51 protein-coding genes (1 of these 51 running past the window's edge) are annotated in these 57671 nt (G+C 63.0%); 17 read left to right on the top strand and 34 right to left on the bottom strand.

Features of this window, described 5'->3' with window-relative positions; genetic code table 11:
- Positions 1-302, top strand: partial view of a DUF2145 domain-containing protein gene (locus tag JAB6_RS24490; RefSeq protein ID WP_070305218.1) — the end only. The gene continues 484 nt to the left of window position 1, outside the view; only the last 302 of its 786 coding nucleotides appear in the window; the start codon falls outside the window, past its left edge; the stop codon is at positions 300-302.
- Here the strand turns inward: JAB6_RS24490 and JAB6_RS24485 are convergent.
- The 26 genes from JAB6_RS24485 to JAB6_RS24360 form a co-directional block, all read right to left on the bottom strand.
- Entirely contained in the window at positions 299-922 is a 624-nt protein-coding gene (locus JAB6_RS24485) for a 4'-phosphopantetheinyl transferase superfamily protein (protein ID WP_070305266.1), read from the bottom strand. The two genes, JAB6_RS24490 and JAB6_RS24485, sit on opposite strands and share 4 nt — an antisense overlap.
- 132 nt (positions 923-1054) lie before the next feature.
- Positions 1055-1651 carry a hypothetical protein gene (locus JAB6_RS24480; protein ID WP_034750355.1) on the bottom strand — a complete coding sequence of 199 codons (597 nt, stop codon included), beginning with the start codon at positions 1649-1651 and terminating at the stop codon, positions 1055-1057.
- Between the two features lie 106 nt (positions 1652-1757).
- A complete protein-coding gene (locus JAB6_RS24475; protein WP_070305216.1) occupies positions 1758-2207 on the bottom strand; it encodes an excinuclease ATPase subunit in 450 nt (149 codons plus the stop codon).
- A gap of 73 nt (positions 2208-2280) precedes the next feature.
- A complete protein-coding gene (locus JAB6_RS24470; protein ID WP_070305214.1) occupies positions 2281-3513 on the bottom strand; it encodes a beta-ketoacyl-ACP synthase in 1233 nt (410 codons plus the stop codon).
- On the bottom strand, positions 3510-4247 hold the full coding sequence (gene fabG, locus JAB6_RS24465) for a 3-oxoacyl-ACP reductase FabG (RefSeq protein WP_034750364.1): 738 nt from the start codon (positions 4245-4247) through the stop codon (positions 3510-3512). Before fabG ends, JAB6_RS24470 begins: the two co-directional genes overlap by 4 nt.
- Positions 4228-4701 (bottom strand): hotdog family protein, encoded by a 474-nt coding sequence (locus JAB6_RS24460; RefSeq protein WP_070305265.1) that lies wholly within the window; start codon positions 4699-4701, stop codon positions 4228-4230. Before JAB6_RS24460 ends, fabG begins: the two co-directional genes overlap by 20 nt.
- The gene (locus JAB6_RS24455; protein ID WP_175444611.1) at positions 4698-5888 is read right to left on the bottom strand and encodes a beta-ketoacyl-ACP synthase; all 1191 of its coding nucleotides are present in this window, start codon (positions 5886-5888) and stop codon (positions 4698-4700) included. The genes JAB6_RS24460 and JAB6_RS24455 overlap by 4 nt, the downstream gene beginning before the upstream one ends.
- Positions 5889-6443, bottom strand: a complete 555-nt coding sequence (locus tag JAB6_RS24450) for a DUF3261 domain-containing protein (RefSeq protein WP_070305212.1) — start codon at positions 6441-6443, stop codon at positions 5889-5891.
- Positions 6443-8827 (bottom strand): MMPL family transporter, encoded by a 2385-nt coding sequence (locus tag JAB6_RS24445; protein WP_070305210.1) that lies wholly within the window; start codon positions 8825-8827, stop codon positions 6443-6445. Before JAB6_RS24445 ends, JAB6_RS24450 begins: the two co-directional genes overlap by 1 nt.
- Positions 8828-8832: 5 nt before the next feature.
- On the bottom strand, positions 8833-9444 hold the full coding sequence (locus JAB6_RS24440) for an outer membrane lipoprotein carrier protein LolA (protein WP_034750377.1): 612 nt from the start codon (positions 9442-9444) through the stop codon (positions 8833-8835).
- Positions 9441-9896, bottom strand: coding sequence for a thioesterase family protein (locus JAB6_RS24435; RefSeq protein WP_034750379.1), 456 nt, complete (start codon positions 9894-9896; stop codon positions 9441-9443). The genes JAB6_RS24440 and JAB6_RS24435 overlap by 4 nt, the downstream gene beginning before the upstream one ends.
- A complete protein-coding gene (gene hutH / locus JAB6_RS24430; protein WP_070305209.1) occupies positions 9889-11457 on the bottom strand; it encodes a histidine ammonia-lyase in 1569 nt (522 codons plus the stop codon). Before hutH ends, JAB6_RS24435 begins: the two co-directional genes overlap by 8 nt.
- Positions 11444-12415, bottom strand: a complete 972-nt coding sequence (locus JAB6_RS24425; protein WP_070305263.1) for an acyltransferase — start codon at positions 12413-12415, stop codon at positions 11444-11446. The genes hutH and JAB6_RS24425 overlap by 14 nt, the downstream gene beginning before the upstream one ends.
- On the bottom strand, positions 12412-13167 hold the full coding sequence (locus tag JAB6_RS24420; protein WP_235194198.1) for a glycosyltransferase family 2 protein: 756 nt from the start codon (positions 13165-13167) through the stop codon (positions 12412-12414). Before JAB6_RS24420 ends, JAB6_RS24425 begins: the two co-directional genes overlap by 4 nt.
- Entirely contained in the window at positions 13160-14248 is a 1089-nt protein-coding gene (locus JAB6_RS24415; RefSeq protein ID WP_070305207.1) for a class I SAM-dependent methyltransferase, read from the bottom strand. Before JAB6_RS24415 ends, JAB6_RS24420 begins: the two co-directional genes overlap by 8 nt.
- A complete protein-coding gene (locus JAB6_RS24410; RefSeq protein ID WP_070305205.1) occupies positions 14242-16074 on the bottom strand; it encodes an AMP-binding protein in 1833 nt (610 codons plus the stop codon). Before JAB6_RS24410 ends, JAB6_RS24415 begins: the two co-directional genes overlap by 7 nt.
- Positions 16067-16612 (bottom strand): hypothetical protein, encoded by a 546-nt coding sequence (locus tag JAB6_RS24405; RefSeq protein ID WP_070305203.1) that lies wholly within the window; start codon positions 16610-16612, stop codon positions 16067-16069. Before JAB6_RS24405 ends, JAB6_RS24410 begins: the two co-directional genes overlap by 8 nt.
- Positions 16613-16615: 3 nt before the next feature.
- Positions 16616-16873 carry an acyl carrier protein gene (locus JAB6_RS24400; protein WP_034750398.1) on the bottom strand — a complete coding sequence of 86 codons (258 nt, stop codon included), beginning with the start codon at positions 16871-16873 and terminating at the stop codon, positions 16616-16618.
- Between the two features lie 28 nt (positions 16874-16901).
- Complete coding sequence (locus JAB6_RS24395) at positions 16902-17156, bottom strand: phosphopantetheine-binding protein (protein ID WP_034750401.1); 255 nt, start codon at positions 17154-17156, stop codon at positions 16902-16904.
- On the bottom strand, positions 17149-17940 hold the full coding sequence (locus tag JAB6_RS24390; RefSeq protein WP_070305201.1) for a 1-acyl-sn-glycerol-3-phosphate acyltransferase: 792 nt from the start codon (positions 17938-17940) through the stop codon (positions 17149-17151). The genes JAB6_RS24395 and JAB6_RS24390 overlap by 8 nt, the downstream gene beginning before the upstream one ends.
- The gene (locus tag JAB6_RS24385) at positions 17933-18694 is read right to left on the bottom strand and encodes a beta-ketoacyl synthase chain length factor (RefSeq protein ID WP_070305199.1); all 762 of its coding nucleotides are present in this window, start codon (positions 18692-18694) and stop codon (positions 17933-17935) included. Before JAB6_RS24385 ends, JAB6_RS24390 begins: the two co-directional genes overlap by 8 nt.
- A 684-nt stretch (positions 18695-19378) precedes the next feature.
- Positions 19379-20452: an ABC transporter ATP-binding protein gene (locus tag JAB6_RS24380; protein WP_070305197.1), complete on the bottom strand. Its 1074-nt coding sequence runs from the start codon at positions 20450-20452 to the stop codon at positions 19379-19381.
- Positions 20453-20485: 33 nt separating this feature from the next.
- Entirely contained in the window at positions 20486-22276 is a 1791-nt protein-coding gene (locus tag JAB6_RS24375) for an iron ABC transporter permease (protein ID WP_070305195.1), read from the bottom strand.
- A 69-nt stretch (positions 22277-22345) separates the two neighbouring features.
- Positions 22346-23443: an ABC transporter substrate-binding protein gene (locus tag JAB6_RS24370; protein ID WP_070305193.1), complete on the bottom strand. Its 1098-nt coding sequence runs from the start codon at positions 23441-23443 to the stop codon at positions 22346-22348.
- Positions 23444-23486: 43 nt separating this feature from the next.
- A complete protein-coding gene (locus tag JAB6_RS24365; RefSeq protein ID WP_034750417.1) occupies positions 23487-24482 on the bottom strand; it encodes a tripartite tricarboxylate transporter substrate binding protein in 996 nt (331 codons plus the stop codon).
- Between the two features lie 3 nt (positions 24483-24485).
- Positions 24486-25547: a porin gene (locus tag JAB6_RS24360; protein WP_034750420.1), complete on the bottom strand. Its 1062-nt coding sequence runs from the start codon at positions 25545-25547 to the stop codon at positions 24486-24488.
- A 214-nt stretch (positions 25548-25761) separates the two neighbouring features.
- On the opposite strand from JAB6_RS24360, the gene JAB6_RS24355 reads away from it, so the two are divergent.
- The 3 genes from JAB6_RS24355 to JAB6_RS24345 are packed head-to-tail and all read left to right on the top strand — an operon-like array spanning position 25762 to position 28369.
- Positions 25762-26484 (top strand): response regulator, encoded by a 723-nt coding sequence (locus tag JAB6_RS24355; RefSeq protein WP_034750889.1) that lies wholly within the window; start codon positions 25762-25764, stop codon positions 26482-26484.
- A complete protein-coding gene (locus JAB6_RS24350; protein ID WP_070305191.1) occupies positions 26481-27995 on the top strand; it encodes a sensor histidine kinase in 1515 nt (504 codons plus the stop codon). The genes JAB6_RS24355 and JAB6_RS24350 overlap by 4 nt, the downstream gene beginning before the upstream one ends.
- A 23-nt stretch (positions 27996-28018) precedes the next feature.
- The gene (locus JAB6_RS24345) at positions 28019-28369 is read left to right on the top strand and encodes a ribonuclease E inhibitor RraB (protein ID WP_083292976.1); all 351 of its coding nucleotides are present in this window, start codon (positions 28019-28021) and stop codon (positions 28367-28369) included.
- A gap of 108 nt (positions 28370-28477) precedes the next feature.
- Here the strand turns inward: JAB6_RS24345 and JAB6_RS24340 are convergent, their stop codons facing one another.
- On the bottom strand, positions 28478-29800 hold the full coding sequence (locus JAB6_RS24340; protein WP_070305189.1) for a homoserine dehydrogenase: 1323 nt from the start codon (positions 29798-29800) through the stop codon (positions 28478-28480).
- A gap of 86 nt (positions 29801-29886) precedes the next feature.
- Positions 29887-31116 carry a pyridoxal phosphate-dependent aminotransferase gene (locus tag JAB6_RS24335; protein ID WP_070305187.1) on the bottom strand — a complete coding sequence of 410 codons (1230 nt, stop codon included), beginning with the start codon at positions 31114-31116 and terminating at the stop codon, positions 29887-29889.
- Between the two features lie 423 nt (positions 31117-31539).
- Here JAB6_RS24335 and JAB6_RS24330 point away from each other — a divergent pair, with 423 nt between their 5' ends.
- From JAB6_RS24330 to JAB6_RS24290, 9 genes are all read left to right on the top strand, one after another.
- Entirely contained in the window at positions 31540-31932 is a 393-nt protein-coding gene (locus tag JAB6_RS24330) for an Mth938-like domain-containing protein (RefSeq protein WP_070305185.1), read from the top strand.
- On the top strand, positions 31929-33602 hold the full coding sequence (locus tag JAB6_RS24325; RefSeq protein ID WP_070305183.1) for a glycosyltransferase family 39 protein: 1674 nt from the start codon (positions 31929-31931) through the stop codon (positions 33600-33602). The genes JAB6_RS24330 and JAB6_RS24325 overlap by 4 nt, the downstream gene beginning before the upstream one ends.
- Before the next feature lie 205 nt (positions 33603-33807).
- A complete protein-coding gene (locus JAB6_RS24320; protein ID WP_070305181.1) occupies positions 33808-34944 on the top strand; it encodes a DegT/DnrJ/EryC1/StrS aminotransferase family protein in 1137 nt (378 codons plus the stop codon).
- A gap of 11 nt (positions 34945-34955) precedes the next feature.
- The gene (locus JAB6_RS24315; RefSeq protein ID WP_070305259.1) at positions 34956-35951 is read left to right on the top strand and encodes a glycosyltransferase; all 996 of its coding nucleotides are present in this window, start codon (positions 34956-34958) and stop codon (positions 35949-35951) included.
- Positions 35951-36868: a formyltransferase gene (locus JAB6_RS24310; RefSeq protein ID WP_070305179.1), complete on the top strand. Its 918-nt coding sequence runs from the start codon at positions 35951-35953 to the stop codon at positions 36866-36868. Before JAB6_RS24315 ends, JAB6_RS24310 begins: the two co-directional genes overlap by 1 nt.
- Positions 36869-36889: 21 nt before the next feature.
- Complete coding sequence (locus JAB6_RS24305; RefSeq protein ID WP_034750441.1) at positions 36890-37942, top strand: bifunctional UDP-4-keto-pentose/UDP-xylose synthase; 1053 nt, start codon at positions 36890-36892, stop codon at positions 37940-37942.
- Entirely contained in the window at positions 37942-38901 is a 960-nt protein-coding gene (locus JAB6_RS24300) for a polysaccharide deacetylase family protein (RefSeq protein ID WP_070305177.1), read from the top strand. Before JAB6_RS24305 ends, JAB6_RS24300 begins: the two co-directional genes overlap by 1 nt.
- Before the next feature lie 75 nt (positions 38902-38976).
- Positions 38977-39447 (top strand): peroxiredoxin, encoded by a 471-nt coding sequence (locus tag JAB6_RS24295; protein ID WP_034750445.1) that lies wholly within the window; start codon positions 38977-38979, stop codon positions 39445-39447.
- A 289-nt stretch (positions 39448-39736) separates the two neighbouring features.
- On the top strand, positions 39737-41551 hold the full coding sequence (locus JAB6_RS24290; RefSeq protein WP_070305175.1) for a PhoH family protein: 1815 nt from the start codon (positions 39737-39739) through the stop codon (positions 41549-41551).
- 84 nt (positions 41552-41635) lie between these two features.
- Here JAB6_RS24290 and JAB6_RS24285 read toward each other — a convergent pair whose 3' ends face one another.
- Positions 41636-47221, bottom strand: a complete 5586-nt coding sequence (locus tag JAB6_RS24285) for a DUF3320 domain-containing protein (RefSeq protein ID WP_139143496.1) — start codon at positions 47219-47221, stop codon at positions 41636-41638.
- A 296-nt stretch (positions 47222-47517) separates the two neighbouring features.
- On the opposite strand from JAB6_RS24285, the gene JAB6_RS24280 reads away from it, so the two are divergent.
- The 4 genes from JAB6_RS24280 (at position 47518) to JAB6_RS24265 (ending at position 50099) form a co-directional block, all read left to right on the top strand.
- Positions 47518-48150, top strand: coding sequence for a site-2 protease family protein (locus tag JAB6_RS24280; protein ID WP_070305171.1), 633 nt, complete (start codon positions 47518-47520; stop codon positions 48148-48150).
- A 52-nt stretch (positions 48151-48202) separates the two neighbouring features.
- Complete coding sequence (yidD, locus tag JAB6_RS28610; protein ID WP_254671794.1) at positions 48203-48610, top strand: membrane protein insertion efficiency factor YidD; 408 nt, start codon at positions 48203-48205, stop codon at positions 48608-48610.
- Positions 48611-48873: 263 nt separating this feature from the next.
- The gene (locus tag JAB6_RS24270; RefSeq protein ID WP_070305167.1) at positions 48874-49815 is read left to right on the top strand and encodes a bestrophin family protein; all 942 of its coding nucleotides are present in this window, start codon (positions 48874-48876) and stop codon (positions 49813-49815) included.
- Between the two features lie 83 nt (positions 49816-49898).
- Positions 49899-50099 (top strand): heavy-metal-associated domain-containing protein, encoded by a 201-nt coding sequence (locus JAB6_RS24265; protein WP_034750458.1) that lies wholly within the window; start codon positions 49899-49901, stop codon positions 50097-50099.
- Between the two features lie 47 nt (positions 50100-50146).
- On the opposite strand, the gene JAB6_RS24260 is transcribed toward JAB6_RS24265, so the two are convergent.
- The 5 genes from JAB6_RS24260 to JAB6_RS29465 all read right to left on the bottom strand — a co-directional run.
- On the bottom strand, positions 50147-50875 hold the full coding sequence (locus JAB6_RS24260) for a glutathione S-transferase (RefSeq protein WP_034750460.1): 729 nt from the start codon (positions 50873-50875) through the stop codon (positions 50147-50149).
- 21 nt (positions 50876-50896) lie between these two features.
- The gene (gene cueR, locus JAB6_RS24255; protein WP_034750463.1) at positions 50897-51316 is read right to left on the bottom strand and encodes a Cu(I)-responsive transcriptional regulator; all 420 of its coding nucleotides are present in this window, start codon (positions 51314-51316) and stop codon (positions 50897-50899) included.
- A 1-nt stretch (position 51317) separates the two neighbouring features.
- Positions 51318-53741 carry a heavy metal translocating P-type ATPase gene (locus JAB6_RS24250; RefSeq protein ID WP_070305165.1) on the bottom strand — a complete coding sequence of 808 codons (2424 nt, stop codon included), beginning with the start codon at positions 53739-53741 and terminating at the stop codon, positions 51318-51320.
- A gap of 105 nt (positions 53742-53846) precedes the next feature.
- Positions 53847-54590: a FecR domain-containing protein gene (locus tag JAB6_RS24245; protein WP_034750469.1), complete on the bottom strand. Its 744-nt coding sequence runs from the start codon at positions 54588-54590 to the stop codon at positions 53847-53849.
- The coding region (locus JAB6_RS29465) for an S-layer family protein (RefSeq protein WP_254671793.1) at positions 54559-57671 on the bottom strand (3113 nt) is incomplete at its 5' end. The genes JAB6_RS24245 and JAB6_RS29465, both read right to left, overlap by 32 nt.

The following is a 57671-nucleotide window of genomic DNA, read 5'->3' as shown; positions in this document are numbered from 1 at the left end:
AGAACTCGAACCAGTGGGTGCTGGAAACCCTGGCCGCTGCCAGCAACGAGCCTGGCAAGATCGAAACGCGCGCCGAAGCGCAAGGTTGGCTGCGCAGCGCCAGCTACGCGCCGCAAACGCTGAGCATCCCCGCCGCCACGCGCCTGGGCGCGCGCATGTTCCGCGCGAATATCGCATTCGACGATCACCCGTTCGAGCGCCGCATGACGCGCCAGATCGACGTCGTCACCGTCGACTCCATCGTGCGCTTCATGCGCCAGCGCGAGCCGAAGGCGCAGGAGATCGTCGTACGGGGGAATTAGTCTGGCGCCAGACCCTGCAATATCAAGGCGGGCGCCTGCGCCAGCGGCGCCGCGCTGCACAGCACGATGGACAGCTCGACATGCGCCAAGGTCGCGCAAGCGCCCGCGTCCATGCCCAGCTTGTAGCGCGCCTCCGCCTCGCTCCAGCGCTGGTAAAACGCCGCCAGCCGCGCTTCAAGCGGCATGCTTTCCAGTTCGGCGGCCACATCTGCGCCAAACGCCTGGCGGGCCAGCGCCAGCACGTCGCGCCGCGGGGCGCGCAGCTCAATATCGAGTCCCAGCCGCGTAGTACCGCTCAACGCACACGCGACCCAGTGGCCGCTGTGCGAAATACTGAAGTGCGGCCCCTCCGCGGGCGACAGCAGCCGCGGCGCCTGGCCCGGCCTCTCTTCCAGCGCGATGGATTCCGGCGCCACTTCCAGCAGTTTCCCCATCGCTACGCGCAGCAGCGCGCGCCCCAGCAGGAACTGGCGCTGGCGCAACGGCCGCACAAAGCGTGCGTAGCGGGCCGCTTCCGCGGCACCGAGCCACGTTTCATACTGGCTGATCTGCGCAAGATCAATGCTGCGGGAATCGAGCAGCCAGATGCTGGCGCCGCTACTGGGCAAGGCTGGTGGCATGACAAGGTCGGGATAGGCAAAGGCGCAGTCTGCCACAAATTGCCAGCATGCATACGGCAAAAAAATGGCAGCGCGGTTGCCCGTCGCTGCCATTCTCAGCAGGTCTGCAGGCGCTTGCGCGCCGCGTCCGTCCTAGTTCGTCATTGCTGCTTCGACCGCTTTATTGTCGGCGCCCGTCGGGCCGCCTTCGGCACGTACATAGTTGGCCTTGATGTAAGCGCTGGTCAGGTTGGCGATGCGGGTCAGCATCAGGTTATCGTGCACGCCAAACGTGAATCCGGCCGCCATCGCGTCCGCGCGCTGGAAGAACTCTGGCGTTGCGACCACGGCACCCTTGTTGTCGCGGATCATGACGCGCATGCGCACGCCCGAGCTGCCAGCCAATGGTCCCAGCAGTACGCGTTTGGCGCCGCTCTTGAACTGGATTTCTTCGACGATAGGCTCGATGGTCAGCACGCGGCCATTGGCCGGGGCGGCATTCCAGCTGGTCAGCGATTCAGCCAGGTCCTTGCGGATATTCTCGTCGATTTTCGCCATGCCGGCCTGGTTGCCCTTGTAGCCTTCGGCAAAGACTGTCGGCTTGACTTCAATGCGGCCAAACGACGAGAAAGCCTCGCTCGGCGGCGGATTGGTCGTCGACGATGCCTTGATGCGCGTGGCGCAGCCTTGCAACATGGTCAATGCCAGCAGTGCGCCGGCCAGGATGACAGTTTTCGATACTTTTTGCATATTCTCTTTCTACTTTTTATTGGAATGGCTTCCGGACGCGATCGCTGCTCTGATTGCGCCGGTTACCGATGGGGTGGACTTCCCTGCTGCTTCCTGCTACTGCTACTTACTTGCCTGCCTTCAACTTCACGAACTCGCCCTTCAAGGCCACGCCCGTCATCATCGTGCCTTCATGGCACTCGAATTCCGTGGCGCTGGAATTTTCGATGTTTTTGTAATTGCTGACGATATTGACGACGGCATCGGCGCCCACCGACTGGGCGCGCTTTTGCAGCGCCAGCATGGCCGACAGGAAGGCCCAGTTGCACGAGGTTTCTGCCGACTTGCCAACGCCATTGGTTTTCTGGCTGGTCTTGTCGCTGCTGATGCGCGTGGCAATCGGAGGCGTTGCCTGGTCGCCAAAATAGAATTTCACGGTGTCGCCAAGGCGGGCCTGGGCGTCGTTGGCGGACATCGCATTGGCGATCGACATCATGTGTTTGGTATCGCCTGCCTGTGCCGGCAAGGCAACCGTCAGCGCCGCACTCAGCGCCGCCAGGATCATCATTTTTTTCATGCTGTTTTCCTCGATAAGTTAAAGATAGTACAAAGGGAACCACACTTGCCGCTTGCGCCAGCGCAAGCTAACTTCACGGCCGGTAACGCTTGAAGATCAGCGACGTGTTGATGCCGCCAAAGGCAAAATTATTCGACATCACGTACTCGCATTCGATGGCCCGGCCTTCGTCGGCGATGTAGTCGAGCGGTGCGCATTGCGGGTCGACCTGCTGCAGATTGATGGTGGGCGCAAACCAGCCTTCGCGCATCATCTCGATGCTGATCCACGCTTCCAGCGCGCCGCAGGCACCCAGGGTATGGCCCATGTAGCTTTTCAGCGAACTGATAGGCGTGCGGTCGCCAAACACTTCGAACGTCGCTTGCGACTCGGCGATATCGCCCTGCTGCGTGCCCGTGCCATGCGCATTGATGTAGCCGATATCGGATGGCTGCAGTCCCGCGTCGGCCAGCGCCAGCAGCATCGCCTGGCGCATGGTGGCGGCGTTCGGCTGGGTCACGTGGCAGCCGTCGCTGTTCGTGCCGAAGCCCACCAGTTCAGCATGGATGGTGGCGCCGCGCGCCTGCGCATGGTCGAATTCTTCGAGGATCAGGCAACCGGCGCCTTCGCCGATGACGAGGCCATCGCGACTGGCGTCGAACGGGCGCGGCGTCGTGTGGCCATCGTCGTTGCGCGTGCTCGTGGCGAACAGGGTGTCGAAGACGGCCGCCTCGGTGGCGCACAGCTCCTCGGCGCCGCCGGCGATCATCGCCAGCTGCTTGCCACCGGCGATCGCCTCGTAGGCATAGCCGATGCCCTGGCTGCCCGAGGTGCAGGCGCTCGAGGTGGTAATCACCCTGCCCGTGACGCCGAAGAATACGCCGATGTTGACGGGCGCCGTGTGCGCCATCATCTTGATGTAGGTAGTGGCGTTGATGCCCTTGGTGGTGCGCTCTTCCATCATGCGGCCAAAGTCGCCGATGGCGCTGGGCGTGCCGGCGGACGAACCGAAGGAAATGCCCATCTGCCCGCTCTTGACCACGGGGTGCCCGGCCAGGCCCGCGTGTTCCAGCGCCAGTTCGCTGGCGCGCGTGGCCATCAGCGCGATGCGTCCCATGCTGCGCACGGCCTTGCGGTTATAGCGGTCCGTCAGCGCGAACGGCGCGGCCGGCGCGCCCAGTTGCGTATTCAAGCCTTCGTAATCGGCCCATTCGTCCATGCGCACGACGGCGTTGCGGTACTCGCCCAGGCGCTGGCGGATGGCCGGCCAGTCATTGCCGATCGGGCTGATGCCGGCCATGCCGGTCACGACTACGCGGCGGCTCATGCCATGCCTCCATTCACGGAAATGACCTGGCGCGTGATATAGCCCGCTTCCTCGCCGACGAGGAAACTGACGGCGGCGGCCACTTCTTCCGGCGTGCCGACTCTGCGCGCGGGGATCATCTTCAGCGCTTCGTCGAGCGGCACCTCGCTGATCATGTCCGTCTCGATCAGGCCCGGCGCCACACAGTTGACCGTGATGGCACGCTTGGCCAGTTCCAGCGCCAGCGCCTTGGTCGCGCCGATGATGCCGGCCTTGGCGGCGCTGTAATTGACTTGCCCCCGGTTGCCGATCAGGCCCGAAACGGACGCCATGGTGACGATGCGCCCCGGTTTGCGGCGCTGTACCATCGGCATCACCAGCGGATTGAGCACATTGTAGAAACCATCGAGGTTGGTCTGCAGGACGATGTCCCAGTCCTCGCCCGACATGGCGGGAAACGCATTATCGCGCGCCACGCCGGCGTTGCACACGACGCCGTAATAGCAGCCATGTTCAGCGATGTCCGCTTCCAGCGCGGCAGCTGCCGCGGCACGGTCGCCGATATCGAATTGCAGCACGCGCGCCGCGCGTCCCATGGCCTGCACCTGCTGCGCCACCGCGTCGGCTTCGCCGCGCGCGCTGCGGCAATGCAGCACCACGTCAAAACCGTCGCGCGCCAGCCGCAAGGCGATGGCCTTGCCGATGCCGCGCGACGACCCCGTCACCAATACACTTTTACTCATGCTGCGCTCCATTCATACTCTCCTGCAGAAATTGCTTTGCATCCTCGGGCTGGAATACCGTAATCGTCGCTTGCGCCAGCACGGCGCCCGCCATCTCGATACGGCACTCGAACGCGCCCAGTCCATTCTCGCCCTGCAAGGCCTGCTGCACATGCACCTGCAGCACGCTGCCACCGACAAACAGGGGCAGCTGCGCTTCGTAGCGCCGCGCCCCCAGCAAAAAACCGATCTTCACGGGCGCGCCGGCCAGCCGCGCCAGGTAGCCCGCGTGCGCGGCGATCGCCTGCGCCATGTATTCGATGCCGACCCAGCTGCCCACCCCTGCCGACGGCGCGTCATAAAACACGCTGCCGGCATGGATGGCGACTTCGGCGCACAGGTTTTCCGCATCGGCCGACAACACCCGGTCGAGCAGCACCATGGCGCCGGAATGGGGCACCAGTTCGCGGATAGGGGGAAAACTCATGCTCCCCTCCCGAACAGCAGGGCGGCGTTCGAGCCGCCGAAGGCAAACGAATTGCTCAGCGCCCAGTCGAGCGGACGCCCCAGGCGCGCACCGGGCAAGGCCAAGCGCAGCGGCGGCAGGGATTCATCAGGCACGCCATCCCACAGGTGCGGCGGCAGCAAGCCCTCGGCGTTATCGTCCTGCATCGCCAGCCAGCACAGCGCCGCCTCGATGGCGGCCGCCGCGCCCAGCGCATGGCCTGTCAACGGCTTGGTGGAGCTGACCATCGCCGTGGCGCCGAACAGGTCGGACACCACGCGCGCTTCCATCGCATCGTTCTGCGGCGTGGCCGTACCGTGCAGGTTCACGTAGTCGACTTGCGACGCCGCGATGCCCGCGCGCGCCAGTGCCTGGGCAATGGCCAGCCGCGCGCCGCCGCCTGCGGGATCGGGCGCCGACATGTGGTGGCCATCGGACGATTCACCCCAGCCGCGCAAGGCCACGCTGGCCGCTTGCGCCGTCATCAGGAACAGGGCCGCACCCTCGCCGATATTGATGCCGTCGCGGTTAGCGCCCAGCGGATTGCAGCGCCGCGCACTGACGGACGCCAGCGCGGAAAATCCGGCCACGGTAAAGCCGCACAGGGTATCGACACCGCCCGTCAGCACGGCGTCACACAGGCCCATGCGGATCAGGCGCGCCGCGCTGGCCATGGCCTTGGCGCTCGACGAACAGGCGCTCGAATGCACGAGGGCCGGGCCGTCGATGCCCAGTTCCTCGGCCAGCATCAATGCCGGCGACGCCATCTCCTGCTGCCCATAATGAAAGGCTTTCGGCAAGCCGTCGCCCGCCACATGCTGGCCGATCGCGCCTTCCGTCTCGGCGATGCCCGACGTGCTGGTGCCGATCACCACGGCCACGCGGTCCGCGCCGTAGCGGGCGATGGCCTGTTCCACGGCGGGACGGATCTGCGCCAGCGCCGCCAGCGCCATCCGGTTGTTGCGGCTGCGCGCGGCGATGCCGTGCTGCGCCACCGATGGCAAGGCCGCATCGACCACGCCCAGCGGCAGCATGCGCCCCGGCGTGTAGGTATCGACGGGCATCACGCCGCTGTGCGCGGCAAACAGGCGCGCGCGCACTGCTTCGCGGTCCGCGCCCAGCGCGCAGACGATGCCGCAGTCGTTCAGGTACACAGTCAGGCCAGTCATTCAACTTCCTTCCGGGGCGTTCTGTATCGTCAGGCGATAGCGGTAGCGCAGGTTGTCGAGTACGACCGTGCCGCTCCAGCGCGGCATGCCGCTGTAGTCGATCACCGTCACCGCCTCGTCATGCAGGAACAGGGTGCGGCGCAAGCCGCTGTCCTCGATGCGCCAGCCTGCCGGCAGCGCTTGCGCAATCGCTTCGCGCGGCCACAGGGTCAGCTGCATGTCTTCCAGCACGTCCTCGGCGCGTACCTGCGCCGGCAGCATCAGGTGGCGCCATGACGTCATCTCCTTGCCGTCGTAATGCAGCGACAGCACGCGCTGGCCGAACGCCAGTCCCACCAGGTCGAGATGCGACGGCTCCACTTCCAGCGCCGCATCGAGTTCGTCGATGCGCCCGGCCCGTTCGACGACCAGGTGCTGCTGCACGCTGACCGTGGCGCCCAGCGCCTGCGGCGCCAGTTTCAGGCCCAGGCGTGCGGGTGCCGAAGGCGGCGTGCTGGCGCAGCCGGCCAGCGCCAGCAGCAATGCGGGCGCCCATCGTTGACAGTGCAAAAACATCAGAACTCTCCTGCGGCATCGGCCGCGCTACGGTGGTCGGCTTCGGCAAAGCACGGCGACAGCAGCCACACCAGGGCCGTGCCGATCAGCATGGTCAGGCCAAACGCCTGCAATGCGGCCGTCTTGCTCAGCGCCAGCAAGCCGAAAGACAAAATGGTATTGGCCGCCGACAGGCCCACGGCCAGCCATGGCGTATCGTTGCGGCGGTCGGGATGCTCCTGCATGAAGATGCCGTAGTCGACGCCGACGCCCAGCAGCAGCATCAGCGCCAGCACGTGGAACAGCTGCAGCGGCAAGTTCAAATAGCCGAGCAAGGCCAGGGCCGCCACGCTGGCCAGCGCCGTGGGCGCCAGCACACGCCAGGTGCGGCGCCCGTAACGGGGCAGCAGCAAGCCGAAGACCACCAGGTAGGCGCCCAGCACCACGGCGCCCATGTAGACGCGGTAGCGGCCCAGCACCGAGGATATTTCACTGACCTTGTCGACCCACTGCACGCCGGGCATGCCCTCGCCCGCCTTCGCCAGCAGGGGAATGGCCGCATACTGCATGCCGCGCAAGGCGACGATGGAGGCATAGCCGCCTTCGACCTTGCCCAGCCACAGATGGCGCCACGGCTCGCTGGCCGGCACCTTCAGGAAGGCGTCGATCGACAGCGGCGCCCCCGCTTGCGCCAGTTGCGCGCGCACCTTGCCGGCCCATTCCGGGCCTTCGTCGACGGACTGCGCCAGCAGGTCTAGCGCGGCGCCCGGCTGCAGGATGGCCGTGTCGAGCAAGGCCCGGCGCGCCGCCTGCGTCTGCAGCGACGGCACCCAGTTCGACATGGCCTGGACACCGCTGATGTGCTGTTGCGCGATCAGCGGCAGCAGCCGCTGTTTCAACGCTTCCTCGCGCTGCAGCACGGCTTCCGCGCTATCGCCGCGCACCAGGTAGAACTGCACCGGCGTAGGTCCATCGAGCAATTTGCTCAATTTGATCTGGTCGCGTATCAGGTGCGCGGGTGGCGTTTGCAGCAAGCGGATATCGTCGTTGACACCCAGGCGGCTGATGCCGATGAGCGCAAACAGGGCAAACAGCACGCCGCCAACCAGGGTGGCGCGGTTGGCCCGCAACAGCGGCCAGCGCGCGCGCGCCGCGCCATACTGCTTGACCAGCGCGCCGCTCTTCAAGGTGCCGCCACCGATCAGCGCGGGGAACCAGAACACCACCGTCAGCCAGGCAAACACCAGGCCCAGGGCGGAAAACACGGCCATGTGGCGCAGGCCGGGGAATGGCGTCAGCGCCAGGCCCATGTAGCCGATGACGGCGGCGAGCAGGGTCAGGCACAGGCCCGGCAGCAGACGGCGCAGCAAGGCGCGCGAATCGAGCGCCGGATCGGCGCCCAGGCGGTTGCACAGGAAATAAATGCCGTAGTCTTGCGCCACGCCGATCAGGCTGGCGCCAAAGACCAATGTCATCAAGTGTATTTTGCCAAACAGCAGCCAGCACACGGACAGGGAACCGAGGCAGCCGATGCCGATCGACAGCAGGATCAGCGAGATCGGCTTGAACGAGCGGAAGGTGAACCACGTCAGCAAGATGATGCCGGCCAGGGAGCCCAGGCCGATGGTCGACATTTCGCCCGCCGCCTGGCTGCTGGCGGCCGCCGCATGCAGGATCACGCCGGCGCTGATGATGTCCACGCCGGGCACGGCCTGCCGCGCCGCCGCCTCGGCTTGCGCCAGCACGGGCAGCGCGCTTTCCTGCGCGCCCAGCGAAAAGGCGGGCAGGCTCAAGGTCAGCGGCAGCAGCACATACTGGCGCTCGGCGTCGGCGACGAACAGATGGCCGTCGCGCGGACGCACGGGCGTTTCCTGGGCACGTTCCTGCACCCAGCCGCCAAACAGGCCAAAGGGATCGTCCTGCCAGGCGCCCAGTTTCGGCCCGCCGAATGGGCTATACAGCTGACTCAACGCCGAATCGCGCCAGAACGCGGGCGTTTCCTGGCGCAGCTGCATTTCCTGCGGCGCCGTCAGCAAGGTCAAGCGATGCTGCTGGAACAGCGCCAGCCAGTCGTTCTGCGTCTGCTCGTCGAGCGGCGTGGACTGGAACAGGCCAGCATGGCGCGCCAGCACGGCGCCGTAGGCGTCGGCCGCGCGCTTCGCATCGTTCCATTCGGCCGCGCCGACCAGCACCGCCACGCGCTGCTGCGCCGCGTCGACCATGTGCGTAAATGACGCCTGCAGCACCGGGTCGCGCTCCTGCACCGGCAGCAAGGCAAGAATGTCGGTTTCGGGCGCGATGCGCTTGCCCAGCCACAGATAGGCGTTATGCGCGAGCAGCAGCGCCACCACCAGCGCCCAGGCGATGGCCAGCAGGCGCCCGGCGTTGCGGCCGCGCTTCGTCAATGCGTTCAAAACAGGGCCGCCTCTTGCGCCGTGATGGCGGACGGTCCCGTTTCAATCGCCGAGAACACGATGCTCGTGCGGTCGCCGCTCGCTTCGCTGATGCTGATGTTTTTCACGAAGGCGCCGCCATCGAGGCGGATGCTGCCGATGGCCTTGGCCAGCGCTGGCTGGCGCGCCTTCAGCGCCACCTGCCAGGTGCCGCCATCGATGCTGCCGTCCACTTCAAACAGCGTATCGAGTTGCGCCAGGTCGCCGGCCAGCAGCGAAAACAGCACGCTGTTGATCATCTTGACCACCGGTTCCGTCTTCGCGTCGAGGCGCATGGCCACGCGCTCGCCCTGAAAATGCACGATCTCGTCGCGCGTCAGGCGCAGGGTATTCGGAAACGGCTGCAAGGTGCGCCACAGCACGCCTTTTCCGGCCACCACGCAAAAGCGGCCATTCGACGCCAGCGCCTTTTTCATGCCGGCCAGCTGCTTGCTCTGGTCGAAGCGGCCGCACAGCTGCTGCGGCTTGGCCAGCATGGCCTCGATCTTCGCTACCGGCGCGGCCGCGTGCAGCGGCGCCATCGCCAGCAGGCACAGGCCCGCCAGCAGGATTTTGAATTGTTTTTTCATACGGCCTTCAATCCCAATTTTTCAAACAAGATGGGCGGCGAGGCAAAGCACATCTCGCCGCTGGCGATATCGACGGCCACCTGCGTCGTGCTGGCGCGGTTCAGGCGCTTGCCCGTCGCGCTGTCGCTGACCAGGTACTCGATCTTCAAGCGGTCTTCCCACTCCACGAGGTCGGCGCGCAAAGTCAGGCGCTGGCCAAAGGTGGCTGGCGCCACATAGCGCAAGTGCATGTCGATCACGGGCCAGGCATAGCCGGAAGCCTTCATGTCGACGTAGTTGTAGCCGATGCTGTCGAGCAGCGCGCAGCGCACCACTTCGAGGTATTTCACGTAGCGGCCGTGCCAGACGATCTCCATCGGGTCGAGGTCGAAGAACTGCACCTGCATCTCCACTTCGGCATGCCAGCGGCTGGGCGTGGCCTTCTTGCCGCGCACTTTATGCGTCTCAGTCATTCCCGGCTCCGTACAGTGGCCATGCCTGGGCGCGCATGCGTTCGAGCAGCACGCGCAGTTCCGGGTCGAGCCGGCGGTCTTCCTCGACGGGTGCGATATCGGCGGCCAGCGCTTCCATCATCGCCGCCAGCGCCGCTTGCGGTGGCACGTCGGGATTGACCTTGCAGCGCAGCCAGACGCCCTGGCGCACGGTAATCAGCAGGGCCGCAGCCACCTGCTCGCACAGTTCCAGCACGCGCAGGCAGTCGCGCGCGGCGATGGTGCCCATGCTGACCTTGTCCTGGTTGTGGCACTCTGTCGAGCGCGAAAACACGGAGGCCGGCATGGTCAGCTTCAGCGCTTCGGCCGTCCAGGCGGAGGCGCTGATCTGCAATGCCTTCAGGCCGTGGTTGATGGCCGCGCGCGGGCCCGTGGCGCCCGACAGGTTGGCCGGCAAGCCCTGGTTGTAGCGGCTGTCGACCAGCAAGGCCATCTGGCGGTCCAGCAGGTCGGCCAGGTTGGCCACCGTATTCTTCATGCTGTCCATGGCGAAGGCGATATGGCCGCCGTAGAAATGGCCGCCATGCAGCACGCGCTCGCCTTCGGCGTCGATGATCGGATTGTCGTTGGCGCTATTGAGTTCATTCTCGATCGACGAACGCAGCCAAGGCAAGGCGTCGGCCAGCACGCCGATCACGTGCGGCGCGCAGCGGATCGAGTAGCGGTCCTGCAGCCGCTTGCCGTTGCGCTCCCAGGAATCGGTGGGCAGATCGGCGCGCAGCCAGGCCGCCACTTGCTGCATGCCGGGATGGGGCTTGACGGAGAACAGGGTTTCATCGAAGTGGTGCGCGTTACCGTCGAGGGCAAACGAGGCCATGGCCGTGATGCGCGTCGTCAGGCGCGTCAGGTATTCGGCGCGCTCATACGCCAGGCAGGCCAGCGCCGTCATGACGGCTGTGCCGTTCATGATCGCCAGGCCTTCCTTCGGACGCAGGCGCAGCGGCGTGATGCCCGCTTCGCGCAGCGCCTGCTGCGCCGGCACCTGCACGCCGTCGCGCCACACTTCGCGCTCGCCGCACAATACGGCCGCCAGGTAGGACAGCGGCGTCAGGTCGCCGCTGGCGCCGACCGAGCCTTCCGACGGGATCAGCGGCAGCAGGCCCGCATCGAGCAGGCGCGCGATCTGCGCCAGCAGCTCCACGCTGACGCCGGAAAACCCCTTGGAGAGCGACGCCAGGCGCGTGGCCATGATGGCGCGCGTCTGCGCCGGCGTGAAGAATTCGCCCAGGCCGCAGCCGTGATAGGTGTACAGGTGGTGCGGCAGTTCGGCCACCAGCTCCGGCGGCACGGTCACCGTGCACGAATCGCCGTAGCCCGTGGTCACGCCATAGATGGTGCCGTCCTCGCGCAGCAGACGGTCGAGGAAATCGGCGCCGCGCGCGATCGCCGCCAGAAAGACGGGGTCGCTGGACAGTTCGGCGCTGGCCCGGCCATGCGCGATATCGGTAATGTCTTCGATCCGCAGGCGCTCGCGGTCGAAGCGGACGGCGCGCCGGGTGTTTTTCAGGTCAGCGAGTTGCATCGGGAGTATCCAGTCTTGAAGTATCGGGGAGTTGCCAAAAATCGTAGAAGTTGAACCATTCGAGCGGCGCGCGCAGGCAGTGGTGTTGCAGGCGCGCCGCATAGGCGGCCGCCAGTTCGGCCAGCATCGCCTCGCGTGCCTTGCGCGGCAGGTGCAGCGACTCGCGGAACAGTTCGAAATGTATTTCGGAGCGCTGGCCGATGCGCATGGAAAACAGCAGATACACGGGGCATTGCAGCACGCTGGCCAGCACATACGGGCCGATCGGGAAAGCGGCCGGCTGACCCAGGAAAGGCGCCACCGCCACGCGCGGCTGCGGCGAGACGGGAACGCGGTCGCCGGCGATCACCACGAACTCGCCTTGCGCCACCTTTTCCGCCAGCAGCATGGCCGTGGCAGGCGTGATTTCCGTTACCTGCATCAGATTGAGCTGGCTGTCCGGATTGAGCGTCTCGAGCATGCGGTTGAACGCTTGCGCATGGCGCGTGTGCACGAGCACCGTCAGCTTCAAGCGCGTATTGCGCTGCGAGAGCACGCGGCACAAATCCAGGTTGCCCAGGTGGGCGCAGATCAGCAAGGCGCCGCGCCCCTCGTCCAGGCAGCGGTTGACGCCATCGTCGCCATCGACGCCATGCAGGCTCACGCTGCGCGTGTCGTACAAGCCGCCCCATAGCAGCATCTTGTCGAGGATGGTTTCGGCAAACGTGGCAAAGTGCCGCAGCACGCCCAGGTTTGCCGGGCCGCCGCTGGCCGCGACGCGGCGCAGGTAGCTGCGCGACACGCGGCGCGCACGCGGCTTGGTCAGCACGTACCAGGCCAGCACCGGGTACAGCACGATGCGGAAAGGCCAGCGGCCAAAGACGCGGCAGATCCAGAACAGCAGGCGCATGCCGGCCACGAAGCTGACTTCATTGAAGCCGGACCAGTGTCCGCGCGGCTGCTGCGGTGCTGCCGTCATCGCGCGCGCCAGTGGCGGGCCAGCAGGCGCGGTGCGCGCCACAGCATGCCGAAAAACAGACGCGCGTGCATGCGCGAAATGAGCACATTGTCGCGCCACAGTTCAAAGTGCGAGACGCCGTCGCTGGGGTAACCGACGCGCGTGGGCAGATTCGCCATCGACAAGCCATCCCAGTACAGGCGCACCAGCACATCGGTGTCGAAATTCATGCGCTGCCCCAGCACACCACGCTGCGCCAGCGCCGCCAGGGGCGCCAGCGGATAGACGCGGAAACCGCACATGGAGTCGCGGATCTGCAGCGACAGGGTATTGATCCATACCCAGATATGCGTCGCATAACGGCCGTAGTAGCGCGCCCTGGGTACCGAGGCGTCGTACACGGGATAGCCGATCACCACCGCCGCCGGCGTGGTTTGCGCCTGCGCCAGGAAGCGCGGCACGTCGTCCGTTTCATGCTGGCCGTCCGCATCGATCTGCAACGCATGGCTGTAGCCGTGCGCATGCGCGTGGCGGCAGCCCGTCAGTACCGCCCCACCCTTGCCCTGGTTGTGCGCATGGCGCAGCAGGGTCACGCGCGACGGATGCGCGGCGGCCAGCGCGTCCAGGGTGCGTGCGCCGGCAGAGGCGCTGCCGTCGTCGACGAGGATCAGCGGCACGCCATGCGGTAGCAGGCGCTGCACCACGGCGCCGATCGCGTGTTCATGATTGAACACGGGGATCACGATGCACGGTTGAAAACGCACTTCAGTCACTGTGTGCTCCGGCGCGGCCAAAGCGCAGCAGCGAATGGCAATAGCCGATACCGTCGCGCGTGGTCAGCAATTCCAGTCCGGCCGCTTGCGCCAGGCGGATATAGTCGGTGCTCTGGTAAATCTTGCTGTTACCGCTGGCCATGGCCGTGAAGTACGGCGAGGTGTTGATCAGGCAGTAGGCGGCGATATCGTACTGCTGGCGGTCCCAGAAGGTATCCATGATCAGCACTTGCCCGTTCGGCCCCAGCGCCTGCGCCACGCGGCGCAGGATGCTGGCGATGGCCGGCTCGCTGAAACAGCTGAGAAATTGGCTCATCCAGATCAGGTCCATGCCGGCCGGCAGCGGCGCCGCGTCGTCGAGCAGGTCGCAGGCGTGCAAATGGGCCCGCTCGCGCACGCCGGCATCGGTGAGAGTCCGGTCGGCCACCGCCAGCTGGCGCTCCAGGTCGACCAGGTGCAGTTCCACGCCCGCATGGTAGGCCAGCGCCGCACTGGCGAACTTGCCCGTATTGGCGCCGATGTCCATGATGCGGCGCGGCGCCGTGGCGAAGACGTCCGGGAATATCTCGGGGAACGATGTATCCGAATAATGGTGATCGAAGGCGAACCAGCTGCCCTTGGCCGGCTCCGACAGGGCCGACAGGCCCTGGTACAGGGTGGGCCAGTCGCCCAGCGCGGCCAGTCCCAGCGGCTGCTCGGCGTCGAGCGAGCGGTCCAGGTCGAACAAGCCCTGGTAGCAGACGTCATGCATGAAGTCCAGGTTGACCTGGGTGATGCTGTCCGTCAGCATGCAAAAACCGACTTTATCGAGCACATACGCGCCATCGCGCAGCGAGACGACGCCGGCAGACAGGCACGATTCGAGCGCCACCTTCAGCGCATACTCCGTCCAGCGGCCGCTGGCGGCCATGTCGGCAATCGTCAGGCCGCTGTGGCCCGTGTCGGCCAGGGCCTGCAGCATGCCGCGCTTCCAGGCATAGCGCACGCATTGAAAGACGACGGGACCGAAAGCGATTTTTTGCGCCTCGAAACGGGCGGCAAAGGCGGTCTGGCGTTCGGGTGAGAATTTTTTATCTAACATGCGCTCGCTGCTGGAGTGGGTGTATCGGCGCCGCCATCGGGAACGGCAGCGGCATTCGGATGAAACAGGATGCGGCCGCTGGCATGCTGGCCGGCGTCCGACAGATAACGAAATTGCAGGCTGGCCTTGGGCGCGTCGTATTCGAGCGCCAGCCGCACGGGCCGGTCCGGCATGACCGGCTGCTGGAATTTCAGCGCATGCATGGCGCGGAACCGCGCGGGCAGGTCCAGGTGCTGGCGCGCGAAGTGCAGCGCCCACTCCACTTGCACCACGCCGGGCAGCAAGGGGGCGCCCGTGAAATGGCCGTCGAAATAGAACAGATTCGCCGGGACGTGCAGCTCGAACAGCATCCGTGGCGTTTCGCCTTCGGCCGAACGCTCGATCAGCCGCGCATGCGGCAAGCGGGGTTTCTCGAGCAATGCCAGCAACAGCGCCTGCGTCGTCTTGCCCTGCGCATTGATGGGCAGTTGTTCCAGGTAGCGCCAGCGGCGCGGCACGGCAACGGCGTCGACCTGGCCGCCCAGCGCCGTTTGCAGCTGGCGATTCAGGGCCAGCTTGCCTTCGGCGTCGAGCAGCGCGCGGCCGGCGGCGCTGCAGACGATAAAGGCGGCCACCTTCTGGCGCTCGCCGGCCGGCGCATCGCACAGCAGCACGCGCGCATCCAGCACCAGCGGCGTGGCCAGCAATGCCGCTTCGATGGCATTGAGGGAAATGCGTTTTTCTTCGATCTTCACGATGCGGTCGCTGCGTCCCAGCAGCTGGAAGCGCCCTGGTGCCGTTACGCGCGCGCGGTCGGCCAGACATAGCCAGCCATCGTCGGCCAGGTGCGCCGAACGCACTTCCAGCGCGCCGTCGTCCATCAGGCGCCAGTTCACGCGGGGAAAACCCTGCCAGCTCTCGTCGTCAGGGTGCTCTGGCACGCGCTGGCGCCAGGCCACGCCGCCGGTCTCCGAGCTGCCATAGATTTCGCGCGGCACGTGGCCCAGCAAATGCCCCGCCGCCAGCGCACTGTCCAGGGCCAGCGGCCCGCCCGAGGAAAACACGGCGCGCAGCTGCGCCCGCGCGCCGGACCAGTCGATGTGTTGCGGCAGGCGTTTCAGGTGCGCGGGGCTGGCGGCCAGCACGCACGGACCGCGCGCCAGCAAGGCGGCCAGCTGTTCCGGGTAGTCCACGCTGTGCGCATGCACGGCACGCCCGGCGGCCAGCGGCCACAAGACCTTGAACAGCAAGCCGTAGATATGCTGGTGCGAGACGGTGGCGACGACGGCCGCGCCATCGGCGTGTTCGCCAAACAGCTGCTCCAGCGTGGCCACCTCGCTGGCCAGCTGCGAGAGTTTTTTCGGGATCGCTTGCGCCGCGCCCGTGCTGCCCGAGGTGTACACCACCAGCGCCGGAAAATCGTCGGCAAGCTGCGTCCACGCTCGCTCGGCCAAGCTGTCCGCTGGCAGCGGCAGCGGCGCATGCGCAGCCGGGAACTGCCCCAGGAAACCATCGACGGACGCAGCCAGCGAAGCGCAGCTGGCCGGCAGCGTATCGGCCGTCAGCCAGACGGTCTTGCCCGCCTGCCAGGCGCCCAGCAAGGCGGCGCCAAACTCGATGCTGTCGTCCAGGTACAAAGCGAAATGGCGTCCTGCCTGGCCTTCCAGCAAGCCGGCCCAGGCGGACATGCGCGCCGCAAAGTGCGCATGATCGAGCACCGCGCCATCGCGCCAGCCGACGGGCATGGCCGGCGGGCGGCCATGCATGGACAGCGCAAGGCGCGCCAGCGGGGAAATCGGCGGATGTGCGTCAGGCACGGGAGCTTGCGGCAACGAGGATTCAGGCATGGTGCAAACGCTTAAAACGCAGGCGGACGAGATACTCGCCGCCAAATAACAGGGCCATCAGGATATAGGCGATGACGCCCGTGTACAGCGACCAGACGGCTTCGCTGGCCCACAGTGCCGTACCCAGCGCGATGCCGCCATTGACGATGAAAAAACCGCACCAGACTTGTGTCACGCGGCGCGTATAGCGCACGGCGGCGGGTGGAAAATCCTTCTCGCGCAAGCGCGCCAGGCGTTCCACCACCGACGGCGGCGCCCACAGGCTGTAGCCGAAGGTGGCCAGCAAGACGACGTTGACCAGTACCGGATACAGTTTCAGCGGCAGCAGCAGATTGCTCCACAGGGCGATGGCGGCCAGCAGCAGTGCGGCCGCCACCGACCAGCGCGCGGCGCGCTGCAGCTTCAGCGCGGGCAGGCGGCAGGCGGCAGCCAGCAACAGCAGCAGCGCCAGCCAGCGTGGCTCGACCTGGCCGTGACCGAACCAGATCGCCAGCGGATACAGTACGGTCAGCAGCAACGCGACGGCATTGAGCAGCACGCGTTACGCCGCCTGTTCCGACACCGACATCGCGCGCAGCGCTTCGACCACATCGTCGATCGTGCGGATGGTCTTGAATACTTCCGGCTGCAGGCGCTTGCCCGTCAGCTGCTTCAGCTTGACCGCCAGGTCGACCGCGTCGATGCTGTCGATATCGAGTTCGGCGTACAGATTCGATTGCGGCGTCAGCGCCGCCGGATCGAGCTCGAACATTTCGGCCAGCAGCTGCACCACCCATGCGTACAGTTCATCGCGGCTCATTGCGCTCATATCTACCATTTGCTGCTCCTTACTTCTTTCTGTGAGTGTCAACCATCGCCGCCAGCGCCCGTACCGAGGCAAAGTGGCGGCGCGTATCGGCCGAATCGGCCGACAGGGAAATGCCGTATTTTTTTTGCAGGGCGACGCCCAGTTCCAGCGCATCGATCGAATCGAGTCCCAGGCCCTCGACAAACAGGGGTGCATCCGTATCGATATCGGCAGCGCTCACGTCTTCCAGTTGCAGCGCCTCGATGATCAGTTCCTTCACTTCTTGTTCAAGCATGTTGTTCCTGTTTCCCGCTAAAGTAATGTTGCAGATGAGTGGTCAAGGTGCGCGCCGCCATCACGTCGCTGGCGCCACCGCCGGTAAACTCGCCGATCGCCAGGTCGTCCTGCACGGCGATCTCGAAATGCGCACGGCGGGCCGGCACGCGCCACCATGGCTCGCCCTTGCCCAGGGTCCTGGGCAGGCAACGTATCAGCACCGGCGTCACGTCGCGGCGGCCGCGCACGGCGATATTCGCCGCGCCCCGCTTCAGCACGACTTCGCCGCTGCATGGCGTGCGCGTGCCTTCCGGGAAAATGATCAGGTTATTGCCGCGCTCCAGCGATGCCAGGCAGGCGTCCACCAGTTCGGCGCCGCCCGTGTTATTGATATAGCCGGCCGCGCGCACGGGGCCGCCCGTAAACGGGTTATTCCACAAATCGGACTTGACGATGCAATCGGCCTGCTTGACATACGCCATCAGGAAAATCGTGTCGATCAGGGTCGGATGATTGGCCAGGATCAGCAAGCCGCCGCGTTCCAGCTTGTCGAGACCGCGCAAGTCATAGCGCAGCACGCCGAGAAAACGCATCAGGCCGATATACAGGCGAAAACTCCAGCGGATGATGGCGCGCGCGCAGGCGATGCGCGTGTCGCGGCGCCACACCAGCACCTGCAGCACGGGGAACACCAGCACGCGCAACAGCAAGCCACCGAGGCCGAAGGCGGCGAAACTGAGCGCGGTCGCGATCGTGCGCCAGCCTATCGATATGCCGGCGCGAACAGCCTCCAGCTTATGCATGGCGGCTCCAGCACCATGCCTGGCGGTTGGCCGCGTGCACGAACGTGCGGGCCTCGCCGAGCATGAATCGCAACACGGCCAGGCTGCCCGGCATGGCGCCGGGGGCAGCCGCCAACGCATCATCACCGCTGCGGGGACGCCACGTCAGGCTGAAAGCGGTGCCCGGGGCAGCCTCGGCCTGCAGCAGCCAGGCAAACGCATGCGATTGCTCGTGACAGTCTTCAAAAGCTTCAAATGGCACTGGCAAGGGACACTCCGCCAGCACCAGCAATACCTGCGCCGCGCCATCGGCCAGCAAGCCGCACGCCTCGATCACCGCGGCTTCGAGGCTGGCCGCACCGGCGGCGATGGCCAGCTGATTCGCCGTATCGGCGCGAGCGATGGAAAACAGGCCTGCGCTGGCATTGTGCACGGCCATGCCGAACGCCGTCGGCGACAGGGGTTCGCCCTGGGCCAGCGCCGACAACAGTTCGACGGCGCGCGCCACCTCGCCGTGGCGGGAACAAAAGACGAGCGGAATATCGCGCTGTTCGCCGAGGCAGGTGTACGCCACTTCGAGCGCCATCTTGCCCAGCTGACCGGCGCGGCGGCGCAGCATCGGCGCCATCGCACGCACGCCCGGCTCGCCAGCAGCGGCAATCGGCGCGACGGGCAGGGCGCTTTGCGCCCACGCCTGCCATTGCTGCGGCGTTTCCAGGCCCGGTGCCCATGCGGCATGTCTGACAATTGAAAAACGGACACCATCGGTGCGCATATGCATTTTCCTGAGCTCAAAAAAAGGGCGAACTCACGTCAAAACTGCGCAAAAAGCCTCGCCGGCGTTCTTTTCAAATTATAAACGATGGAAGTAAAAATAACTAAAATAAATGGCCATGCGGCAACTTTTTAAATCTAAATACAAAACCCGTCTTTTAAAGAATACCCCGCCCTAGTTACTATTTGTAACACTCGCATCCATTCTCTTCCGATGGAAAAATCAGCATCCTCCGGCAAACCATGGGCATTCTCGGAACGGGTGTTTTTTATCCATGATCAAGGCATGCCGCGCATGCGGCACATAAGAGCGTTGTTTTTAGATAACACATGCGGCCTGGCGCAACGGCGCCCCCATATTACCCGCGCATGGCGGCAGCGAGGATTAAAGGGCGCGCGGCAAGGACAATACAGAGCGTTTGCTTTATGCGAGTTTCAGCCGGCCAATTCAACTCAGGCGGCGTTGTCTTGTCAGCAGGGAAAAGAATGGAGCGGCCAGCAGTGCCATCCACGGCCATGGCAAAGAAGGCGGTGGCATGGCGCCAGCGTGAACGGCAAGGCGCCGGCGATCACTGCGTATGGAGAATGAGAAAGGCCGGCACGGGCGCCGTGAAATACGGGGGCGATGCAAAACCGGTGGCCAGCGCGGCACAGACTGCGCGCCAAGGTGGCCACCGCGGTACCGTTAAAACACCCAAAGCTTATCGGCCGGCATGTGCAGCCAGTACTTGCCCGCTTCGAGCTTGTGGCGCGAATAGGCGCGCAGGCTGATGTTCTCGGCGCCGCCGCGCTCGAACAGGCATTCCCAGCGGTCGCCCAGGTACATGCACGTCAGCAGCGGCAGCTCGATGGCGTTGTCCACCTGCGTGGCGCTGATCTTCACTTCCTCGACACGGATCATGGTGGTCACTTCCGTGCCCACGTTGGCGCCGCGCGCCACGCCCTGCATGGAGGCGCCATCGACCAGCAGGCGCACCTGGTTGCCTTCGCGCTGCACCACCTTGCCGGGCAGGCGGTTGTTACTGCCCATGAATTCGGCCGTGAACAGGGTATCCGGCGTTTCATACATGCTTTGCGGCGTGCCCTGCTGCTCGATCTTGCCGTTATTGAGCAGCAGAATGCGGTCGGAAATGGCCATCGCCTCGCCCTGGTCATGCGTCACCATCAGCGCGGACAGGCCCAGGCGCACGATCAGTTCGCGCAGGAAGGCGCGCGCTTCCTCGCGCAGCTTGGCGTCCAGGTTCGACAGCGGTTCGTCGAGCAGGATCACGGGCGGGTTGTACACCAGCGCACGGGCGATCGCCACGCGCTGCTGCTGGCCGCCGGACAGCTGGTGCGGATAGCGCTCGCCCAGGTGCCCCAGGCCCAGTTGCGTCAATACTTCCTTGATGCGCGCGGCGATTTCCGTGCTGCCCATCTTGCGCAATTTGAGGCCGTAGGCGACGTTGTCGAACACGGTCTTGTGCGGCCACAGCGCATACGACTGGAACACCAGTCCCAGGTTGCGGTGCTCGGCCGGCATTTCGAAATGCTTCGCGCCATCGAAGACATTACGCTCGCCGATCTCGATCGTGCCCGCCTTCGGGCTTTCCAGCCCGGCGACGGCGCGCAGCAAGGTGGTCTTGCCGCTGCCCGAAGGCCCCAGCAGGGCGACCACTTCGCCTTTTTTCAGGTGCATTGAGACACCCTTCAGGATCTGGTTGGCGGAGGCGCCGGTGCCGTAGTCCAGGTACAGCTCATTGACGGTCAATTCATTCATGATGTGGTCTCAGTCTATTCTTAGTTATGCAACTCAGTTGTGTAACTTCACGCCGAAGCGCAGCGCGATGCCCAGGCCGATGGCCACCAGGGTGATATTGATGAAGGACAGCGCCGCCACCAGGTCGGTCGAGCCGCCCGCCCACAGCGATACCAGCATGGCGCCGATCACTTCCGTGCCCGGCGAGAGCAGATATACGCCCGTCGAATATTCGCGCTCGAAGATCAGGAACACCATCAGCCAGGCACCCAGCAAGCCGTATTTGATCAGCGGCAGGGTCACGTCGCGCGTCACCTGGCCACGGTTGGCGCCGACGGCGCGCGCCGCCTCTTCCAGCTCCGGCCCCACTTGCAGCAGCGCGGTGGAAATCAAACGCATGCCGTAGGCCATCCACACCACCGAATACGCGAGCCACAGGGCGAAGATCGTCGAGCGCACTTCGCGCAGCACGGGAATCACATGGCCGCTCAGCCACAGGGCCACGCCGTTGTCCATGCCTTTCAATACCCCGTCGAGCCAGGCCGGCACGAACAGGAACACCCACAGGAACGACAGGCCTGCGAGCAAACCCGGCACGGCGCGCGGCACGAGCACGCTGTAGTCGAGCAGGCGCGTGACGCCGTCCTGCTTGCGGTGCATGGCCAGCGCGATGAAGCTGTAGCAGCCCACGGCCAGCGCGCCGCCGACGACGCCGATCAGGATCGTGTTGACGATGCCGCGCACCAGCGACGGCTGGTCGAAGATATCGCGGAAATGCTGCAAGGTCAGCACGTCGGCCAGGTGCACGCCCTCGCCCCAGTACTGCACGAAGGAGCGCAGCACGATGCCCGTCAGCGGCAGGATGATGGTGAAGATCAGCCAGCCCGCCAGCAAGGCAAACGCCAGCCACTTCCAGCGGCCCAGCGGCATGGCCTTGCTGCGCGCACCCTTGCCCTTGATCGACACATATTTGTTGGCGGACTTGAGCAGCCAGCGCTGTATCATCACCAGCGGCATGGTCACCATCACCAGACAGACGGCAACAGCGGCCATCAGGTGGTACGACGGCGTGCCCAGTTTGTTGGTCAGCTTGTACAGATAGGTCGGCAGCACCAGGTGGCCTTCCGGATCGCCGAGCACCAGCACCAGGCCGAATACTTCGAAGCCGAGGAAGAACACCAGCACGCCCGCATACGCCAGCGCCGGCATGATCATCGGCAGCGACACGTTCAGCATGACCTGCACCGGTGAAGCGCCGGCCACGCGGGCCGCTTCTTCCACGTCCGAACCCAGGCTTTTCAGGGCCGACGAGGCATACAGGTAGACGTGCGGCACGTGCGTCAGGCCGGCGATGATGACGATGCTGGTGAAGGAATAAATATTCCAGGGCACGAAGCCGAACAGCTCCTTGGCCCAGACCGAGTAGAAGCCTACGGGGCCCATCGACACGACGTAGCCAAAGCCCATCACCATCGGCGAGACAAAGATCGGCACCAGCAGCATGGGCGCCACCCAGCCGCGGCCCGGCAAGTCGGTGCGCACCATCAGGAAGGCCAGCATGCCGCCCAGCGGCACGGCGATGACGGTCAAGCCGCAGGCAAGCATCAGGCCATTCTTGAAGGCCATCGAGAAATCGGGATCATCGAAGATGAAACGGTAGGAGTCAAAGCCGAATTCGCGCACCGGCATGAAAAACGGCGCGTTCAAAAAGCTCTGGTAAAAAATCAGGAACAGCGGCAGGAAAATGGCGACCATGGTGATCGCCACGACCACGCCGCGCGGCCAGTTCAGGCGCGACAAGGGAGAGCGCGACCGTGCAGGCAGCGGCAAGATAGCAGTTTGCATGATGAATCCAATGAATGAAGGGTACGGCATCTGTCCGCGGGCACGCGCCTGCGGACGGCCAGGACGGCGTTACTTCTTGCCGGCTGTTTCTTTCCATTGCTTCAAGAAGGCCATGCGCTTGGCTGGCCCCAGGAATTGCAGGATGATCGGGTGCACCGGCACCGGCTTGATGTTGGCCGCGCCGATTTCCTTGATCAGGTCCGCCGAGGTGGTCTCGCCCGTGACGTCGGCGCGAATCGCGTACAGCTTGGCGCCGTTCGCGATGATGGTCTGGCCGCGGTGCGACAGGATGTAGTCGAGCCACAGCTTGCTGGCGTTGACGTTCTTCGCGTTCTTGTTGATGAACTGCACGCGCGACAGGATCAGCGTGTAATCCTTGGGCAGCACGACGCCGATCGACGGGTCGGTCTTGGCGCGCACCAGGGCGTAGGAGCCCAGCACGTTATAGCCGATCAGGTTTTCACCCGACGAAATGCGTTCCATCATGGTGCCCGTCGACGACTGCACGCGCACCTTGGCCGTGCCGAACGCGTTTTGCAGCGCCAGGAACTGCGGATATTCCTTCGCATCCTGCGACATGAACATGAAGCCCACGCCCGACTTTTCGATGTCGTAGGTGGTGACCTTGTCCTTGAATTTCGGCGTGGCGATCAGCTTGACGAAGTCGTCGTGGTTCTTCGGTACTTCCTTCGGGTCGAGCAAACGCTTGTTGTAGACGATGGCGGCAGGCTCGAACGTGGTGCCGTAAGCCTGGTCGTCCCACATGGCCCAGCCGGGGATCTTGGATGCTTCGACCGATTTGTATTTCAGGGCGTAGCCGTCCGAGGCCAGGCGCATCTGCAAGTCCATCGCCGACGACCACATCACGTCGGCCGTATTGCCGCCGGCGGCCACTTCGGAAATGAAGCGGTTGTACACTTCCGTCGAATTCATGTCGTTGTATTCGACCGAGATGCCCGGATACAGGGCGCTGAAATCCTTGATCAGCGGCGCGGCGGCCTTGCTGTCGGTGGCGCTGTAGATCACCACCTTGCCTTCCTTCTTGGCCGCGTCGATGATCTTCTGGTAGTCGGCCGGATAACCTGCCGGCACCTGGGCGAAAGCGGCGCCGGTACTACCCGCGAAAGCGGCTGCCAGGGCGATGGCGAGAATGGTCTTGGTTTGCATGGTTTGTCTCCGTCTGTGATTGTTGTATGGTTTGCTATTCGATTCAGCGCATCAGGCCCAGTTCGGCCGCCTGCCTGGAGTAGCGTTCGACTGCCTGGTTCACGTACTGCGTCAATTTGTCGCCCGTCAGCGCGAACGGATACATGCCCGATTGCGTGCGCCACTGGGCAAACTGCGGCGTGGCCATGGCACGGTCGAACGTGGCCACCCAGCGCTGGTAATCGGCTTCCGGCACCTGTGGTCCCATCCACAGGCCGCGGATGATGGGCCAGACCACGTCGACGCCCTGCTCGCGCGCCGTCGGTACGCTGGCCAGCACGCCGGGCAGGCGCTTTTCCGACAGCACCGCCAGCACCCGCGCATGGCTGTCTCCCGCGTTCAGGGTCGCTTCCGACGTATCGCCCGACATCACCTGCACGTAATCGGCCTGCATCGCCGTGAAGATCTCGCCGCCGCCTTCCAGCGCCACGAAGCGCAGCACTTTCGGGTCGATGCCGGCCTTGCGCGCCACCAGCGCCATCTTCAGCCAGTCCTGGCTGCCGATGGTGCCGGACACGCCGATCAGCACCTTGTCGGGGTGGCGCTTGAGCGCGGCGATCAGGTCGGCCAGGCTCTTGTAGGGCGAGTCGCTGCGCACGGCGATCATGCCGTAGTCGGCGCCCAGCGCCGCCACCCAGCGCACGTCGCCCGTCTTGGCGTTGCCGAACTTTCCTTGCGCCAGGTTCAGCAGCGAGCCGCCCGAAAACACCACCAAGGTGTTGGCTTCGGCACGCCGGCGCTGCGAACCCATCGAACGCCACGCCACCGCACCGATACCGCCCGGCAGATAGCTGATGCGCACCGAGGACGCGAACGGCGCCGCCACCGCCGGATCGGGCTGCAGCAGCCCTTTCTGCGCCAGCTTGCAGGTCAGGTCCATGGCGCCGCCCGGCTTGGACGGCACCACGCAGTCGACTTCAGGCGCGGCGGCCGTTGCCAGCGCCGGCAGCAGCGCGGACAACAACAGCAGCGACAGGAACACGGTGCGCAGCATCGTCATGCCTTAGAAGCGGTGCTGGATGCCGGCGATCAGGCCACGCTGCGTGTCGCCGAAACCGGCGTCGTCACGCGACAGGCTGACCAGCTGGTTGTGCTTGGCCTTGGCGTAAGCGCCGGCCACGTACAGGTCGGTGCGCTTGGACAGGGCATAGCGCACGCGCGCCACGTACATGATCGGATCGGCATCGAGGTTGGCGGCCACGTTCTTCACGTCCTGGTAGTAGATCACGCCCGTCAGGGTGATGACCGGTGTGGTCTTGTAGCTGACGCCGCCCCAGTACATGGTGCCGCGCACGTCGGCCTTGCCCGAGGCAGCCGGATCGAGCTTGTAGTCGCGCGCCGCCGCCTGCACTTTCCACGGGCCGTCGTCGTACATCGCGCCCAGGTGGTAGACGGTGGTCTTGTCACGCGCGCCGCCGGCGATGGTGTTGCCGTTGACCTGTTCATACGTGGCCAGCAGGCTGACCGGACCGGTCTTGTAGGTGACGGCCGTCGACAGCTTGGCGCTGTCCGAGCTGCCCGTCGACTGTTCGCCGAAGCCGTACGATGCGCCGTAGCTGAAGCCGCCCGTCTTGCCCGAGTACTTGACCATATTGTCGAAGGCCGTCGTCATGCCGTATTTGCTCGGGCCCGTCGCGTTGGCCGAAGTGGCCCACGAGTAGAACGGCGCATAGGCCATCGGGTCGAACGGCAGCACGAAGTCATACACGGTGGTGAACGAGCGTCCCAGCACGACGCGGCCAAACGCGCCTTCCAGGCCCACGTTGGCCTGGCGCTTGAACAGCGCGCCGTCGGCCGCGCCCGTGTCGACGAGGATGCCGCCTTCCAGATTGAACACGGCTTTCAAGCCGCCGCCCAGGTCTTCGCTGCCCAGGATGCCCCAGCGCGACGTGTTCATGCCGCCGGAACTGACTTGCGTCATCGAGCTTTTGTTCGGACCGGCGTTGCTGGTGTTGCTGATGCCGGCGTCAAGACGGCCGTACAGGGTGACGTTCGATTGGGCGTGGGCGCTGCCGGCTGCGGCGAGTACCGCCATGGCGGCCAGCGAGAATACAGTTTTCTTCATGTAGAGTGTCTCCCTTAGATATAGTTATTAGTGATATGCCTGATCAATTTCATGAATCAGGATCACACTATATGATCGCGATCCTTTCAATTGGCTTTCAGACTGACAGGTGTCGCCGGCCAGCCACAGGCAATACCAACAAATTCATTGCGGCCCCTGTCGGCGGCGTGCCGACAGGCTTACACTGCACCAATTCAAACGAATGGCGGAGACCATGCGCATATTATTAGTGGAAGACCATCTGGAGCTGTCGCACTGGCTGGCAAAGGCCCTGCGCGACGCGCACCTGACGGTGGAGACCGCCCACAACGGCGCCGATGCCGACGCCCTGCTGCATACGCAGGAATATTCATTGGTGCTGCTCGACCTGACCCTGCCGAAGATGGATGGCCTGGACGTGCTGCGCCGCCTGCGCGCGCGCGGCGGCACGCGCGGCAAGACTCCCGTCATGATACTCACGGCGCGCGGCGGCCTCGATGAAAAAGTGCAGGGCCTGAACCTGGGTGCCGACGACTACATGGCCAAGCCGTTCGAACTGGCCGAACTCGAAGCGCGCGTAAAAGCCCTGCTGCGCCGCAGCCAGGGCAACGAAGCGCTCGTGCACACGTGCGGCGCGCTCAGTTTCGACACCGTCACGCGCATGTTCAGCTATGCCGGCGCCCCTTTCCCCCTGACGCCGCGCGAACACGCCGTGCTCGAAGCGCTGATCACGCGCTCCGGGCGCGCAGTGTCGAAGGAAAAGCTGTTCGACGAAGTCTTCGCGCTGGCCGACGACGCCAACCTGGACGCCATCGAACTGTATATCCACCGCGTGCGCAAGAAACTCGAGAGCGGCGTCGAAACCGGTTCGCCCGACGGTGCCGTCATCACCACGCTGCGCGGCATCGGCTACCTGCTGCAGCCGCGCAGCGCGATGGCGCCGGCCGCGTCAAAATGAGCGTGCGCGCCCCAAGCCTGCCCCTGTTCGAGCGCCTGCGCCGGCGCTGGGCGCAGGGCCGGCCGCTGGGCAGCCTGCGCAGCCAGCTGCTGCGCTGGCTGCTCATCCCGCTGGTGATGCTGGTGCTGCTCGATGCCGTTTTTGTGTACCGCAACGCGCTCGACGCGGCCGACATGGCCTATGACCGCTCCTTGCTGGCGTCGACGCGGGCGCTGGCCGAAAGAGTCTCCATCGTCAACGGCAAGGTGGTGGCCGAAGTGCCCTACGTGGCGCTCGACAGCTTCGAGACCGACACCCTGGGCCGCATCTACTACAAGGTCACGGGCATCAACGGCGAGCTGGTATCGGGCTATGGCGACTTGCCGCCCGTGCCGAAAAACGTGCCCCGCTCGCAGAATTACCCTGCCCTGGTGCGCTTCTACCACGCCGACTATCACGGCAAGCCGATCCGCATTGCTGCCCTGCTGCAGCCCGTGTATGACGACTCGATGCGCGGCATCACCCTGATCCAGGTGGCCGAAACGCTGGACGCGCGGCGCGGCCTGTCGAACCAGATCCTGTTCGACACCCTGAGCTGGCAGGCGGCGATGATACTGGTGATGGGCGCCCTCGTGTGGTTTGCCGTGCGCCTGGTGCTGCGCCCGCTGATGCGCCTGAAAACGGAAGTCGAGACGCGCACCCTGTCCGACCTGTCCGACGTCGATCCCACGCTGGTGCACAAGGAAATGCGCCCGCTGGTGAGCGCCATGAACGGAGCCATGTCGCGCCTGCAGCAGCTGATCGCCAGCCAGCGCCGCTTCATCGCCGATGCCTCGCACCAGCTGCGCACGCCGTTGACGGTGCTGAAAACCCAGGCCGAACTGGCCATGCGCGAATGCGACCGCCAGGCGGGCGCGCCGCCGGACATCGCCGCCCTGCGCGACATCGTGCGCTCGATCGCCGTCACCACCGATTCGACCGTGCTGCTGGCCAACCGCCTGCTGACCCTCGCGCGCATCGAGCATGGCGGTGAGAATCTGGCCATGGACACCGTCGCGCTGCGCGACATGGCGCAGCAGGTAGGGCTGGAAATGGCCATGGCCGCCGTCGCCAAAAATATCGACCTGTCGCTGGAAGCGCCCGACGAAGCGCCCGTGCATGGCCAGGCCCTGCTGCTGCATGAACTTGTCGCCAATCTGGTCGACAATGCCCTGCGCTACACGCCACCGGGTGGCAGCGTAATCCTGCGCGTGCGCGCGGGCGGCGATGGAAACGAAACGCTGCTGGAAGTGGAAGACAGCGGCGCCGGCATCCCCCCTGTGGAACGCGAACGCGTGTTCACGCCGTTCTACCGGGTCGGCGCGGCGCTCGAAAGCAATCCGGGCGGCGCCGGCCTGGGCCTGGCCATCGTGCGCGACATTGCGGCCCTGCACGGCGCCCGGCTGGAACTGGCGACGGCGGCGAATGGGCATGGATTGAAAGTCGGCGTGTATTTCGCCCCGGCGCCAGTCGGTGCTAAGATCGCGCCCTGAGATTTTAATGAAAGCCCGCAGCCATGATGACCAAAGAAGATGTGACCGAACTGTTTGCCAATATCGCCGAGAATGCGCCGTGGGATTTGTCCCAGCCGCTGCTGTGGGGCTATTACTTCACCAACCCCACCTCCGAACCGCTGGAGCAGGCCGCCACCCTGCTGGCGCTGCAGGGCTACCGCCCGGTGGAACTGTACCAGCCGGAACTCGACGATCCGGCGGCTCCGCCCGTGTGGGTGCTGCACGTGGAAAAAGCCGAAGTGCATGGCGTCGACAGCCTGCATGCGCGCAATGGCGAACTGATGGCGTTTGCGCAGGACAACCAGCTGGCCAGCTATGACGGCATGGACGTGGGCCCCGTCCCCGCGCCTTGATCGGCGTAGGCGCAGGTCGGATCAGGTCCGAAGGGCCGTAATCCGACAACATCACGCATAAAAAAACGGCGCCCGAGGGCGCCGTTTTGCATGGCTCGCTGAAACCGATCAGCTGAGGTTTTCCAGGCGGATCTTGGTGACCGTGCCCACCACGCTGTTCAACGCTTCCATCTTCTCGATGGCGGCCGTGACGTTCTTTTCCTGCGTCTGGTGCGTCAGCATGATGATGTCCGTATGCGTCTCGCCCTCGGCCGGTTCTTTTTGCAGCATGGCGTCGATCGAGATACCGCGTTCGGCCAGGATGCGCGTGAGGTCGGCCAGCACGCCCGGCTGGTCGGCCACGTGCATGCGCAAGTAGTAGCTGGTGGTGATTTCCGACATCGGCAAGATGGCGATATCGGTCATCGCGTTCGGCTGGAACGCCAGGTGCGGCACGCGGTGTTCCGGGTCGGCCGTGGCCAGGCGCGTGATGTCGACCAGGTCGGCGATCACCGACGAAGCGGTCGGCTCGGCGCCCGCGCCGCGGCCCGAGTACAGGCTGGCGCCGACGGCGTCGCCATGCACGAGCACGGCGTTCATGGCACCTTCCACGTTGGCGATCAGGCGCTTGGCGGGGATCAGGGTCGGATGCACGCGCAGCTCGATGCCTTCCACGCCGTTGACGATGGCGCGCTTGGTGATGCCCAGCAGCTTGATGCGGTAGCCCAGTTGCTCGGCGTAGCGGATGTCGACGGCACTGAGGTTGCTGATGCCTTCCACGTAGGCCTTGTCGAACTGCACCGGGATGCCGAAGGCGATGGCCGACATGATGGTGGCCTTGTGCGCGGCGTCGACGCCTTCGATGTCGAAGGTGGGGTCGGCTTCCGCGTAACCGAGTTCCTGCGCCTGTTTCAGCACGGTGGCGAAATCGAGGCCCTTGTCGCGCATTTCGGACAGGATGAAATTGGTGGTGCCGTTGATGATGCCGGCGATCCATTCGATGCGGTTGGCCGTCAAGCCTTCGCGCAGCGCCTTGATGATGGGGATGCCGCCGGCGACGGCCGCTTCGAAGGCCACCATCACGCCCTTGTCCTGGGCGGCGGCAAAGATTTCGTTGCCGTGCACGGCCAGCAGGGCCTTGTTGGCCGTGACCACGTGCTTGCCGTTGGCGATGGCCTGCATCACCAGGGTTTTCGACAGGTCGTAGCCGCCGATCAGTTCGACGACAATGTCGATCTCGGGATCGTTGACGATCAGGTGCGGGTCGTTGACGACCTTGCAGCCGCCGGCGACGAGCGCTTCGGCGCGCGCCACGTCGCGCACGGCGACGGCGACGACTTCAATGCCGCGGCCGGCGCGGCGCTTGATTTCTTCCTGGTTGCGTTTCAGGACGCTGAACGTGCCGTAACCGACATTGCCCAGGCCCAGCAGGCCGATCTTGATGGATTTCATAGTTGTGCTTGACTGCTCATAAGTGGCGCCCCCTTGGGCGGCGCCAGGTTGATCGGTATGGTTGATCGAGATTGCTGCTGGCTGGTTCAGCCCCGGCCGTGACGCTTGCGGTAACCTTCGAGGAAGCGCGCAATGCGTCCCATGGCCTCGGTCAGGTCATCGGAGTTCGGCAGGAAGACGACGCGGAAATGATCGGGCGCGATCCAGTTGAAGCCCGTGCCCTGCACGATCAGGACCTTCGCTTCGGCCAGTAATTCATAAGCAAACTGCTGGTCGTCGGCGATCGGGTAGATCTCCGGATCCAGGCGCGGGAACATGTACAGCGCGGCCTTCGGCTTGACACAGGTGACGCCCGGAATATCGGTCAGCAGCTTGTGCGCCAGATCGCGCTGTTTCAACAGGCGCCCGCCGGGCCCCACCAGGTCTTGTATGCTCTGGTAGCCGCCAAGCGCCGTCTGGATGGCAAACTGCCCCGGCGCGTTGGCGCATAGCCGCATCGAGGCCAGCATGTTGAGGCCCTCGATGTAATCTTTTGCGTGGCGCTTTTCGCCCGAGACCACCATCCAGCCGGAGCGGTAGCCGCAGGAGCGGTAATTCTTCGACAGGCCGTTCATGGTGATGAACAGCACGTCGTCGGCCAGCGAGGCGATCGACACGTGCTCGGCTTCGTCGTACAGCACCTTGTCGTAGATCTCGTCGGCGAAAATGATCAATTGGTGCTGGCGCGCCAGTTCGACGATCTGCAGCAGCACGGAAACCGGATACAGCGCGCCCGTGGGGTTGTTCGGGTTGATGACGACGATGGCTTTCGTTTGCGGCGTGATCTTGCGGCGCATGTCGTCGATGTCGGGGTACCACTCGTTCTGCTCGTCGCACACATAGTGCACGGGATTACCGCCCGACAGGCTGACGGCCGCCGTCCACAGCGGGTAGTCGGGCGCCGGCACCAGCACTTCGTCGCCACTGTTGAGCAGGGCGTTCATCGACATGACGATCAGTTCGGAAGCGCCATTGCCCAGGTAAATGTCATCGATGGTCACGCCGGCGATATTCTTGCCCTGCGTGTAGTGCATGACGGCCTTGCGCGGCGCGAACATGCCTTTCGAATCCGTATAGCCGGCCGCATTCTGCAGATTGAGCATCATGTCGCGCACGATCTCGTCGGGCGGATCGAAGCCGAATACGGCCAGGTTGCCGATATTGAGCTTGGTGATCTTGTGGCCTTCTTCTTCCATTTGCCTGGATTTTTCCAGGACCGGGCCGCGGATGTCGTAGCAGACGTCCGCCAATTTATTCGATTTCTGAATCGGTCGCAAAATAAATCCCTGTCGTGATGCGGCGCGGTGACCAGAACTTGCAGCGTGGCCGCCGCGCCAGAACTATGAACCCGTGAAACTGCGATGCGAAAGACTGCAAGGCGAAAACAACCATTCTCGCCGAAAACAGGGCATTTTATCAAATTAAACATGGCGAACCGCAGCATTTGACGCCGATTCTGCCACGTTGGCGCATCCGGACGACAATCGGGCGGGCGCCATCTTCATCTTCCCTTAATCTTGCAGCATTACCATGGCGCAAGCATGCAGCGCCACTGTGGCGCCGAACATTGCAATCTGGAAAGGATGTTGCTTTTCAGTCGCTCTTTTCTGTCATTTATGGCATGCTTACGCCCTTGGCCGCGGCGCCCAGTTTGGCCGCGCGCGTACCGATCAACCGACACGACCAGCCCCGATATCGCCATGAAACTCCACGCCAGCAGCACCCAACAATACCAGACTGTCACCGGCTATGACGAAAACGGCGTCGAGATCAATGCCCAGCCGTACAACTACAGCCTGATCGTCATGCCGGAAACGCCGCCACGCGCGTGGGAAGTCACCAGTTTCGAAGAATTGACCGAGGCGCATTTCGCGCAAATCCTGGCCGACTCTCCCGACGTGGTCATCCTCGGCACGGGCGAACGCCAGCGCTTCGTGCATCCGAAACTGACGGCCGCGCTGACCATGCGGCGCATCGGCGTCGAATGCATGGATAGCCAGGCCGCCTGCCGCACCTACAATATCCTCATGGGCGAAGGCCGCAAAGTCACGCTGGCCCTGATCCTGGCCCCGGCCGCAGGCAAGGCCGCATGAAAATCAATGTCAACGAACTGCACTCGTCGCGAGTGCTGATGTGGTCCCTGCTGGGCATCTTCATCGTCGTCACCCTGTATGCGCTGGGCGTGCGCACCCTGGTGCCGCCCGACGAGGGCCGCTACGCCGAGATGGCGCGCGAAATGTTCGTCACGGGCGACTGGATCACCACGCGCCTGAACGGCATCAAGTACTTTGAAAAACCGCCGCTGCAAACGTGGATGAATGCGCTGACCTTCGCCGCCTTCGGCCTGGGCGAGTGGCAGGCACGCCTGTGGACTGGCCTGTGCGGCATCATCGGCGTGTGCATGACAGCCTACGCGGGCAAGAAAGTGTTCGGCCCGCGCGTGGGGCTGTATGCGGGCCTGGTGCTGGCGTCGAGCCTGTTCTGGCTCGCTTCGGGCCAGATCAATTCGCTGGACATGGGCCTGTCGGGCATGATGACCCTCACCATGGGCAGCCTGCTGATCGCCCAGCGCGACGACGCCACGGCGATCGAACGGCGCAACTGGATGCTGGCTTGCTGGGCCGCCATGGCGCTGGCCGTGCTGGCCAAGGGCCTGATCGGCATCGTGCTGCCGGGCGCCGTGCTGGTGCTGTATTCGCTGTGTGCGCGCGACTGGCGCATCTGGACGCGTCTGCACCTGGTCAAGGGCTTGCTGGTGTTCTTTGCCGTCGCCACGCCATGGTTCGTGCTGGTCGCCCTGCGCAATCCGGAACAGCCGCATTTCTTCTTCATCCACGAGCATTTCCAGCGCTTCCTGATGAAGGGCCACAAGCGCGAAGGCGCCTGGTACTACTTCCTCGTGCTGCTCATTCCCGGCATCCTGCCATGGATAGGCGTGCTGCCGCAAAGCCTGGCCGCCGCTTTCAAGCGCCAGGAAGGCTCCTTCCAGCCGCGTTTGATGCTGCTGATCTGGGCCGTCTTCATTTTCTTCTTCTTCAGCTATTCGACCTCGAAACTGCCTGGCTATATCGTGCCCATCTTCCCCGCGCTGGCCTTGCTGGTGGCGCTGTACCTGGAATCGGCATCGCGCCGCCAGCGCCTGTTCGCCGCCGGCCTGCTGTGCGTACTGGGCGCGGCCATCCTGATCGGCGGACCGATCGCCTTCAGCAAGGCCAGCGCACGCGACGCGGATGCCCTGGTCGCGCTCAAAGGCTACCAGCCCTGGCTGATGGCGGCCGGTTTCTTCGCCCTGGCCGGCGGCGCCCTGGCCTTGCTGCATGCACGCCAGCTGCGCCGCGACATGACGGTGCTGACGATTGCCGGCGCCGGCTTCCTGGCCACGCACTGCATCCTGGCCGGCTCCGAACTGTATGGCCAGAACCGCGCGGGCACCGACATGCTGCCGCAGATCCAGGCCGAACTGACGGCCGATACCAAGCTCTATTCGGTCGGCATCTATGAACAGTCGCTGACGTATTACCTGCAACGGCCCGTGATCCTCGTCGATTACTGGGATGAGTTTACGTTTGGCCTGAAACAGCAGCCGGAACTGTCCATCCCGAGCATCGAGACTTTCATCACGCAATGGACGAACGATGCTAATGCCGGCGTGCGCGACATGGCCATTATCAGCCTGAACCGTTACAAGGAATTGCAACAACGTGGCGTGCCCATGCGTGTTATCGCCGAAGATGCGCGCCGCATGGTCATTGCCAACAAATAGTGTTTAACTGGGGCGCGAGGCAGCATGGATCGCGCCCCCGGCCAGCTTGCCCCGCCCCCGCAGCGGCAGGATTTTTCACTGCTGAACCGGCTGCGCCGCCATACTGACGATATAAAATAGCCATGCCTGCCGGCCGCGTTTGAGCGCACGGCAGCCTTGGCGACACCGATACCCTGACACCATACCGACCCAAGAGCCGCACCCCATGACCTCTACCCTGCCCTTTTTGCCATTTTCCAAACCCACCATCGACGAAGCGACCATCGCCGCCGTCGGCGAAGTGCTGCGCTCGGGCTGGATCACCAGCGGCCCGAAAGTGCAGGCCTTCGAAGCCCAGCTGTCCGAGTATTTCGGCGGGCGTCCCGTGCGCACCTTCAATTCGGGCACGTGCACCATGGAAATCGCGCTGCGCATCGCCGGCATCGGCCCCGGCGACGAAGTCATCACCACGCCCGTGTCGTGGGTAGCGACGGCCAACGTCATCATCGAAGTGGGCGCCACACCTGTGTTCGCCGACATCGACCCCGTCACGCGCAATATCGACCTCGACAAACTGGAAGCGGCCATCACCCCGCGTACGAAAGCCATCATCCCCGTCTACCTGTCCGGCTTGCCCGTCGACATGGACCGCCTGTACGCGATTGCTGAAAAATACAATCTGCGGGTCGTGGAAGACGCGGCGCAAGCGTTCGGCTCCACGTGGAAGGGCAAGCGCATCGGCGCGTTTGGCGACTTCGTCTCGTTCAGCTTCCAGGCCAACAAGAACATCACCACGGGCGAAGGCGGCTGCCTCGTCCTGAACAACCTGGAAGAAGCGAAGCTGGCCGAGAAATACCGGCTCCAGGGCGTGACGCGCAGCGGCGTCGACGGCATCGATGTCGATGTGCTGGGCGGCAAATACAACATGAGCGACATCATGGCCGCCATCGGCCTGGGCCAGTTCGCCAATATCGACGCCATCACGGCCCACCGCCGCGCGCTGGCGCGCCATTACTTTGAGCAATTCGGCAGCGACTTCGAAGCGCAGAGCGGCGCCCAGCTGCCCGTGCAGGATTTTGAAAACAGCAACTGGCACCTGTTCCAGATTATCCTGCCCGACAACAGCCCCGGCACGCGCGCCGCGTTCATGCAGCAAATGGCACAACAAAACGTGGGAACGGGCTATCATTACGCACCGATCCACCTGTTTACCATGTACCGCGAACGCGGCTTTACCGAGGGCATGTTCCCCGTCTCGGAAAAGATCGGCCGCCTGACCGTGACCTTGCCGATGTTCTACGCCATGACGACACAGGACGTGGAACGCGCCGTCGCCACCGTCAAATCCATTCTCATCAAATGAGCAGCGCGCCGATGAAACCTGAACTGTCCGTTATCATTCCGATCTACAACGAGCAGGATGGCCTGGCCAGCCTGTTCGCCCGCCTGTATCCGGCCCTCGATGCCCTGCAGACGAGCTACGAGATCATCTTCATCAACGATGGCAGCCGCGACAATTCGGTGGCCATCCTGGCGGAACAGTTCCGCCAGCGCCCCGACGTTACGCGCGTCGTCCTGTTCAACGGTAATTATGGCCAGCACATGGCCATCCTGGCCGGTTTTGAAGCGTCGCGCGGGCAGATCATGGTCACGCTCGACGCCGACCTGCAGAATCCGCCCGAAGAAATCGGCAACCTCGTGGCGAAGATGCGCGAAGGCTACGATTACGTGGGCTCGATCCGGCGCAAGCGGCAAGATTCCGCCTGGCGCACGCTGGCGTCGAAGATGATGAACCGGCTGCGCGAGCGCATCACCAACATCAAGATCACGGACCAGGGCAACATGCTGCGCGCGTATGGCCGCAACGTGATCGACCTGGTCAACCAGTGCGCCGAAGTCAACACCTTCGTGCCCGCCCTGGCCTACACGTTTGCCCGCAAGCCCACGGAAATTACCGTCGAGCACGAGGAACGGGCAGCCGGCGAGTCGAAATACTCGCTGTACAGCCTGATCCGCCTCAATTTCGACCTGGTCACGGGCTTTTCGCTGATACCCCTGCAAATCTTTTCGATGCTGGGCATGCTGCTGTCCTTCAGTTCGGCCGTGCTGGTGATTTATCTGCTGGCGCGCCGCTTCCTGTTCGGCGCCGAGGCGCAGGGCGTATTCACCCTGTTCGCCATCGCCTTCTTCCTGATGGGCGTGATCCTGTTCGGCATCGGCCTCGTGGGCGAATACGTGGGACGCATCTTCCAGCAAGTACGCGCCCGCCCCCGCTATGTGGTGCAAACCATCTTGCAGGACGGCATGGCCCAGGCGGAAGCCGAGGCGCCATCGTACGTGCGCCTGGAAAAACGCCAGGTGGGCCGCTGATGGGCGCCCCGCGCGCCGTCGTCTTCGGCTACCACAATGTGGGCGTACGCTGCATCAAGGTGCTGCTGGCCGGCGGCGTCGATATCGCCCTCGTCGTCACGCACGAAGACAGCCCCACGGAAAACCTGTGGTTCGAATCCGTCGCCAGCCTGTGCCAGGCCGAAGGCATCCCCTACATCACGCCATCGGACGCGCGCGCGCCCGAGCTGCTGGCGCAGGTGCGGGGGGCAACACCGGACATGCTGTTCAGCTTTTACTACCGCCACATGCTGCCGGCCAGCATTCTGGAAGTCGCGCCCGCCTACAATATGCACGGTTCACTGCTGCCGCAGTTCCGCGGCCGCGCGCCCGTCAACTGGGCCGTGCTGCATGGCGCCCCGCAAACGGGCGCCACCCTGCATGAAATGACGGTCAAGCCCGATGCCGGCGCCATCGTCGCGCAAACGGCCGTACCCATCCTGCCCGACGACACGGCTTTCGAAGTCTTCGGCAAGGTCACCGTGGCGGCGGAGCAAACCTTGTGGAACGTGCTCCCGGCCTTGCTGGACGGCACGGCGCCGCGGCAGCTCAACGATTTGCGCCAGGGCGGCTACTTTGGCGGACGTACGCCGGAAGACGGCCGCATCGACTGGAAGTTACCGGCGCAGCAGGTCTACAACCTGCACCGGGCCGTCGCGCCGCCCTATCCCGGCGCGTTCACCGAAGTCAACAATGTTATTTACACCATCGAAACAGCCCGTTTAAGCAAGCATTCAGCAGGAAGTTTGCCACCGGGCTTGGCGGTAGTGGATAATTGCATCTTTGGCGTCTGCGGAGACGGCCACATGCTGGCCATTTCCGCGCTGAGGGCTGCCGGGGAGCCGATTTCGGCTCAGCAATTGCAAGCAAGTCTGACCACCCGCGTCAGCACACACTGATATCACACAAGAGAATCTCACATGAAAAAAGTCCTCATCTTAGGCGTCAACGGCTTCATCGGCCACCACCTGTCCAAGCGCATCCTGGAAACCACCGACTGGCATGTCTACGGCATGGACATGAACACGGACCGCATCACGGAATTGCTGGAAGATGACAACTACAAGTCGCGCATGCACTTCTTCGAAGGCGACATCACGATCAACAAGGAATGGGTCGAGTACCACGTCAAGAAGTGCGACGTGATCCTGCCGCTGGTGGCCATCGCCACGCCATCGACCTATGTCAAGCAGCCGCTGCGCGTCTTCGAACTGGACTTCGAAGCCAACCTGCCTATCGTCCGCTCGGCCGCCAAGTACGGCAAGCACTTGGTCTTCCCGTCGACCTCGGAAGTGTATGGCATGTGCCATGACGAGGAATTCGATCCGGAAAACTCGGAACTGATCTGCGGCCCGATCAACAAGCCGCGCTGGATCTATTCGAACGCCAAGCAGCTGATGGACCGCGTGATCTGGGGCTACGGCATGGAAGGCTTGAACTTCACCCTGTTCCGTCCATTCAACTGGATCGGCGCGGGCCTGGACTCGATCCACACGCCAAAAGAAGGCTCATCGCGCGTGGTGACGCAATTCTTCGGCCATATCGTGCGCGGCGAAAACATCTCGCTGGTCGACGGCGGCGCGCAAAAACGCGCGTTCACCTACATCGACGACGGCATCGATGCGCTGATGCGCATCATCGCCAACAAGAACGGCATCGCCAGCGGCAAGATCTACAACATTGGCAATCCGACCAATAACTATTCGATCCGCGACCTGGCCGGCATGATGCTGACCCTGGCCGCCGAGTACCCGGAATACGCCGAAGGCGCGAAACACGTGAACATCGTGGAAACGACTTCGGGCGCCTACTACGGTGCCGGCTACCAGGACGTGCAAAACCGCGTGCCGAAAATCACGAATACCTGCGAAGAGCTGGGCTGGGCACCGACCACCACCATGGCCGATTCCCTGCGCAATATTTTCGACGCCTACCGCAGCCAGGTAGCCCAAGCCAAAGCCCTGATGGATTAATGTTGAGCAAGCCGTTCCTGACCCTGAAAATCGACGTCGATACCTATCGCGGCACCCGTGAAGGCATGGGCAATCTGGTGCGCATACTGGCCGCGCACCAGGCCAAGGCCACCTTTCTGTTCTCGCTGGGCCCAGACCACACGGGCTGGGCCTTGCGGCGCGCCTTGCGGCCCGGCTTTTTCAGCAAGGTGTCGCGCACGTCGGTAGTCGAGCACTACGGCTTGAAAACATTGATGTACGGCACCTTGCTGCCGGGACCCGATATCGGCAAGCAATGCGCGGCGCAATTGCGCGCCGTGCGCGATGCCGGTTTCGAGTGCGGCATCCACACATGGGATCACACCCTGTGGCAAGACAACGTGGCCAAGCGCAACGCCGCCTGGACCATCAACATGATGCGCAAGGCCGCCAACCGCTACGAACAGGTGTTTGGCACCAAGCCGCACACGCACGGCGCGGCCGGCTGGCAAATGAACGTCAGCGCCTTTGTCGAGCACGACACGGCCGGCTACCGCTTTGCCTCCGATGGCCGCGCCATGCTCGACGCGCGCGGCGCCATGGCGCAGCCGTCGCAAGGCCCGCACCGCGTGCGCAACGGCAACACCATCCTGCAATGCGTGCAACTGCCGACCACGCTGCCCACCTTGGACGAACTGCTGGGTTGTGAAATCGACGGCAAACTGATCACCACCGGCAATGTTGCCGCGCATATATTGTCGCTGACAGCGGATAATCCCCGCGATCACGTGTATACCTTGCATGCGGAACTTGAAGGACAGAAACTCGCCCCCATTTTCGAACAACTGCTGGCTGGCTGGAAAGCCCAGGGCTACCGGTTTGCAGCGATGGGCGATTACTATGAAAAGATAAAAGATGCGGACTTGCCCGTTTGCCCCATCACCTGGGATGAGTTGCCCGGGCGTTCGGGACGCCTGATTGTGCAGGGCAAAGCGGCCTGAATGCTGTATTGTTGCACCTGGATGCGTTGCCAGATTAAAAACCAGCGCTGATGATCACCGTTCAGGAGAGAACCTGTGGCTGATAGCCAATCCCTCGTTAGCATACCCGACTTTAGCGCCGCCATGACCAGCGGCAAAACCTTTCAGTTGCTGGGCCGCCCGGCCAAGGCCACCGTGCTGTTTTTCTATCCGAAGGACAACACCCCTGGCTGCACCACGGAAAATATCGCTTTCCGCGATGCGTATCCGCAATTCGTCGCCGCCGGCGTGGAAATCTATGGCATCAGCCGCGATTCCCTGCGCTCGCACGAAAGCTTCAAGGCCAAGCTCGAGCTGCCATTCGAGCTCATTTCCGACCCGGACGAAGCCGTTTGCCTGCTGTTTAACGTCATGAAGATGAAACAGATGTACGGCAAGACGGTCCGCGGCGTCGAGCGCAGTACGTTTGTGATTGACGCCCAGGGCCGATTGGTGAAAGAATGGAGAGGCGTGAAGGTCGCAACTCACGTGGAAGAAGTGCTGGAATTCGTAGCGCATCTGAATTGATCGTCCATGTTGATCCAATGCGTGTTGTCGGCTTCCAGCGAGCCTGGTTCAACCGCAGTTCAGTTCACGGTACCTATCGCCATTTTGAGTCAACGAAGCGCCTCCACCCACTCCGCCAGGCGGGCCAGCAGCCCGCCGATGGCGTCCATGACCGGCCATGCTGCCGGCCTTCCGGCAGTTTCTCGTCCTGTAGCATTGTTGTTCCCCTCGCATCCCCCCATGAGAAGTGCCGCCAGAAGCTGGCTGCCCATGGGAGATTCATTCCAGAAATTTTTTGATTGAGATCCTGATGCCACTGCCAAAATTACCGAGCAAGCCAGCCACCATCCTGGCCACCCAAGATTACCCAACCGCAGGCGCAGCGCGCCCGGCCACCAAAACCCCGGCAGCCAAGAAAGTGGCTGCACCGATCATTGAAGCGGCGATCGCCGAAGTTGCCAAACCGGTCCGCAATGCGGCCACGAAGATCAAGCAAGTGGCGGCCCTGATGGTCGCCAAGCCAGCAGCGCCTGCACCTGCGCCTGTTGCGGCCACGCCTGCCGCCGTTGCTGCGCCCGCAGCGAAAGCCAAGCCGGCGGCAAAAGGCAAGGTCACGCCGATCAAGCCCCTCAAGCAAGCCGAGCAACCGCATCCGGCCAAGCACAAGCCTGTGGAAGTGCAGCTCAAATCGTCCGCCAGCCGGGCCGCCGACCAGCGCGGCATCAGCAAGCTGTTCGTGCTCGACACGAACGTGCTGATGCATGATCCATCGTCGCTGTTCCGCTTCGAGGAACACGACGTGTACCTGCCGATGATGACCCTGGAAGAGCTGGACAACCATAAAAAGGGCATGACGGAAGTGGCGCGCAATGCACGCCAGGTCTCGCGCACGCTTGACGCCCTGATCAGCAACACGGACGACGACGCCATCGAACACGGCATCCTGCTGTCCAAGCTGGGCAACAAGGATGCCAAGGGCCGCCTGTTCTTCCAGACGCGCTTGCAAAGCGCCGACTTGCCGGCTGGCTTGCCAGTGGGCAAGGCCGACAACCAGATCCTCGCCGTCGTGCGCTCGCTCGAGTCGGAGCAGGAAGGCCGCCCCGTCGTGCTGGTGTCGAAAGACATCAACATGCGCATCAAGGCGCGCGCCCTGGGCTTGCCGGCCGAAGATTACTTCAACGACCATGTGCTGGAAGACACGGACTTGCTGTATTCGGGCATCGTGCAATTGCCGGACGACTTCTGGAACAAGCATGGCAAGGACATGGAATCGTGGCAGGAAAGCAAGAACGGCTACAGCTCCACGTTCTACCGTGTGACGGGCCCGTTCATTCCATCCTTGCTGGTCAACCAGTTCATCTATCTGGAACCGAAAAACGGCGAAGCGCCGTTCTATGGCCAGGTGAAACAGATCAACGGCAAGACGGCCGTGCTGCAAACCCTGCGCGACTTCAGCCACACGAAGAACAATGTGTGGGGCGTGACGGCGCGCAACCGCGAACAGAATTTCGCGCTGAACTTGCTGATGAATCCGGAATGCGACTTCGTCACCCTGCTGGGCCAGGCCGGTACCGGCAAGACCCTGCTGGCCCTGGCCGCCGGCCTGGCGCAAGTGCTGGAAACCAAGCTCTACAACGAGATCATCGTCACCCGCGTCACGGTGCCGGTAGGCGAAGACATCGGTTTCCTGCCAGGCACGGAAGAAGAAAAGATGTCGCCATGGATGGGCGCCTTCGACGACAACCTGGAAGTGCTGAACAAGTCCGACTCCGATGGCGGCGAATGGGGCCGTGCGGCAACGCAAGACCTGATCCGCTCGCGCATCAAGATCAAGTCGCTCAACTTCATGCGCGGCCGCACGTTCGTCAACAAGTTCCTCATCATCGATGAAGCGCAGAACTTGACGCCGAAACAAGTCAAGACCCTCGTCACGCGCGCCGGTCCCGGCACGAAGATCCTGTGCCTGGGCAACATCGCACAGATCGACACGCCATACCTGACGGAAGGCTCGAGCGGCCTGACCTACGTGGTCGACCGCTTCAAGGGCTGGACCCACAGCGGCCACGTCACCCTGGCCCGCGGCGAGCGCTCGCGCCTGGCCGACCACGCCAGCGAAGTGCTGTAAATTGTAGCGGGCGGCGCCAGCCGCCCTGTTATTCGAAGCCCCGGCTGCAGCGATGCGACCGGGGCTTTTTTCTTGCTGACAGGCTTATATGCTGTCTTGCTGGCTGAGCTCGAACACCTCACCATTTTTCTGCAGCAAGCCGCGCAACAGCAGATCATCGATGCGAGCACGGATGGTGTCGCGCAACTGCGGGCTGGTGGCCTTAAAACCAAATAGGCGTGCCACGTACTGAGCAATTTCAACTAATCCTGCGCCATAGTTTTTCTGTAGCGTATCAAGGATCGCCACGTCGATTTCCTGCGGCGGCAACATGTCGGGTTTTCGAAGGGTGTCGGAAACAACGGCGCCGCGGTCACGGATGCTGATAATGGTATCGGCCATGCTCAAAAAGCGCTCCGTCATGATCATGCCATCGAAGCGTATGGCAGCATGGATGGCGCGTTCCACCGCTGCCTGGATGCGCGCGCCGGTACGTTTCAAGCCCCACGCAGCGCGCAGACGCACAACGACTTCATCAACATGCACGGGACCTTCCAGGCTAACGATCTGCTTGACCAAGTCGCTCAAGGCCGCTACCGGCATCTCATGCAGCTCATCGGCATAGGCAGGTTTGGCAGGGATCGCTTCGACATAGGCCGCCGGCCTGTTTTGCCCATTCCTTTCCAAGCCAATCTCGGCATGATCTTCTCGCTCCACGGTCACTACCGACACGCCCGGCTTGCGCTCCTGCCTCCCATGAAGTTCAGCGCGCGCTGCCAGCTCGGTCTTTGCGGCATCAATGGCCATCAGCAGGCGCTGCAACTCATTATTGGGTCTCTGGAACCAGTCGAGTCCCCAAATACGGTGAATGATCCAACCATGGTCTTCCAGCACGGCTTGTCGCAAGCGATCGCGATCACGCGCCGAGCGCGAGCTATGGTAAGACTCGCCATCGCATTCGATGCCCAGCAGATAGCGACCCGGATGCTGGGCGTCGGCAATACCCAGATCGATAAAAAACCCGGCGATGCCGACTTGCGGATGTACCTCGTAACCGCAAGCCTTAACGGCATCGGCCACCTGTATTTCAAACGGACTGTCATATTCGCGCCCGGATACACGCGACAAGCCCAGCCTGCCCGTGCGCGCGAAATGCAAGAACAGCTTGAAGGCCACTACACCCCGCCCCTTGGCACGTTCGAGATCGATATCTTCATCGGTAATCGAGGCAAACACTTCGCAGCGGCGCTTGGCACGACTGATCAGCACATTGAGGCGCCGCTCACCACCTTCTGCACTCAGTGGGCCGAAGCGCATGGCCATGTAGCCAAGCTTGTTGCGACCGTAGCCAACCGAGATAAAAATCACATCCCGTTCGTCGCCCTGCACGTTTTCCAGGTTCTTGATGAAAAACGGCTCGCTGGCATGCTGCTGAAAAAAGGGCTCCACGTCCTGATGCTCGCGGCGTAATAACTCCAGTTCATCCTGGATGGCTCGCCGCTGCTTGACCGAAAAAGTCGCCACACCCAACGAATGTTCCGGTGAGTTGCGCGCATGATCGATAATAGCCCCGGCAATGACCCTAGCCTCTTCCGCATTGGTGCCAGTGTTACCGGAATCAAATACGCCGTTAGCTACGTGATGAAACTGTAAGCCCATGCCCGCCTCTTGGGTGTAGGGACTGGGCACGATAAACAGCTTGTTTTCATAGAACTGGCTGTTCGATACAGCGATTAAGGACTGATGTCGGCTACGGTAATGCCAGCGCAGCATGCGTTGCGGCAAGCCACGTGCAGTAAACAGCCCCAGGATGCTCTCAATATCGGAGACTTGTGCATCATCGTCACCGTCTTCATCGGGCTCGGCGCTGGTCATCTTGGAAAAGAACTTGGTTGGTGGCAATTGCCGCTCGTCACCCACCACAACCACTTGACGCGAGCGTGCAATGGCCCCCAGCGCATCCACAGGCTGGATCTGGCTGGCCTCGTCCATCACCAGCAAATCAAAACTGAGTTGCCCGGGAGGCAGGAACTGGGCTACCGATAGCGGACTCATCATAAATACCGGCTTGAGCGCCTGGATTGCGGGTGCAGCGCGCTGCATCAAGCGGCGTATCGGCATATGCCCCTTACGTTTGGCCATTTCGCCGCGCAGCACACCCAAGGGGCCGATCGCACCGCCTCCCTGCGGGATGCGACGGTGGTGTGCTTGCACCACTTCCAGACTGGATGCTGCAATGCGCTGGCGGTCCATCTGCGTAAAATCTGCCGCCAGGCGGCTATGGAGGTGCCCGTCAAAATGGGCCAGCGCCTCGTCGCTGCGTACTTGATCAGCAAAAAGCGCTTCGAAATACGCCATTGTGAACGTGCGCATGGCATCCCTAGGAATCAGCGTGCCAGCTTCCAGTTGCGTGACAATTTCACCGATACCCAACTGGCGTGCCTTGGAACAGCGGTCGCGGTAGATCACCCACTTCGACAACTCTTCGGAAAATTCAATCCACACCGCCATACGTCCAAGCAAGGCAAAGGCGGGCAAATCCAAGATAGCCGGCACCTGAAACAGCTTGTCGTTATTGGTACATAACTCGCTATAGAGTTCGTCGAGTTCACTCACGAACTTGTCCTGCGCAGCTTCAAGCTCTAACGCACGATGTAGCGGCGCGGCGCGATTATCGTGGCGCGCAACCATATGGCGCAGTCTAGACTTGGACGCCATCCACACCGTGCTGATGCGCAAACTCTCCCAGTCGGACAATGAACCCTGCCAATGCGCCCCAAACGCAGCTCGGCCCAGTTCGCTACCCGCATCAATATCTCGGCGTAGTTGCTGCGCTTCGATCAACAAGTCAAGGCGCGCAATCTTGTCTGAAAGGTCAAGCGGTACATGTGGCATCACAGCCTGGCAGCCGGTCTGACAAAACGCAAGCCGAGACACTTGCCCGACCACAGTCTCAAGGGCGGAGGCCTCCACGCTAGCCCATTCACGAAAAGCGGGTTCGTCTTTCCAGCCGTTGAACCACATCGCGTCTAACAGAGGCCGGATTTCCTGCAGCAGGCTCTCCAGCAGTGCAGCCCGACGGCTAATTTCCGAGCGGTCCGGCAACTTGCTGGCAATAATTCGCGGCTGCGCTCCCAAACCACGCAAGCTGCGCATCCATTCCACCAGCGCCAGCAAAGGCGCCGCGCGCGATTGGCCACCCTTCCAGTCGGCACCAAACGCACCGCTGCCAAATGTATTGCTTAACTCAATCCGCTCCAGCAGTTTTCTCGCTTCGCCCAGATGGTCGAGAATTTCCAGCTGTTCGGGCAGCGCTGTGTCCGGATTGCGCAACAGGCCCTTGACCTGCTTGCTAGCCGCGCGCCACTCGCTGCTGACGAAACGCAGCAGGCTGTCACCGTGGACGGCCAGCGTCTGGCGCGCCCCAGACAGATCAAGCTGCCAGGCATCGCTGCTAATTTTTCCTTCCAGCCGCGCCTGTAAGCCTTCCAGCGCCACCACGCATTGCGCCAGATCGGCAGCCTGTTCCACGCCTTGATCCCATACTGTCGAAACAAACACCTCGGGGCTGACATCAGGTGCCGTCGCCACTTTCTGTGCCGTCAATACCAAACGGTTGATCTCACTGTAGCTTGCCATTTGGCTGCCGGCATCGACACCGAGCAATCGGCTTAGCAAAGCAACTTCGCCATCGAGCCTACTAAACAGCGTTTGCAAGGCCACCGCCCATTCGAAGGCCTGTGCGTTCGCGTACTGCGGCAAGCCGGCCAGTTGCTGGCGCAAGTCAAGCACTTCAATCTCCCACGCGTCGGCATGGATTTCGCCCGCAAGAGCAGCCTGCAAACGTTGCAATTGGATGCCATCGTCGATCAAAGCCATCAGGGCATTCGACTGCTCGCTCCATTCTGGCGCTCGCAGGGCTTCGTTGGCCAGCATGGGCGCCGCAGCAACGTCGCGCGCCAGCGCCACCAGATAGGAAAAGTCGCGCAGCACCGCCGGTGCCACCGTATCGAGCGACATGGCCAGCTCTGCCTGTTGTTCAGCAAGCTCCTTGCAGCGCGCACGCATGGCCGTGATACGCGACACTAGGCGCTCCACGTCATTGGGAAGTATCATCTTGAGCGCCACGCCGCGCCATGGATGGTCGCCCGGCTCACCAATGTCAACGATGCGCTGCGCCAATTCTTCAACCACTGCCAAGCGCTGCTGCACCTCGTCGGGCGACCAGCTTTCAGGCTGCTGCAAACGGATGTCCACCGGCTTGACATGTTCCAGACGTAATTTGCTCAATTCGCCGATCACTTGATAGGGCGTGAGCTGGGCGACCGAGTGCCGCAGGTGCAAGCGTGCACTGTGTGCGTTGAGTTGATCGCGCGCCACCAGCAATCGGTTGTTCAAGGTGGTGGCCGCATCGCCCTTGGGTGAGCCTAGTTCAGACGTACGGCGCAGCTCATCGAGAAACATTTTCTTGTTAGCTTTATTACTGTGCAATTCAATACAGGCATCGCCAACGCCAGCTTGGTCCAGTCGCCGCTTGACCACCTCGAGGGCGGCCATTTTCTCCGCTACGAACAGTACCGTCTTGCCATCGGCAATCGCCGACGCGATGACATTAGCAATGGTTTGAGATTTGCCAGTACCGGGCGGTCCTTGGATCACCAAGTTACGGCCAGCGCGCACATCGTGCACGGCCAGCGTTTGCGAACTGTCGCAATCGACGATATGCAACAACTCGGCCGGCGCGATATATTCGTCTAAGTTGGCGTCTTCAGGAATGGTTGATGCACCGGCAGCAAAACCATCGGATAACAATCCACGCATCAAAGGCTGATTCGTCAGCCCGCCTTCCGGCCACATGGCGGGGTCGAGGTCGCGGTACATCAGGAATTTGGAAAATGAAAAGAAACCGAGCACGATATCGTCGGCATCGACTACCCAGCCTTCTTTCGACTGCACAGCATCCCTGACGGCGTTGATGTAGGCCATGGGATCGAATTCATCGCCAGCTTCATATGCGGGCATTTTTAAATGGTGCACGCGCTCCAGAAAGGCTTCAAGCGACAGATTCGATGAATGCTCTTCCTGGCGCCATTTCAATTTGAATTGCTCTGCAGCGTTGCCCCTTTCCAAGCTGACGGGAATCAGGATCAGCGGCGCGTATCGCACATTCTTCGCATTCAACGGATCGAGCCATTTCAAGGTACCGAGCGCCAAGAACAAGATATTGACGCCCTGCTCCTCCTCCAATGTACGTGCATCGAGATACATGTCAAGCAGGCGCTTCTGCAGCCCCTTGGCAGTGAGTCTGGTTTGCAGGCGCGTATCGGCATGCCGGTTCAAAACACCGCGCGCGTCGACACTGTCATCATGGGCTGGCGCCAATTCCGCGATTTCATCACCGTTAGCGTTAGCGTCCGTATTATCAAGGTCAATCTTGCTTGCAGCCCTCCCAGGCAAAAAGTTAAATGGACGACTTTCGGATACCATCAATCGAAATATCTCGCTCGACTTCTCATCAACCACATCAATGGTTCGTGCAGTGGTAGAGGAGCGTGGAATATTCAGCAAGCGGTTACGTGCAGTCAAGTCCAGCAACTCCGTACGAGCACGCTCTAGCTTTGCGTCTGCAGACAGGCTGCCTTGCAGAAAATCTGATTCAAAAGCTGGAGAAACTATATCCGAGTCATTCATTATTGCCTCACTACTTCATCATTAATCTGGGACTACTGAATTTTCACGTACAACTTTACTCCCTAAAGGTCATAGACGAGCTTAAAGCAGGCGGAATAGTACTGAATTTATGTCAGGTCAATAAAGATAGTTGCCAACCAGATACGGTTAAAGTTATTTTCAACATCCATCAAGGGGTAAATTTCGGACTATCGAGCGTATTGATTTCTTTTGGCATGTTCTAATGTCGCCCCCTGTCCTTCAAAATATCAGCAATGTCACCGGCCATTCAATTCTTTCTAGCTGCTGCTCTCTTCATGCTCATCCACATTTCCATCATGGCCATGTGCGCCCGCGCATTCGGCATCACCGTGCACAGCATCAGCTATGGCGTAGGGCCAACCCTGCTGACCTGGGGGAAAGTGCACATCAAGCTGCTGCCGCTGGCCGGCAATGTGGTGCTGAAGGATACGCGCGCGGAAACCTTGTATGACGATGATCGCTGCCTGGACGCCTATAACTTCCAGCCGCTGTGGAAGCAGGTGCTGCTGCCATTGAGCGGCGTGGGGGTGCTTCTGGCCTTGTCGCTGGGCATCCTGGGAGCCTCGGGCTGGGAGCGCTTTGTTGCTGCCTTCGGACAAATCATCCACGGTGCGCTGGCGCCGTTGTCGACGGCGCAGGCATTGCTGGGTGATGGAGCAAGCTTTGCCCGCACGCACGGCTTTGCGCTCGTGTTCGCCCTGTTCTCATTGAAACTGTGCGCGTTCAACCTGCTGCCGTTTGCCGGCTTGAACGGGGGCCAGGCGCTGCTGGCCATCGCGCGCGGCGGCAAGCCGTATGTGGCGTGGGAAGAGACGGCAGCAAAATGGCTGTTGCTGCCGGGGCTGGCGGTTTTGCTGGCGTGGGTGGCGGCGTTCGGCTGGTATGGCTGGAAAATCATGGCTGCCTAGGCCGCTGACGCTATTATTTTTTGGACACTTGTCGTATGCTCGCACCACTGTCTTGACACCCGGCAAAGGAGCTGGCATTTTCTCATTCGACACTTGCGGCAAACGCCTGGCCCTGTGGGCCATTCGCGCCTACCAGCGCTACCTGTCCCCATGGAAGGGGTTTTCCTGCGCCTACCGCGTGCTGACGGGGCGCGACAGCTGCTCCGCCTATGGCTACCGGGTGATTGAACGTCATGGCTTGCGCGCGGGCCTGCCCCTGTTGCAACGCCGCTTGCGCGCCTGCGGCGAACGGCATCGCCAGCACCTCGCGCTGCATCCGCAGGCACGACGCAGCGGCAGACATCTGGCCCAGGCAGGCTTTTGCGATTGCGACATCCCGTCGCCGGACTGCCACCATTGTTCCTGCAACCCATGCGACTTGCTCGACTGCGACTGGCCCCGACGGAAAAAGAAACAGTAATTTCAGTAGTTATGAACTTAAATTACAAATGAAATATTCATTCATGAAATGAATAATACCCATTATCACTGTGAATTGGCCTGAAGCGAAGCGGCGGCCTATACTCAAGCCGTCTCCCCTACTCTGCTTCCCATGCACACCCAGCTCAGCCCGCATATATCGCGGGCTTTTTGTTCCCGGCCATTGCCGTTCCGTCTTACCCCTTTTAACCATCACCGGGCGCGCCGTTCCCCGCCAGCCCGCTCCCAAACGGGGAGCACAACATGATCGTGCGCGAGCGTCCATCGGCGCTACGGCTGTTCCTCGTGGTGCGCGGTTCCGTCCTGCCGCGCATCCGCATCACGCTCATCGTCAACACCCTGATCGCCACGCTCGTCACCTGGTGCCACGGCACCCTGTTCGACCACAAGGTGATCCTCACCACCATCCCGTTTACCCTGATCGGCTTGCCGCTGGCCATCTTCCTGGGCTTTCGCAACACGGCCGCCTACGACCGCTACTGGGAAGCGCGCAAGCTGTGGGGCGAACTGGTCTTGCGCAGCCGTAATTTCTCGCGCCAGTGCCAGACGATGATACGCGGCGACACGCCGGCCCACGCCAGGCTGGGCCTGGAAGACGTGCGCGTGCGCATGATTTACCGCACCATCGCCTTTTGCCACGCCTTGCGCCACCAGCTGCGCGACACGCGCGGGCCGGCCGACTTGCAGCCGCTGCTGCGCCCGGCCGAATGGGACGCGGCCTGCAAGGCGGCGAACCCGTCCGACTACCTGATGCTGCAGATGGGCCACGACCTCGCCGACTGCGTCCGGCAGGGCCGTATCGACAGCATCCTGGCCACGCAGATCGATAACACGGTCTCGGCCATGGTGGCGGCGGGCGCTTCGTGCGAACGCATCCGCAGCACGCCGATTCCGTTTTCGTATTCGCTGCTGCTGCACCGCACGGCGTATCTGTACTGCTTCCTGCTGCCCTTCGGCCTCGTCGATTCGCTCGGATTCATGACGCCGTTCGTCGTCGCCATCGTCGCCTACACTTTCTTTGGCCTCGATGCGTTGGGTGACGAGATCGAGGAACCGTTCGGCGAGGATGCCAACGATCTGCCGCTGTCGGCCATGTGCCGCGCCATCGACATCAGCTTGCGCGAATCCGTGCAGGACGACAAGGTGCCGCCGCCCATGCAAGCCGTCGATTTCCTGCTGAATTGACCCGTAGGGCAGCTTTCCCCTTGACCTTACCATCGGGGGAAGGCTTACAGTGGACACACTTAACCATTGAAGGAGTGCTTGCCATGTATCAGTTACAAGTTGAAAACATGAGCTGCGGCCATTGCGTCGGCTCGGTCACGAAAGCGGTGCAAGCCATCGATCCGCAAGCCCAGGTGCAGATCGACCTGGCCAGCAAACGCGTCACGGTGGAATCGCCCGCCGAACTGGGCGCCATCAGCGCGGCCATCGTGGAGGCGGGATTTCCCGTCACCAGCGCGCAATAACAGCCACAGCAGCGTCACGACAGCCGGCCTTTGCGCCGGCTGTTTTTTTATCCGTCCAGTTCGTGATAATGGCGGAAGATGCCGTCCTCATTGAAGGCGATTCTGCGCTTCGACTTCAGGTAGCGGGCGATGTTCGGCCGCGCCGCCACGGCATCGTGCAGGTCGGACAAGGCGGAATAAGCGGGTGCCAAACGCGCCATGGCTTGCGGAAACGCATAACGCAGGCCAGCCAGCATCTGAAACAGCGACAGGTCGCCATACGTGAGCCTGGCGCCCACCAGATACTGGCCGCGGCTGCCATTGTTCAGCAACACTTGCGTGAAATAATCGAGAAACTTGGGTAAACGTGTTTGGCGGAAATCGGCGCTGCGCAGCATGGCCGCCTGCTTTTGCTCTTCGTAATATTGATTCATCGACAGCGGATGGTGCGTGTCATGCACTTCCGTCAGCCAGTCGGCCATCGTCAGCTGCAGCTGGTTCAGCCACAAACGGCCGCTTTCCGCGCGCGGCGCCAGCCCCAGGCGCCGGCCCAGGTAGAACAGGATATTCGTCGTCTGGCCGATCAGCAGCTCGCCATCGCGCAGCACGGGCGGCGCGTAGGCGGCCTGTGGCGTGCTGCCGCCGTCGAGGCAGGCCAGCATCGCGGGAACGCCTTGTCCCTTGCGCTCAGGCAAACGGGCGATGTCGTGGTACTCGGCGCCCGCCTCTTCCAGGGCCAGCCGGATGAATTCGCCACGCCCCTGTATCGTGGGCCAGTAGTACAGTTCATACGCCATATGCACCTCCGTTGGCTTACATCAAGGGCAACATGCTTTCGCTTCCTTGTCGCCGGCCAGCCCCAGGCTTTGCAGGATGGGGCAATCAGGCTTGTCGTCGCCGTGGCACGATTGCGCCAGGTGGGCCAGGGTATCGCGCATTTCCGTCAGTTCGGCGATCCGCTGATTCAAGTCCGCCACGTGGGCCAGGGCGATGCCTTTTACGTCTGCGCTGGCGCGCTGATCGTTTTGCCACAGCGACAGCAGTTCGCGGATCTGCTCGAGCGAAAAACCCAGGCCCCGCCCGCGCTTGATGAAACGCAGCGCGTGCAAGTCGTTCGGCGTGTAGATGCGGTAACCGGCGTCGCTGCGCGCGCTGGGTTTTAACAAAGTAATGCTTTCATAGTAGCGTATCATTTTTGCCGATACGCCCGTTTCGCTTGCCGCCTGGCCGATATTCATCCTATGACTCCTTGGTATGCGCACTGCGGGCTTTCCAGCGGCGCAGCAACAGGGCATTGCTGATCACGCTGACCGAACTGAAGGCCATCGCCGCGCCCGCCACCATGGGGTTGAGCAGGCCGAAGGCGGCCAGCGGAATGCCGATCAGGTTATAAATGAAGGCCCAGAACAGATTCTGCCGTATCTTGCTGTACGTGCGGCGCGAGATATCGATGGCATCCGCCACCAGGGCCGGATCGCCGCGCATCAGGGTGATGCCGGCCGCATGCATGGCCACGTCCGTGCCCGTCGACATGGCGATGCCCACGTCGGCGGCCGCCAGCGCGGGCGCGTCGTTGATGCCGTCGCCCACCATGGCCACTTTCGCGCCCTCGCCTTTCAGCGCGACGATTTTAGCGGTTTTATCGGCCGGCAGCATTTTCGCCGCCACCGTGTCGATGCCCAGCAGCTTGCCGACGGCGTCCGCGCTACCCTGATTATCTCCTGTCAACATCACCGTCTGGATGCCTAGGCTGTGCAGATGGGCGATGGCCGCCTGCGCGTTCGGCTTGACCTGGTCGGAAAAGGCGAACAGACCCAACAGTTCCTTGCCCGAAGCCAGCCACGAGATCGTGTTGCCCGTGTTTTCCAGCGACAAGGCCTGTTCCGCCAGCGGCGCCATGTCCACGTTCAACTCCTGCATCAACCGCGTGCTGCCCAGTTTCAATTCCAGGCCATCGACGTGGGCCGCCAGGCCGCGGCCCGGCAAGGCCGACAGTCCCGTGGCTGGCAACGGTTCGATGTGGCGCGCAGCCGCCGCGTCCAGCACGGCCGTCGCCAGGCTGTGCTCGCTGCCACGCTGGATGCTGGCCGCCAGCTGCAACAGGCGGGCATCGTCGATGCCGTGTGCATGCAGAGCCGCCAGCGCAGGTTTGCCGATGGTCAAGGTGCCCGTCTTGTCGAACACGACGGTATTGACGGCATGCGCCACTTCCAGCGCTTCCGCATCCTTGATCAGGATGCCGTAGCGGGCAGCGACACCCGTGCCGGCCATGATGGCCGTCGGCGTGGCCAGGCCCAGCGCGCAGGGGCAGGCGATGACCAGCACGGCCACGGCGTTGATAATGGCGTTCTCCAGCTCGCCAGTAGCGAACCACCAGCCCAGCATGGTCAGCAGCGCCAGCACCAGCACCACGGGCACGAAGATCGCGCTGACCTTGTCGACCAGATGCTGGATCGGCGCCTTGGCCGCCTGTGCATCTTCCACCAGGCGGATGATGCGCGACAAGGTCGTCTCGCCGCCCACCGCTTGCGTGCGCACCAGCAATAAACCATCGGCATTGATGGCGCCGCCCGTGACCTTGTCGCCCGGATGCTTATCGACCGGCAAGCTTTCGCCTGTGATCAGCGACTCGTTGATCTGGCTGGCGCCCTCCACCACCACGCCATCGACGGCCACCCGCTCGCCGGGACGGATGACCACCAGGTCGCCCACTTTTACTTGTTCCACTGGCAAGTCGATTTCCACGCCGTCGCGGCGCACGCGGGCCGATTCCGGACGCAAGACTTGCAGGGCGCGGATGGCGGAGGCCGTCTGGCGCTTGGCGCGGCTTTCCAGCCATTTGCCCAACAACACCAAAGTGATGACGACGGCCGATGCTTCAAAGTACAGGTGCGGCAGCATTTCGCCCGCCGTCAGCCATTGGTAGACGGACAAGCCATACGCGGCGCTCGTCCCCAGTGCGACAAGCAGATCCATATTGCCGCTGCCGGCGCGGGCCGCCTTCCAGCCGGCCTTGTAGAAGCGCGCGCCAAAGTAAAACTGCACGGGTGTTGCCAGCGCGAATTGCAGCCAGCCTGGCAACATCAGATGGATGCCGGCCCATTCGAGCAGCATCGGCAGCATCAAGGGGAAAGCCAGCACGGCCGCGAACGCCACTTTCATGCCGTCGCGGTTGGGTGCGGCAGCGGGCGCGCTGGCCTGGCTGGCGGCGGGAACCCTGGCTGCATAGCCGGCCTTGTCGATGGCGGCGATCAGGGCGCCCGCTTCCAGACCGCCCGTCACCTTGATGCGCGCGCTTTCCGTCGCCAGGTTGACGCTGGCGGCCAGCACGCCCGGCACCTTCAGCAGGGCTTTTTCCACCCGGCCCACGCAAGAGGCGCACGTCATGCCGGCGATGTTCAGGTCGATTTCGCGCTGCGCTACCGTATAGCCGGCCTTTTCCACGGCTGCCTGCAAGGTGGCCAGTGGAATCGGCGTGTCGGAACTGATTTTGGCCACTTCGGTGGCCAGGTTGACGCTGGCCTGGGTCACGCCGGGCACGGCGGCCAGGGCCTTTTCCACGCGGCCCACGCACGAGGCGCAGCTCATGCCTTCGATGGCCAGCGCCTGCGCATGCGCGGCGGCGGGAGGGGAAGTGGCGGGAGCGAGTGCACTCTGGTTCATGGCAGATCCTGTCCGAAAGATTAACGAATAAGGTCAGGATCTGCTATCCAACGATGGGAAGGTCAAGCCCTATCTTCATGGGTTTCCCGGGCTTGCGTGAAAAACTTAGCGCACCACGCAATCGATGGCGGCAGGCTTGCTACCGCCGGCGGGACCGCCGCCGCTCAACGACGATGGCACAAAGGCAGCTGGTGGCGTGAACTTTATGCCAGGATTGACGGGCAGCAGCGTGGGCGGCTGCTGGAAGTTGGGCGTAAAACCGAACTGGCCCGGGGCAAAGTTGAGCGTGCCCGCAGGATTGGTCACATGAATCATGCCATCGAGCACCTGCACATACAATCCTGGCAGGCCAGCCTTGGGCGCCGCTGCCCCGCCAGGTGCCGCCGGCGGCACGTAGCTGGCAATGAAGGTGGTGCCACGGATACCGATGGTGGCGGCCGGCGTCTTCATCTCGAAGCGCTCCTTGTTGCGCTTGCCCAGCAGGCCTGTGACGGAGCGCAAGCCGCCCTTGAGCAAGCTGAAGATGGCATGGTCGCCATCAGGCTGCTCGGCAGTGTAGCTGAATTGCTCGATCACGAAACTGGTATTCGGTTTCAGGATGATTTCGCTATTGTCGATCAGCTTGATCAAGGCATAGGTTTCCTTTTCCGTCAGCAAGGTGTCACCCTGCTCGACCTCGGACTTGATGGCCAGGATTTTCACCTTGCCGTCCATCTTCTTGGCCATCAGCGGACCACTCAATTGCATGACGGTACCGGCCACCTGCCCCGCCCAGGCGTGTGCGCCCACGCACATCAGGGCCAGCCACAGCAAGGCCTTAATTGCAGTACATTTTTTTAGCGGCATCATCGAATTTGTATCCTGTAGGTTTATCTGTGGCATCGGCAACATCCTTGCTGTCTTTCTTCTTGTCGTCCGGCTTGGCTGGCGGCGTCGACACGAGCACATCATTGGCACGGTCGGCCTGCTTGATGATGCGCAAGGCGTCGTCGATGGCGGCGTTCGTGGCGGCGTCGATCACGGGTTTGTCGATGGTCGTCGCTGGCAGGAAGATGGCATCCGCCATGCTCACCGCCCCATTCGGCGCCAGCAGGGTCACGCCGCTGCGCTGGCGGTTGACACGCACGCCCGCGTCACCCGTGATGCTGCCTGTTTTCGCCAGCACGCTCAGGCTGCCCACTGCCGGCAAGGTAAAACTTGCCGTGTCCGCAAAGCGCACACTAGCGCCCGCGCTGGCGCTGAAATTGCCGCCGCTGACGATATTCGCATTGCCGCCGACGCGGATGTCTCCGCCAGCCACCAGGCTGATATCGCGCGCGGCAGCCAACTGCGTGCCATCGCCGAGCAGCACGTCCGTGCTGGCATTGAGCGCGATATCATTGCCCGTGATCTTGCCGTTGACGGTGACGGGGCTGTGCGCCGTCACGCTGACGTTGCCGCCATTCGCATTGATATTGCCAGCGGCGACGCCGCCCGTGTTGTCGATGGCGATATTGCCCGCGCCCGTGACGAGCGTTCCCAAGGTCAAGGTGCCCGGCGCCGAGGTATTGTTCAGCGCAATGCCGCCCGCTGCGCTATTGCTGGCGGTAAAACTGCTTACCTGGTTGCCCGCATTGCCCAGCACGATGCCATCGCGTGCCTGCGCAACCAGGCTACCGGCGCGCAGCGCGCCATCCTGGCCGATGGCGCCGGTCAAGGCGCTCAGCTTTACGTCGTTCGCCGCCACGCTGGCGAAGCGCAAGTCGCCAGCCGCTTGCGTAATGGCCAGCTGGCCTGCCAGCCGGATGGCGCCGGCAGTCTGATTAAAACTGTTGGCGACGAGCAGATTGCCATTGCCGCTCAGCACGCCGCCACCTTGCGCATAGCGGTCCGCCGACAGGCTGCCGTTCAGCAACAAGCTGCCGCCGTTGATTTCCAGGCCGGCCAGGCCGCCCAGCACGGAGCGGTCCAGCGCGCTCTCGCCGAGGGTCAGGCTACCGCCCGTCAACAGCAAGCCCGTCGCCGAGTTCAGGTTTTTCAGGGTGGTGTTGCCGGCCGCCGCGCTGTAGGTGACGATGCCCTTGCTGTTTGTAAAATCGACAGCCAGCACGTTCGCGCCTTCCGGTACGACGCCGCCATCCCAGTTGGCCGCATCGCTCCACAAGCCGTTGCCGCTGCCGACCCAGGTGGACAATTGTTTTTGCGCAATCGATGCCTGCGCCGTGCCGCCCGTCGTTTCCAGGGTGTAGTTGCCCGCATCGGCGCCCGCCAGCCGGAAACCGCTGGCCGTCACCAGTTTTCCGGCACCCGCGTTCTTGTCGGCAAAGCTGCCGCTGCCGCCCACCACGCTGACCAGGTCCTGGCCCAGCACGCCGTTCGCCGACGCGCTGACAGTGGCGGACGTCGTGCCGTCATATACCTTGCCGGCGGCGTTCAAGCCTGACAGGGTCAGGCTGGCGGGCGTGATGCTGGCCAGCAAGCCCGTCGGCAAGACGATAAAGTAATTGCCCGCATCGGCGCCCGTCAATGCCACGCCGCTGAGCTGCACAGCCTTGGCCGTGCCCACGTTCTTGTCCGCAAAGGTGGCTACGGCCGAGGCTATTAAACTGTCGCCGGCGACACGGTCATCGCCCAGACTCAGCTGCGCACCCGTCGTGCCATCGTAGACCTTGTTGCCCGCCACGCCGGACAGGTTCAGCGCGCGCGCGCCGATATCGGCCGTGGTGCTGCCAGCATTGGTGTTCAACACATAGTTGCCCGCGTCAGTGCCGCTCACGCCCACGTTCGTCACCGTGACGGCTTTGCCGGTACCTGCATTCTTGTTGCCAAACGCGGCATTGCCCGCCAGCGTCAGGACATCGCCCTGCACGCGGTCGTCGCCAAAGTTCACTTGCGCGCCCGTCGTGCCGTCGTAGGTCTTGTTGATACCGTTAAAACTTACGTTCAAGGTGCGCGCCGTGATGTCGGCCGTGGTGCTACCGCTGTTGGCACCCAAAACATAGTTACCAGCATCGGCGCCGCTCACGCCCACATTGCTTACATTGACGGCCTTGCCGGCACCAGCGTTCTTGTTGTCAAACGCCGCATTGCCGGCCAGCGTCAGGACATCGCCCTGCACGCGGTCGTCGCCAAAGCCAACCTGTGCGTCCGTCGTGCCATCATAGGTCTTGTTGCTGCCAGTAAAACTCACGTTCAGGGTACGCGCCGCGATGTCGGCCGTCGCGCTGCCCGCATTGGTGTTCAACACATAGTTGCCCGCGTCAGTACCGCTTACGCCCACATTGCTTACATTGACGGCCTTGCCGGCACCAGCGTTCTTGTTGTCAAACGCCGCATTGCCGGCCAGCGTCAGGACATCGCCCTGCACGCGGTCGTCGCCAAAGCCAACCTGTGCGTCCGTCGTGCCATCATAGGTCTTGTTGCTGCCAGTAAAACTCACGTTCAGGGTACGCGCCGCGATGTCGGCCGTCGCGCTGCCCGCATTGGTGTTCAACACATAGTTGCCCGCGTCAGTACCGCTTACGCCCACATTGCTTACATTGACGGCCTTGCCGGCACCAGCGTTCTTGTTGTCAAACGCCGCATTGCCCGCCACCGTCAGCACGTCACCTTGGACGCGGTCATCGCCAAAGCCGACCTGTGCCGCTGTCGTGCCGTCATACGTCTTGTTGACGCCATTAAAGCTCACGTTCAAGGTGCGCGCCGCGATGTCGGCCGTGGTGCTGCCCGCATTGGCGTTCAACACATAGTTGCCCGCATCGCCGCCACTCAGCGCCACGTTCGTGACATTGACAGCCTTGCCTGAGCCCGCGTTCTTGTTGCCAAACGCGGCGTTGCCCGCCACCGTCAGGACGTCGCCTTGGATACGGTCGTCGCCAAAATTCACTTGTGCACCTGTCGTGCCGTCGTAGGTCTTGTTGATGCCACTAATATTGACGTTCAAGGTACGTG

Source organism: Janthinobacterium sp. HH104 (genome assembly GCF_001758715.1).
GTDB lineage: Bacteria > Pseudomonadota > Gammaproteobacteria > Burkholderiales > Burkholderiaceae_D > Janthinobacterium > Janthinobacterium aestuarii.
The sequence above is the reverse complement of the archived record's forward strand: the minus strand, read 5'-3'. Positions and strand labels throughout refer to the sequence as shown.

Excerpts from the sequence above, each read along its gene's own strand:
- JAB6_RS24485 (WP_070305266.1), bottom strand. The coding sequence starts at position 922 with ATGCCACCAGCCTTGCCCAGTAGCGGCGCCAGCATCTGGCTGCTCGAT.
- JAB6_RS24480 (WP_034750355.1), bottom strand. The coding sequence starts at position 1,651 with ATGCAAAAAGTATCGAAAACTGTCATCCTGGCCGGCGCACTGCTGGCA.
- JAB6_RS24475 (WP_070305216.1), bottom strand. The coding sequence starts at position 2,207 with ATGAAAAAAATGATGATCCTGGCGGCGCTGAGTGCGGCGCTGACGGTT.
- JAB6_RS24470 (WP_070305214.1), bottom strand. The coding sequence starts at position 3,513 with ATGAGCCGCCGCGTAGTCGTGACCGGCATGGCCGGCATCAGCCCGATC.
- fabG (WP_034750364.1), bottom strand. The coding sequence starts at position 4,247 with ATGGAGCGCAGCATGAGTAAAAGTGTATTGGTGACGGGGTCGTCGCGC.
- JAB6_RS24460 (WP_070305265.1), bottom strand. The coding sequence starts at position 4,701 with ATGAGTTTTCCCCCTATCCGCGAACTGGTGCCCCATTCCGGCGCCATG.
- JAB6_RS24455 (WP_175444611.1), bottom strand. The coding sequence starts at position 5,888 with ATGACTGGCCTGACTGTGTACCTGAACGACTGCGGCATCGTCTGCGCG.
- JAB6_RS24450 (WP_070305212.1), bottom strand. The coding sequence starts at position 6,443 with ATGTTTTTGCACTGTCAACGATGGGCGCCCGCATTGCTGCTGGCGCTG.
- JAB6_RS24440 (WP_034750377.1), bottom strand. The coding sequence starts at position 9,444 with ATGAAAAAACAATTCAAAATCCTGCTGGCGGGCCTGTGCCTGCTGGCG.
- JAB6_RS24435 (WP_034750379.1), bottom strand. The coding sequence starts at position 9,896 with ATGACTGAGACGCATAAAGTGCGCGGCAAGAAGGCCACGCCCAGCCGC.
- hutH (WP_070305209.1), bottom strand. The coding sequence starts at position 11,457 with ATGCAACTCGCTGACCTGAAAAACACCCGGCGCGCCGTCCGCTTCGAC.
- JAB6_RS24425 (WP_070305263.1), bottom strand. The coding sequence starts at position 12,415 with ATGACGGCAGCACCGCAGCAGCCGCGCGGACACTGGTCCGGCTTCAAT.
- JAB6_RS24415 (WP_070305207.1), bottom strand. The coding sequence starts at position 14,248 with ATGTTAGATAAAAAATTCTCACCCGAACGCCAGACCGCCTTTGCCGCC.
- JAB6_RS24410 (WP_070305205.1), bottom strand. The coding sequence starts at position 16,074 with ATGCCTGAATCCTCGTTGCCGCAAGCTCCCGTGCCTGACGCACATCCG.
- JAB6_RS24400 (WP_034750398.1), bottom strand. The coding sequence starts at position 16,873 with ATGAGCCGCGATGAACTGTACGCATGGGTGGTGCAGCTGCTGGCCGAA.
- JAB6_RS24395 (WP_034750401.1), bottom strand. The coding sequence starts at position 17,156 with ATGCTTGAACAAGAAGTGAAGGAACTGATCATCGAGGCGCTGCAACTG.
- JAB6_RS24390 (WP_070305201.1), bottom strand. The coding sequence starts at position 17,940 with ATGCATAAGCTGGAGGCTGTTCGCGCCGGCATATCGATAGGCTGGCGC.
- JAB6_RS24385 (WP_070305199.1), bottom strand. The coding sequence starts at position 18,694 with ATGCGCACCGATGGTGTCCGTTTTTCAATTGTCAGACATGCCGCATGG.
- JAB6_RS24380 (WP_070305197.1), bottom strand. The coding sequence starts at position 20,452 with ATGAATGAATTGACCGTCAATGAGCTGTACCTGGACTACGGCACCGGC.
- JAB6_RS24375 (WP_070305195.1), bottom strand. The coding sequence starts at position 22,276 with ATGCAAACTGCTATCTTGCCGCTGCCTGCACGGTCGCGCTCTCCCTTG.
- JAB6_RS24370 (WP_070305193.1), bottom strand. The coding sequence starts at position 23,443 with ATGCAAACCAAGACCATTCTCGCCATCGCCCTGGCAGCCGCTTTCGCG.
- JAB6_RS24365 (WP_034750417.1), bottom strand. The coding sequence starts at position 24,482 with ATGACGATGCTGCGCACCGTGTTCCTGTCGCTGCTGTTGTTGTCCGCG.
- JAB6_RS24360 (WP_034750420.1), bottom strand. The coding sequence starts at position 25,547 with ATGAAGAAAACTGTATTCTCGCTGGCCGCCATGGCGGTACTCGCCGCA.
- JAB6_RS24355 (WP_034750889.1), top strand. The coding sequence starts at position 25,762 with ATGCGCATATTATTAGTGGAAGACCATCTGGAGCTGTCGCACTGGCTG.
- JAB6_RS24350 (WP_070305191.1), top strand. The coding sequence starts at position 26,481 with ATGAGCGTGCGCGCCCCAAGCCTGCCCCTGTTCGAGCGCCTGCGCCGG.
- JAB6_RS24345 (WP_083292976.1), top strand. The coding sequence starts at position 28,019 with ATGATGACCAAAGAAGATGTGACCGAACTGTTTGCCAATATCGCCGAG.
- JAB6_RS24340 (WP_070305189.1), bottom strand. The coding sequence starts at position 29,800 with ATGAAATCCATCAAGATCGGCCTGCTGGGCCTGGGCAATGTCGGTTAC.
- JAB6_RS24330 (WP_070305185.1), top strand. The coding sequence starts at position 31,540 with ATGAAACTCCACGCCAGCAGCACCCAACAATACCAGACTGTCACCGGC.
- JAB6_RS24325 (WP_070305183.1), top strand. The coding sequence starts at position 31,929 with ATGAAAATCAATGTCAACGAACTGCACTCGTCGCGAGTGCTGATGTGG.
- JAB6_RS24320 (WP_070305181.1), top strand. The coding sequence starts at position 33,808 with ATGACCTCTACCCTGCCCTTTTTGCCATTTTCCAAACCCACCATCGAC.
- JAB6_RS24315 (WP_070305259.1), top strand. The coding sequence starts at position 34,956 with ATGAAACCTGAACTGTCCGTTATCATTCCGATCTACAACGAGCAGGAT.
- JAB6_RS24310 (WP_070305179.1), top strand. The coding sequence starts at position 35,951 with ATGGGCGCCCCGCGCGCCGTCGTCTTCGGCTACCACAATGTGGGCGTA.
- JAB6_RS24305 (WP_034750441.1), top strand. The coding sequence starts at position 36,890 with ATGAAAAAAGTCCTCATCTTAGGCGTCAACGGCTTCATCGGCCACCAC.
- JAB6_RS24300 (WP_070305177.1), top strand. The coding sequence starts at position 37,942 with ATGTTGAGCAAGCCGTTCCTGACCCTGAAAATCGACGTCGATACCTAT.
- JAB6_RS24290 (WP_070305175.1), top strand. The coding sequence starts at position 39,737 with ATGCCACTGCCAAAATTACCGAGCAAGCCAGCCACCATCCTGGCCACC.
- JAB6_RS24285 (WP_139143496.1), bottom strand. The coding sequence starts at position 47,221 with ATGAATGACTCGGATATAGTTTCTCCAGCTTTTGAATCAGATTTTCTG.
- JAB6_RS24280 (WP_070305171.1), top strand. The coding sequence starts at position 47,518 with ATGCTCATCCACATTTCCATCATGGCCATGTGCGCCCGCGCATTCGGC.
- JAB6_RS24270 (WP_070305167.1), top strand. The coding sequence starts at position 48,874 with ATGATCGTGCGCGAGCGTCCATCGGCGCTACGGCTGTTCCTCGTGGTG.
- JAB6_RS24265 (WP_034750458.1), top strand. The coding sequence starts at position 49,899 with ATGTATCAGTTACAAGTTGAAAACATGAGCTGCGGCCATTGCGTCGGC.
- JAB6_RS24260 (WP_034750460.1), bottom strand. The coding sequence starts at position 50,875 with ATGGCGTATGAACTGTACTACTGGCCCACGATACAGGGGCGTGGCGAA.
- cueR (WP_034750463.1), bottom strand. The coding sequence starts at position 51,316 with ATGAATATCGGCCAGGCGGCAAGCGAAACGGGCGTATCGGCAAAAATG.
- JAB6_RS24250 (WP_070305165.1), bottom strand. The coding sequence starts at position 53,741 with ATGAACCAGAGTGCACTCGCTCCCGCCACTTCCCCTCCCGCCGCCGCG.
- JAB6_RS24245 (WP_034750469.1), bottom strand. The coding sequence starts at position 54,590 with ATGATGCCGCTAAAAAAATGTACTGCAATTAAGGCCTTGCTGTGGCTG.